The organism is Shewanella sp. ISS20 (genome assembly GCF_056522965.1).
The window spans coordinates 57,166-114,836 of record NZ_JAWRZK010000001.1 but is presented as its reverse complement, the minus strand read 5'-3'; the positions used below and the strand labels follow the sequence as shown (position 1 = coordinate 114,836).

At 46.1% G+C, this 57,671-nt stretch carries 49 protein-coding genes and 1 pseudogene (1 of these 50 running past the window's edge); 25 read left to right on the top strand and 25 right to left on the bottom strand.

All coding sequences use genetic code 11. The features are described 5' to 3' along the window. The first annotated feature begins 127 nt into the window (after positions 1-127). Positions 128-1,138 (top strand): isocitrate dehydrogenase, encoded by a 1,011-nt coding sequence (locus AC1HDP_RS00555; RefSeq protein ID WP_479637238.1) that lies wholly within the window; start codon positions 128-130, stop codon positions 1,136-1,138. 91 nt (positions 1,139-1,229) lie between these two features. On the opposite strand, the gene rlmM is transcribed toward AC1HDP_RS00555, so the two are convergent. The 7 genes from rlmM to pomA form a co-directional block, all read right to left on the bottom strand. Beyond that, entirely contained in the window at positions 1,230-2,315 is a 1,086-nt protein-coding gene (rlmM, locus tag AC1HDP_RS00550; RefSeq protein ID WP_479637237.1) for a 23S rRNA (cytidine(2498)-2'-O)-methyltransferase RlmM, read from the bottom strand. Between the two features lie 111 nt (positions 2,316-2,426). Next, entirely contained in the window at positions 2,427-2,816 is a 390-nt protein-coding gene (locus tag AC1HDP_RS00545) for a DUF423 domain-containing protein (RefSeq protein WP_479637236.1), read from the bottom strand. Then, the gene (locus AC1HDP_RS00540; protein WP_479639791.1) at positions 2,813-3,442 is read right to left on the bottom strand and encodes an alpha/beta fold hydrolase; all 630 of its coding nucleotides are present in this window, start codon (positions 3,440-3,442) and stop codon (positions 2,813-2,815) included. The genes AC1HDP_RS00545 and AC1HDP_RS00540 overlap by 4 nt, the downstream gene beginning before the upstream one ends. 13 nt (positions 3,443-3,455) lie before the next feature. Then, positions 3,456-4,367 (bottom strand): transcriptional regulator GcvA, encoded by a 912-nt coding sequence (locus tag AC1HDP_RS00535; protein ID WP_479637235.1) that lies wholly within the window; start codon positions 4,365-4,367, stop codon positions 3,456-3,458. 216 nt (positions 4,368-4,583) lie between these two features. After that, positions 4,584-6,038, bottom strand: a complete 1,455-nt coding sequence (gene thiI, locus AC1HDP_RS00530) for a tRNA uracil 4-sulfurtransferase ThiI (RefSeq protein ID WP_479637234.1) — start codon at positions 6,036-6,038, stop codon at positions 4,584-4,586. A gap of 149 nt (positions 6,039-6,187) precedes the next feature. Beyond that, on the bottom strand, positions 6,188-7,120 hold the full coding sequence (locus AC1HDP_RS00525; protein WP_479637233.1) for a flagellar motor protein MotB: 933 nt from the start codon (positions 7,118-7,120) through the stop codon (positions 6,188-6,190). 2 nt (positions 7,121-7,122) lie between these two features. Further along, the gene (gene pomA, locus AC1HDP_RS00520) at positions 7,123-7,890 is read right to left on the bottom strand and encodes a flagellar motor protein PomA (protein WP_140931801.1); all 768 of its coding nucleotides are present in this window, start codon (positions 7,888-7,890) and stop codon (positions 7,123-7,125) included. A gap of 354 nt (positions 7,891-8,244) precedes the next feature. Here pomA and xseB point away from each other — a divergent pair, with 354 nt between their 5' ends. From xseB to dxs, 3 genes are read left to right on the top strand one after another with little or no spacing between them, the layout of a single operon-like run. Continuing rightward, the gene (gene xseB / locus AC1HDP_RS00515) at positions 8,245-8,484 is read left to right on the top strand and encodes an exodeoxyribonuclease VII small subunit (protein ID WP_140931799.1); all 240 of its coding nucleotides are present in this window, start codon (positions 8,245-8,247) and stop codon (positions 8,482-8,484) included. A 1-nt stretch (position 8,485) separates the two neighbouring features. Further along, on the top strand, positions 8,486-9,367 hold the full coding sequence (gene ispA / locus AC1HDP_RS00510; RefSeq protein WP_479637232.1) for a (2E,6E)-farnesyl diphosphate synthase: 882 nt from the start codon (positions 8,486-8,488) through the stop codon (positions 9,365-9,367). A 22-nt stretch (positions 9,368-9,389) separates the two neighbouring features. Then, complete coding sequence (gene dxs, locus AC1HDP_RS00505) at positions 9,390-11,258, top strand: 1-deoxy-D-xylulose-5-phosphate synthase (protein ID WP_479637231.1); 1,869 nt, start codon at positions 9,390-9,392, stop codon at positions 11,256-11,258. A 190-nt stretch (positions 11,259-11,448) separates the two neighbouring features. Here the strand turns inward: dxs and grpE are convergent, their stop codons facing one another. Next, complete coding sequence (gene grpE / locus AC1HDP_RS00500) at positions 11,449-12,042, bottom strand: nucleotide exchange factor GrpE (protein WP_479637230.1); 594 nt, start codon at positions 12,040-12,042, stop codon at positions 11,449-11,451. A gap of 102 nt (positions 12,043-12,144) precedes the next feature. On the opposite strand from grpE, the gene nadK reads away from it, so the two are divergent. The 6 genes from nadK to AC1HDP_RS00470 all read left to right on the top strand — a co-directional run bounded on the left by nadK (position 12,145) and on the right by AC1HDP_RS00470 (position 21,222). After that, on the top strand, positions 12,145-13,023 hold the full coding sequence (gene nadK, locus AC1HDP_RS00495; RefSeq protein WP_479637229.1) for an NAD(+) kinase: 879 nt from the start codon (positions 12,145-12,147) through the stop codon (positions 13,021-13,023). A gap of 613 nt (positions 13,024-13,636) precedes the next feature. Next, positions 13,637-15,292, top strand: a complete 1,656-nt coding sequence (locus AC1HDP_RS00490) for an L-lactate permease (protein WP_479639790.1) — start codon at positions 13,637-13,639, stop codon at positions 15,290-15,292. Between the two features lie 98 nt (positions 15,293-15,390). After that, on the top strand, positions 15,391-18,186 hold the full coding sequence (locus tag AC1HDP_RS00485; RefSeq protein ID WP_479639789.1) for an FAD-binding and (Fe-S)-binding domain-containing protein: 2,796 nt from the start codon (positions 15,391-15,393) through the stop codon (positions 18,184-18,186). Positions 18,187-18,515: 329 nt separating this feature from the next. Then, positions 18,516-19,259 carry a (Fe-S)-binding protein gene (locus AC1HDP_RS00480; protein ID WP_479637228.1) on the top strand — a complete coding sequence of 248 codons (744 nt, stop codon included), beginning with the start codon at positions 18,516-18,518 and terminating at the stop codon, positions 19,257-19,259. A 10-nt stretch (positions 19,260-19,269) separates the two neighbouring features. Next, positions 19,270-20,652 (top strand): lactate utilization protein B, encoded by a 1,383-nt coding sequence (locus AC1HDP_RS00475; RefSeq protein ID WP_479637227.1) that lies wholly within the window; start codon positions 19,270-19,272, stop codon positions 20,650-20,652. 3 nt (positions 20,653-20,655) lie between these two features. Next, on the top strand, positions 20,656-21,222 hold the full coding sequence (locus AC1HDP_RS00470) for a LutC/YkgG family protein (RefSeq protein ID WP_479637226.1): 567 nt from the start codon (positions 20,656-20,658) through the stop codon (positions 21,220-21,222). 144 nt (positions 21,223-21,366) lie between these two features. On the opposite strand, the gene AC1HDP_RS00465 is transcribed toward AC1HDP_RS00470, so the two are convergent. Beyond that, a complete protein-coding gene (locus AC1HDP_RS00465) occupies positions 21,367-22,713 on the bottom strand; it encodes an MATE family efflux transporter (RefSeq protein ID WP_479637225.1) in 1,347 nt (448 codons plus the stop codon). Between the two features lie 14 nt (positions 22,714-22,727). Then, positions 22,728-24,086, bottom strand: coding sequence for a DEAD/DEAH box helicase (locus AC1HDP_RS00460; protein ID WP_479637224.1), 1,359 nt, complete (start codon positions 24,084-24,086; stop codon positions 22,728-22,730). A gap of 334 nt (positions 24,087-24,420) precedes the next feature. Here AC1HDP_RS00460 and yiaY point away from each other — a divergent pair, with 334 nt between their 5' ends. Beyond that, entirely contained in the window at positions 24,421-25,569 is a 1,149-nt protein-coding gene (gene yiaY, locus AC1HDP_RS00455) for an L-threonine dehydrogenase (RefSeq protein ID WP_479637223.1), read from the top strand. 180 nt (positions 25,570-25,749) lie between these two features. Further along, entirely contained in the window at positions 25,750-26,115 is a 366-nt protein-coding gene (locus tag AC1HDP_RS00450) for a cytoplasmic protein (protein WP_479637222.1), read from the top strand. Positions 26,116-26,351: 236 nt separating this feature from the next. On the opposite strand, the gene AC1HDP_RS00445 is transcribed toward AC1HDP_RS00450, so the two are convergent. The 9 genes from AC1HDP_RS00445 to glyA all read right to left on the bottom strand — a co-directional run bounded on the left by AC1HDP_RS00445 (position 26,352) and on the right by glyA (position 33,680). After that, a complete protein-coding gene (locus tag AC1HDP_RS00445; RefSeq protein ID WP_140931773.1) occupies positions 26,352-26,846 on the bottom strand; it encodes a phosphatidylglycerophosphatase A family protein in 495 nt (164 codons plus the stop codon). Continuing rightward, positions 26,843-27,802 carry a thiamine-phosphate kinase gene (gene thiL / locus AC1HDP_RS00440; protein ID WP_479637221.1) on the bottom strand — a complete coding sequence of 320 codons (960 nt, stop codon included), beginning with the start codon at positions 27,800-27,802 and terminating at the stop codon, positions 26,843-26,845. The genes AC1HDP_RS00445 and thiL overlap by 4 nt, the downstream gene beginning before the upstream one ends. 69 nt (positions 27,803-27,871) lie before the next feature. Beyond that, complete coding sequence (gene nusB / locus AC1HDP_RS00435) at positions 27,872-28,276, bottom strand: transcription antitermination factor NusB (protein WP_140931769.1); 405 nt, start codon at positions 28,274-28,276, stop codon at positions 27,872-27,874. A gap of 11 nt (positions 28,277-28,287) precedes the next feature. Further along, the gene (ribH, locus tag AC1HDP_RS00430) at positions 28,288-28,767 is read right to left on the bottom strand and encodes a 6,7-dimethyl-8-ribityllumazine synthase (protein ID WP_140931767.1); all 480 of its coding nucleotides are present in this window, start codon (positions 28,765-28,767) and stop codon (positions 28,288-28,290) included. A gap of 130 nt (positions 28,768-28,897) precedes the next feature. Continuing rightward, on the bottom strand, positions 28,898-30,001 hold the full coding sequence (gene ribBA / locus AC1HDP_RS00425; protein ID WP_140931765.1) for a bifunctional 3,4-dihydroxy-2-butanone-4-phosphate synthase/GTP cyclohydrolase II: 1,104 nt from the start codon (positions 29,999-30,001) through the stop codon (positions 28,898-28,900). 62 nt (positions 30,002-30,063) lie between these two features. Beyond that, complete coding sequence (locus tag AC1HDP_RS00420; protein WP_140931763.1) at positions 30,064-30,717, bottom strand: riboflavin synthase; 654 nt, start codon at positions 30,715-30,717, stop codon at positions 30,064-30,066. Between the two features lie 5 nt (positions 30,718-30,722). Continuing rightward, complete coding sequence (gene ribD / locus AC1HDP_RS00415) at positions 30,723-31,841, bottom strand: bifunctional diaminohydroxyphosphoribosylaminopyrimidine deaminase/5-amino-6-(5-phosphoribosylamino)uracil reductase RibD (protein ID WP_479639788.1); 1,119 nt, start codon at positions 31,839-31,841, stop codon at positions 30,723-30,725. Between the two features lie 53 nt (positions 31,842-31,894). Next, positions 31,895-32,344 (bottom strand): transcriptional regulator NrdR, encoded by a 450-nt coding sequence (gene nrdR, locus AC1HDP_RS00410; protein ID WP_140931761.1) that lies wholly within the window; start codon positions 32,342-32,344, stop codon positions 31,895-31,897. 82 nt (positions 32,345-32,426) lie between these two features. After that, a complete protein-coding gene (glyA, locus tag AC1HDP_RS00405; protein ID WP_479637220.1) occupies positions 32,427-33,680 on the bottom strand; it encodes a serine hydroxymethyltransferase in 1,254 nt (417 codons plus the stop codon). Positions 33,681-33,896: 216 nt separating this feature from the next. Between glyA and AC1HDP_RS00400 the strand changes: the two genes are divergently transcribed. After that, positions 33,897-34,520 carry a 3'-5' exonuclease gene (locus tag AC1HDP_RS00400; RefSeq protein ID WP_479637219.1) on the top strand — a complete coding sequence of 208 codons (624 nt, stop codon included), beginning with the start codon at positions 33,897-33,899 and terminating at the stop codon, positions 34,518-34,520. A 173-nt stretch (positions 34,521-34,693) separates the two neighbouring features. On the opposite strand, the pseudogene AC1HDP_RS00395 reads toward AC1HDP_RS00400, so the two are convergent. Next, positions 34,694-35,134: pseudogene (locus tag AC1HDP_RS00395) on the bottom strand (hypothetical protein); the annotation flags it as partial. A gap of 471 nt (positions 35,135-35,605) precedes the next feature. Between AC1HDP_RS00395 and AC1HDP_RS00390 the strand changes: the two are divergent. From AC1HDP_RS00390 to AC1HDP_RS00375, 4 genes are all read left to right on the top strand, one after another. After that, positions 35,606-36,787, top strand: a complete 1,182-nt coding sequence (locus AC1HDP_RS00390; protein WP_479637218.1) for a hypothetical protein — start codon at positions 35,606-35,608, stop codon at positions 36,785-36,787. 180 nt (positions 36,788-36,967) lie between these two features. Beyond that, complete coding sequence (gene ettA / locus AC1HDP_RS00385; protein ID WP_479637217.1) at positions 36,968-38,635, top strand: energy-dependent translational throttle protein EttA; 1,668 nt, start codon at positions 36,968-36,970, stop codon at positions 38,633-38,635. Between the two features lie 440 nt (positions 38,636-39,075). Beyond that, the gene (locus tag AC1HDP_RS00380; protein ID WP_479637216.1) at positions 39,076-40,242 is read left to right on the top strand and encodes an efflux RND transporter periplasmic adaptor subunit; all 1,167 of its coding nucleotides are present in this window, start codon (positions 39,076-39,078) and stop codon (positions 40,240-40,242) included. Further along, positions 40,242-43,397, top strand: a complete 3,156-nt coding sequence (locus AC1HDP_RS00375) for a multidrug efflux RND transporter permease subunit (RefSeq protein ID WP_479637215.1) — start codon at positions 40,242-40,244, stop codon at positions 43,395-43,397. The genes AC1HDP_RS00380 and AC1HDP_RS00375 overlap by 1 nt, the downstream gene beginning before the upstream one ends. Positions 43,398-43,831: 434 nt before the next feature. Here the strand turns inward: AC1HDP_RS00375 and AC1HDP_RS00370 are convergent, their stop codons facing one another. Continuing rightward, a complete protein-coding gene (locus tag AC1HDP_RS00370; protein WP_479637214.1) occupies positions 43,832-46,954 on the bottom strand; it encodes a transglycosylase domain-containing protein in 3,123 nt (1,040 codons plus the stop codon). Positions 46,955-47,542: 588 nt separating this feature from the next. Between AC1HDP_RS00370 and pbpG the strand changes: the two genes are divergently transcribed. The 3 genes from pbpG to AC1HDP_RS00355 all read left to right on the top strand — a co-directional run bounded on the left by pbpG (position 47,543) and on the right by AC1HDP_RS00355 (position 50,198). After that, positions 47,543-48,433 carry a D-alanyl-D-alanine endopeptidase gene (gene pbpG / locus AC1HDP_RS00365; protein ID WP_479637213.1) on the top strand — a complete coding sequence of 297 codons (891 nt, stop codon included), beginning with the start codon at positions 47,543-47,545 and terminating at the stop codon, positions 48,431-48,433. A 185-nt stretch (positions 48,434-48,618) separates the two neighbouring features. After that, positions 48,619-49,092, top strand: a complete 474-nt coding sequence (locus tag AC1HDP_RS00360) for a LabA-like NYN domain-containing protein (RefSeq protein WP_479637212.1) — start codon at positions 48,619-48,621, stop codon at positions 49,090-49,092. A 110-nt stretch (positions 49,093-49,202) separates the two neighbouring features. Next, positions 49,203-50,198, top strand: coding sequence for an FUSC family protein (locus tag AC1HDP_RS00355; protein WP_479637211.1), 996 nt, complete (start codon positions 49,203-49,205; stop codon positions 50,196-50,198). A 117-nt stretch (positions 50,199-50,315) separates the two neighbouring features. Here the strand turns inward: AC1HDP_RS00355 and AC1HDP_RS00350 are convergent, their stop codons facing one another. From AC1HDP_RS00350 to AC1HDP_RS00340, 3 genes are all read right to left on the bottom strand, one after another. Further along, positions 50,316-50,747, bottom strand: a complete 432-nt coding sequence (locus AC1HDP_RS00350; protein ID WP_479637210.1) for an OsmC family protein — start codon at positions 50,745-50,747, stop codon at positions 50,316-50,318. 110 nt (positions 50,748-50,857) lie between these two features. Continuing rightward, a complete protein-coding gene (locus AC1HDP_RS00345) occupies positions 50,858-52,249 on the bottom strand; it encodes a putative bifunctional diguanylate cyclase/phosphodiesterase (protein ID WP_479637209.1) in 1,392 nt (463 codons plus the stop codon). 105 nt (positions 52,250-52,354) lie between these two features. Further along, positions 52,355-53,197: an HDOD domain-containing protein gene (locus AC1HDP_RS00340; RefSeq protein ID WP_140931743.1), complete on the bottom strand. Its 843-nt coding sequence runs from the start codon at positions 53,195-53,197 to the stop codon at positions 52,355-52,357. Positions 53,198-53,509: 312 nt separating this feature from the next. Between AC1HDP_RS00340 and trhP the strand changes: the two genes are divergently transcribed. From trhP to AC1HDP_RS00325, 3 genes are all read left to right on the top strand, one after another. Then, entirely contained in the window at positions 53,510-54,862 is a 1,353-nt protein-coding gene (gene trhP / locus AC1HDP_RS00335; RefSeq protein ID WP_479637208.1) for a prephenate-dependent tRNA uridine(34) hydroxylase TrhP, read from the top strand. Continuing rightward, positions 54,862-55,113: a YfhL family 4Fe-4S dicluster ferredoxin gene (locus AC1HDP_RS00330; protein ID WP_479637207.1), complete on the top strand. Its 252-nt coding sequence runs from the start codon at positions 54,862-54,864 to the stop codon at positions 55,111-55,113. The genes trhP and AC1HDP_RS00330 overlap by 1 nt, the downstream gene beginning before the upstream one ends. Positions 55,114-55,550: 437 nt before the next feature. Beyond that, complete coding sequence (locus AC1HDP_RS00325; RefSeq protein WP_479637206.1) at positions 55,551-55,832, top strand: hypothetical protein; 282 nt, start codon at positions 55,551-55,553, stop codon at positions 55,830-55,832. 60 nt (positions 55,833-55,892) lie between these two features. Here AC1HDP_RS00325 and ubiT read toward each other — a convergent pair whose 3' ends face one another. Continuing rightward, positions 55,893-56,405 carry a ubiquinone anaerobic biosynthesis accessory factor UbiT gene (ubiT, locus tag AC1HDP_RS00320; RefSeq protein WP_479637205.1) on the bottom strand — a complete coding sequence of 171 codons (513 nt, stop codon included), beginning with the start codon at positions 56,403-56,405 and terminating at the stop codon, positions 55,893-55,895. 159 nt (positions 56,406-56,564) lie between these two features. Between ubiT and ubiU the strand changes: the two genes are divergently transcribed. Together ubiU and AC1HDP_RS00310 are read left to right on the top strand one after the other, a co-directional pair. Continuing rightward, positions 56,565-57,566, top strand: coding sequence for a ubiquinone anaerobic biosynthesis protein UbiU (gene ubiU / locus AC1HDP_RS00315; RefSeq protein ID WP_479637204.1), 1,002 nt, complete (start codon positions 56,565-56,567; stop codon positions 57,564-57,566). Positions 57,567-57,577: 11 nt separating this feature from the next. Then, a protein-coding gene (locus AC1HDP_RS00310; RefSeq protein WP_479637203.1) for a U32 family peptidase crosses the window boundary here: on the top strand, positions 57,578-57,671 show its beginning. It continues 770 nt past the right edge of the window; the window shows 94 of its 864 coding nt (coding positions 1-94); the start codon lies at positions 57,578-57,580; its stop codon lies off the right edge, out of view.

The following is a 57,671-nucleotide window of genomic DNA, read 5'->3' as shown; positions in this document are numbered from 1 at the left end:
AAATCCTGTGAAAAATGTATAAAAGTGTTTAAAATAGCAAGCAGATAGCAGCAACCGCACCAACTTTAAGTCATATAAAAACATGACTCAACATAAGCAGTAACAATTAACAGTAAAAGGACGTTTCATGTCAAAAAGAACCATTACTGTCATCCCCGGCGATGGCATAGGTCCAAGTATTATTGATGCCGCCATTAAAATTCTCGATAAAGCGGGTTGTAACTTCGAATATGAATTCGCCGATGCTGGATTAGCTGCCTTAGAAAAACACGGTGAATTACTGCCACAGCGCACCTTAGATTTGATTGAAAAAAACCGTATTACCCTCAAAGGCCCACTGACTACCCCTGTGGGTGAAGGCTTTACCTCAATCAACGTCACTTTACGCAAAAAATTCAGCTTGTACGCTAACGTCCGCCCAGTACTGTCATTTGCCGGTACCCAAGCTAGATACGACAACATAGATATCATCACAGTACGTGAAAACACCGAAGGCATGTACTCAGGCTTAGGCCAGAAAATCTCGGCCGACGGCAGCACAGCCGAAGCCACTAGCGTGATTACCCGTCAAGGCGCCGAGCAAATTGCCACCTTCGCCTATGAACTGGCGCGCAAAGAGCACCGCAAAAAAGTCACCATAGTGCACAAAGCCAATATCATGAAATCTACTTCTGGCTTGTTTTTGAAAGTCGCCCGCGAAGTATCTTTGCGCTACCCAGATATTATTACTGACGAAATGATTGTCGATGCCACTTGCATGAAGCTAGTGATGAGCCCTGAAATTTTTGACGTAATAGTCACCACCAACTTGTTTGGCGATATTTTATCCGACCTGTGCGCAGGCTTAGTGGGCGGCTTAGGCATGGCTCCTGGCGCTAACATAGGTAAAGATGCCGCCATTTTTGAAGCCGTACATGGCAGCGCCCCAGATATTGCTGGTAAGAACTTAGCCAACCCAACCTCAGTGATTTTGGCCTCGATTCAGATGCTGGAATATTTAGGCATGGCCGATAAGGCAGAGCAAATCCGCAAAGCCGTATCAGAAGTGATTGCCCGCGGCGATAGAACCACCCGCGACTTAGGTGGCACCCACGGCACTACCGATTTCACCCAAGCGGTTATGGATAGATTAGGTTAAGCCTCTTCTTATACCTAAATTCTGCTCTCAGTAACGCAAAAAGGATGCACTAGGCATCCTTTTTTATTCGTGATTATCTAACAGCTTAGCATTAGAAACCGCACTGCACTTCTGGGCGCAGCCATAAGTGCACTGTCACTTCATCTCTGTCGTGGTACAAGTGCTTACAAGCTAACTTATGCGGAATTTCGTTCTCAGTTAAAATAGTGCTCATGGTCGCCAGAATTGTGCTGACTTCTTTATAGCGGCTCTTCATCGGTAACTTAAGGTTAAAGATGGCTTCTTTAAACCAGCCATTAATTGCCCAAGCTTCCATGAGTTCAGCTACGCGTGCTGGCTTTTCAACCATGTCACACACTAACCAGTAAATATTTTTGCGTGGCGGCTCAAAGCGGAAACCATCTTCACGGTAATGCTTTACTTGGCCGGTTTGCATCAGCTTTTCATCCATAGGGCCGTTATCCACAGCGGCAACAAACATGCCACGGCGTACTAACTGATAAGTCCAGCCGCCAGGGCAAGCACCTAAGTCCACTGACTTCATGCCTGAATGTAAGCGAGTTTCGTGATCTTCTTCCTTAAGAAAATGGATAAAAGCTTCATCCAACTTCAAGGTTGAACGGCTTGGGCCATCACTTGGGAATTTTAAACGGGGAATGCCCATAAAATGCGGTGAGCTGTTATTGCTGAATGAATAACCAGCATAAGCCTGACCTGGCGCCACAAAACACACATGGATAATTGGACGGTTAGGGCTTTCTTTATTCAGCAAGATGTCACGTTTCTTCAGCGCTTGGCGTAAAGGCACTGTGAATTTGCGGCAAAATGCCGACAATTCTTTAGCTTCATTGGTGTCTGGAGTTTCGACCCTAAGCTCACCAGCCTTGCTGATATTTGCTAATGCTTCAACAAGAGGTGATACGCGATCATCACTTGGTAAATCAGTCAGTAATGGGCCCGCGGCAAACATTTGGCGCGCGAAGATGAGAGAATCTAACGATAACTTTTGCGCCAGAACTTCACCATCATCCTCGGCAAAACATTCAAAGACTACATAGGCTTGGTTGGTCGCGGTTTTAACAAAACCACCAATGTTTAACTCAGCCGCACGGACTTGAATTTCTGCTGCGCAGTCTTTTTCAAAGCCACCGCGGCAATATAACACCAAATTCTTCATTTTTTTCTCGAGCCGCAATCAGGGCATAGTCACAATCAAAACGGCGGGCATTATAGCACTATTGTAGAATTTGTCTGCGCTTACCCACCATCCATTTCCAATGCTTCTAACCTAGCTTGCATCCACCGTTACGCGGCTGCGCCACACAGCTAATGCCAGCAGCAGCCAACCTAACATAAAGCAAAAGCCGCCAAGCGGGGTAATTGGCCCCATCCACTTAGTGCCCATTAAGGCATAAACGTATAAGGAGCCTGAAAAGAAGGTAATGCCGGCCATAAACAAACCGCCACTCCAATAGAGCAATTTAGAGCGAATGCTGATCCCGCACAGGGCTACTAAGGCCATGGCAAACACATGATAGAAATGATATTGCACCCCAAGGGCAAAAATAGTCACCATCTCGCTGCTGATCATATGTTTTAACCCATGGGAGGCAAATGCCCCAAGCGCCACGGCCAATAAACCATTCAGCGCCGCCAATATCATCAAACCTTTTATCATGCTAATCGTCCTATAAACTCACTTGAAGCCACTATGGCAGCCTGTACATTAGCGTCTGTGGTGGTGCCTGATAACTTGCGCGGTACAAAACTATGATCGCCGTCAGTAATCCATTGCACTTGCACATTAGGCGCTAACGGCCACTGCGCCACTTCGCTAACACCGCCAAACTTATCGCGCTCACCTTGCAGCACTAACACTGGGCATAACGGTGCTTGCAATGGCGCCAGCCGTGGCTCTTTGCCTTTTAAGGCGACAAAGGGATAGCCCAAACAAATGACGCCATCAACGTTAACTTCGTTGGCCAGGGTCGCGGCCATACGCCCACCCATGGATTTCCCCATTAACACCACTTTAGTGGCTGAACTTTGTTTAGCGATATCCACATAATGACTAAAGCATTCCAACAGCTTAGGGGCGCGATCCGGTGGCCGGCGCGCCCCTAATTGCCGACGCAGGCGCATATACGGGAAATCAAAGCGAAATACGCCAAAACCTTGGGCAGCTAAACCTTGCGCTATAGCTTCCATAAAAGGGTGAAAACTATCAGCGCCTGCGCCATGGGCCAGCAAAATTAAAGTATCAGGAGATTCTGGCCCAAGGTAGCAAGCATCACCGCGACTAATATCATCCGCAATTTTATCCAGGAAGCATTTCACTGCGTAGCTCCTCTGCAAACATATCTAGCATCCACTCTCTAAAGGCGACAATTTTACCCAGCTCAGCATGGCTTTGATGACACACTAAGTAATAGGCATCCTTACTCAGTAATACATCGGGGAAAGGACACACTAAGCGCCCCGCTTGAATATCAGGCTTAGCCAAGACGCTATACCCCAGCGCCACGCCTTGACCATGGGCGGCCGCTTGCAGCACTAAGGATGAATGGCTAAAAATCGGCCCTTGATTAACATTAATGTCAGTCACGCCCGTTTGCCTAAACCACGCTTGCCAATATTGGCGACTGGTATCATGCAATAAGGTATGAAACTTTAAATCACTTGGCTTAGCTAATGGTTTAGGGCCTTTAAGCAGTAAAGGTGAGCACATAGGAATGAGCACTTCATTACGCAGTTTATCGCTGCGCATACCTGCCCAATTGCCTTGGCCATAATAAATGGCGACATCGATATCGTCGGTAATGCTGGCGGTATCTGAATCCACCGCCTTAATCCGTACGTCAATGTCAGGGTTTTTCTCACTGAATTTGGCAAGACGCGGCACTAACCACTGAATGGCAAAGCTTGGTGACATAGCAACCGTCAACGAGCCAATCGCAGAGCGCGCCAGTAATCTGTCGGTAGCTTCACCAAGATGAATAAAGATGTCTTTGATTTCGAGGAAATAGCTTTGACCTTCTTCGGTCAATAATAATGAGCGATTCTTACGACGGAATAATTTAAGCCCCAAAAAGTCTTCTAATGCCTTAATTTGATGGCTGACCGCGGCTTGAGTCACAAACAGCTCTTCGGCGGCGCGGGTGAAGCTCAAATGGCGGGCTGCGGCTTCAAATGCCTTAACCGCATTGAGAGGCGGCAAACGTCTTGACATACTATTCCATTCCCTGTCTTTGTATAAGTTTTTCTAATCCGTATTGTGGCATTGCCGCGGGGGGATTGACTAGTTTTTTAAATCATTCCCTCCCAACAATTCAGCGGGCTAGCGATTTAATGGTTATTTTTGGCGGTTATTTTTTATAAAAAAACCGCAGCGTGGCTGCGGTTTTAGTTATTCACTCGCGATTAGGCGAGCTGAAAACGGACTGTCTTATGGACGGTAAACTTTCACATTGTCATAGCCCTGCTCCAGCAGATACAAGGCTTGCAATTTACTCATTACGCCGCGCTCACAATACAAAAGATAGGTCTTAGACTTATCAAGGTCTGCAAATTGAGTCGCTAATTTAAAGAAAGGAATCACTTTAATATCAACGCCATCAATTTCCAGCGGCTTTTTGTCTTCTTCTTCAGGCGCGCGAATATCAATGACAATCTCATTGGCCGCTACTGTATCTACTGATTCAGTTTCAGTGATTTTAGTATCCATATTGGCAGCAATTTCCTTAATATCGATGATTTCAATATCAGCCAAAATTCTATCGATTAAGTCTTCAGAGAACTTAAGCTCTTCTGCTTCAATTTTGCTTAATACTGCTTTTACCGTTGGACGCTGAGAAATCACGCCGCAATATTCAGGCATGGTTTTAGCAAAATCTTCGGTGCCAATGCGGCGTGCTTCATTGATGATGTCTTGCTTATCCATGGCAATCAGCGGACGCAAAATTAAGTTATCAACGCAGCGGTCTATCACATTGAGGTTAGTTAAGGTTTGGCTTGATACTTGGCCAACACTTTCACCTGTCACTAACGCTTGAATACCCATGCGATCAGCAATTCTGCCGGCGGTGCGCATCATTACGCGCTTTAAAATCACGCCCATTTGGCCGTTATCAATGCGCTCTAAAATTTCAGCCACTACTGGCTCAAATGGCACAGAGATAAACTTAACCTTGTGCGATTCGCCGTAAGTTTTCCACAAATGATAAGCCACTTGCTTAACGCCGATTTCGTGCTGCGCGCCACCAAGATTAAAGAAGCAGTAATGAGTACGGCAACCTTTCTTAATGAATTGGAAACTCGACACGCCAGAGTCAAAACCACCGGAAATCAGCGACAACACATCTTCTTGAGTCGCGATAGGGAAACCGCCTAAACCTTCAATGCGCTTTTCAACCACGTACAGTTTTTCGTGATCGATTTCTAAGTGCACTGTCATGTCAGGATCTTTAAGCTTAACGCACAGGGCTTCAGTAAACTGGTTTAAGCCGCCGCCAACATAACGCTCCACTTCGCTTGAGGTGAACTCATGCTGACCATTACGCTTAGCGCGTACGCAGAATGTCTTACCTTTCAGTTCTTCGCGATAGATAGGCAGTACGATTTGATAAATATCATCAACCGTAGTGAAAGTGTGCTCAGCTACTTGCAAGCTATGAGCAATACCTGGAATACACGTTAAGCGTTCAGCGAACACATCCAGCAGCTCAGGCTTAGTCGGCGGCACCAGCACCACGATGCGATCCCATTGACGTTGCACCTTGGCGCCTTCATCTATGTGACGCAATACATTGCGGATATTGGTTTCAAGCATCTTAATAAAGCGCATGCGCACAGGCTTGCTCTTCATCATAATTTCTGGGTAGATCTTAACGACAAACTTCATGGGACTAGACAACTCTTTTATACGGCAATGTGGGGATTATAACAAAATCACTGCAAAAGGCGCAGTCTCTTCATAGTTATCACTAAAAATTAAGCCAGAGCACTGGCGCTCTGGCTGGTTTGTTTATCTATACCCACACATTACTCTGCTTATTTAGCCACACTAATTTCATCGGACTCTTTGGCTTTGCCTTGCTCTATGCCGATTTCCACCCGTCGATTTCTGGAACGATTTTCTTCACTGGTATTGGCCACCAATGGATTGGTCGATGCCATACCCACCACTTTCATCCGCCCTTGCTCAAAGCCTTTGACTTTAGAAAACTCATGAGCCACAGCCACAGCGCGCTTACTGGATAAGTCCCAGTTAGAGCTATAGAGCTCGTTACTGATTTGCATATCATCTGTATAGCCTGAGACAGTAATAATCCCCGGTATATCCACTAAGATCTCACCGACTTTTTGCACCACAGGTTTAAATTTAGGTTGAATAAAGCCAGAGCCTGAGGCAAACGCCCCTTTTTCGCGAATGCGGATAATAATTTGCTGGCCTAATGATTCCACCTCAATGGCACCATCAACTATCTCTTTTTCTAATTTCTCGGCAATTTTCTTGGCTTCATTATTCACTTGCTCTTGTTGCGCCTGATTCTCGCCTTGGCTACTTTGGGTCACATCCATAGCGGTTTCGCGGCCACTGGCAGCGGATTCCCCACCGCGCTGTTCGCCTTGCTGCTCCTGCATACCACCGGCACTGTCATCTTCACCAGCTTGAAAATCGAGCACAGGTTCAGTCATTTCATTAGTTTGTTGCGTCACTATTTCAATGGGCGTGGGATCAGGGCGTCCTGGGCGAAACTCCAAGGCAATGACAGAAGTTCCTTTAGGAATATCTTTAACGTCAACTTTATTTTGCACCCCAAAGGCGAATTTCATCGAACCTGCCAGCTGCTTAAATTTGACCACATCCATTTCAGAAAATGACAACAGCAATACGAAGAAGCACATAAGCAGCGACATCAGGTCAGCAAATGTCGCCAACCAGCCCGGCGCTCCGGGCGGTGGACATACGCACTTACCCATGGCTATTCTCCGCCCGTGGTATCAACTTTACGTTTTTTCTCAGATAAGTAATTCTTAAGGAAACTTTCAATCACCCTAGGGTTTTGTCCGTCTTGAATGGCAAGCACGGCATCCATAATCAAGTTACGGTTCATGACTTCTTCCGCCATGCGGATTTCGAGCTTATCAGCAATGGGAATGGCGAACATGTTAGATAACATGGCGCCATAAAGCGTGGTTAATAAAGCAACCGCCATCGCAGGTCCAATGGATTTAGGGTCTGACATGTTACCTAGCATGGCCACTAAACCGACTAAGGTACCTATCATGCCCATGGCAGGTCCTACGTCGGCGATAGCTCTAAAGATTTTGACGCCAAGTTTATGGCGCTCTTCCGTGAGGGTAATATCTTTCTCAAGAGCGGAGCGTACTACTTGGCCATCGTGACCATCCACCAGCATATCGACGCCGCGCTGCATAAACGGATTACTAATTTGCGCTTCTTCTAGCGCTAAAAAACCGCCTTTACGGGCAGCGTCAGCCATGGTGACTGATTGCTCGATTAAGTCTTCCGGTTTATCGATTTTAAAGAAGAAGGCTTTGGCGGCAATGCCCCCAGCCCCAAAGAAAGCCCGCATATTAAATTTCATCATCACGACGAAAAACGACCCACCAAACACAATCATTACCGAAGGAATATCAATAAACATTCCTATGCCGCCACTTTGTATCATGGACATAATGATGAAACCGAATGAGCCAATAAGGCCGATGAGCGTTGCTAAATCCACAGTTTCTCCCCCATTCCCTTGGCACTAACGCCCTAAAATTAAGTTATCCGCATGCTTTTTTCATGCCATATAACTCAAAAAGTCCCCGGTTTGTTAACCACTAGGGGTATAATTGTCATTAATAGTGCGATTACGACAGGGCTAGTATTCATGTGATAATGATGAGTCACGGCAAAATCCCTATTCGCTGTCATCGTTATATCGGAAGTCCTTGGAGCAAGTTTAGCTACTTTTTACTTTTTCTTAAAAAAAATCAGAGCTAAAGCGTGCTTTCGTGCAAATATCCAATGACTCGATTTGACCCTATAACCGCCCTGATATACCTTGTCACCCGCTAAAACAGAGGAAACTGACGTGGCTAAAAAACCTGAAAATTTAAGTTTTGAACAATCGCTGGCTGAACTTGAACAAATTGTTGCCAATCTTGAGCAAGGCGAGATCTCGCTCGATGACGCTTTAAAGCAATTTGAACGCGGCATTGCCTTAGTTCGTCAAAGTCAAAACAAGTTGGATCAAGCCCAACAAAAAGTCAGTATCCTGATGGCCAATGACGGGAATGCTCCCCTCAGTTCTTTTGATGGTGATGAGGCCTAACGTGCTAGCTGTTGCGATAGAAAAATACCAAGCTCGTATCGATGAGCAATTAACTGAACATTTGGCAGGTTTGCCGAGTATCGATGCGCCATTACAAGCAGCCATGACCCATGGAGCCCTGTTAGGGGGCAAACGCATTCGGCCATTTTTGGTCTACAGCGTTGGCGAAATGCTTAATGTCGACTTAGCTAAACTCGACCCGTGCGCCGCTGCCATTGAATGTATCCATGCTTACTCGCTCATTCATGACGATTTACCAGCCATGGATGATGATGACTTACGCCGCGGCCAACCGACGGTGCATATTGCCTTTGATGAAGCCAATGCCATTTTAGCGGGCGATGCGCTGCAAACCTTAGCGTTTGAAATCATTAGTCGCCAAGATTTACCCCTGCGTCCTGCGCAGCAATTGGCATTAGTGCGCTGTTTAGCCAAAGCGTCTGGCTTTCAAGGCATGTGCGGCGGTCAAGCCATAGATCTTAATTCTACCAATCGCACCATTGATCTTGAGACCTTAACGCAGCTGCATACCATGAAGACAGGCGCGTTAATTCGCTGCGCCGTTGAAATGGCACTAATTTGCGCCGATGCCGATGACGCCACCAGTGCGGCCTTAATTGATTATGCCAATGCCGTAGGCTTAGCGTTTCAGGTGCACGATGACATTTTAGACATTACAGCGACGACCGAAGAGCTGGGTAAACCCCAAGGCTCAGATACTGAAGCCAATAAAAGTACTTATCCTAAGCTCTTAGGGTTAGCTGGCGCGCAGCAATGCGCCGATGCGCTAATCCAGGATGCACTATCAGCGCTGACTAAGTTACCGTACAATAGCCAGCTACTTGCCAACTTCGCCCGATATATCATCGCGCGAAGAACATAACATAGAGACAATGAATCTCACTATGACTCTGGATATATCTCAATTTCCATTATTGGCCCAAGCCGATACCCCAGAAGACCTGAGAAAACTGCCTCAGGAGTTGTTACCGCAACTGGCAGATGAGCTCAGAGAGTTTCTGTTAAAATCCGTGGGCATTTCTAGCGGTCACTTTGCCTCTGGGCTTGGGACAGTTGAATTAACTGTCGCGCTGCATTATGTGTATAACACTCCTTTTGATCGTTTAGTGTGGGATGTGGGTCATCAGGCCTATCCGCACAAGATTTTGACTGGCCGCCGTGACCGTATGCCCACCATACGTCAAAAAAATGGATTGCATCCGTTTCCATGGCGCCCAGAAAGTGAATACGACACCTTCAGTGTGGGTCACTCAGGCACCTCTATCAGTGCGGCAACGGCTATGGCGGTTATCGCGGATAAAGAAGCTGCTGGCCGAAAAGTCGTGGCTGTGATTGGCGATGGCGCCATGACTGGTGGCATGGTGTTTGAAGCCATGAACCACGCCGGTGACTTACATAAAGATATGTTAGTGGTGCTCAATGATAACGAAATGTCGATATCAGAGAACGTTGGCGCCCTCAACAATCATCTCGCTAAATTAATGTCTGGCCGCTTTTATACCACCATACGCGAAGGTGGTAAGAAGGTGCTTAAAGGTATGCCTGTCATCAAAGAGATGGCTAAGCGCACTGAAGAACACCTTAAAGGCATGGTAGTTCCTGGCACCTTGTTTGAAGAGTTAGGGTTTAACTATATCGGCCCGATTGATGGCCATGATGTCGATGCCATGGTCGAAACCATGCGTAATATGCGTAACCTCAAGGGGCCGCAAATTCTGCATATTATGACCAAAAAAGGTAAAGGCTACGCCCCAGCGGAGCAAGACCCTATCGGCTGGCATGCTGTGCCTAAGTTTGACCCAAGTCAGTTTAAAAAACCGGCCACTAAACAAGGTTTACCAACCTTTTCACAAGTGTTTGGCAAGTGGTTATGTGATATTGCCGCCACCGATGAAAAAGTGTTAGCCATTACCCCTGCCATGCGTGAAGGCTCAGGTATGGTGGAATTTTCACAGCGCTTCCCTGAGCAGTATTTTGATGCGGCCATTGCCGAGCAACACGCGGTGACATTAGCCGCAGGTTTTGCCTGTGAAGGGTATAAGCCAGTCGTTGCCATTTACTCGACTTTCTTGCAGCGCGGTTACGATCAGCTCATTCACGATGTTGCCTTGCAGCAATTGCCGGTACTGTTTGCTATCGATCGCGGTGGCATTGTTGGCGCCGATGGCCCAACGCACCAAGGGGCGTTTGATATCTCGTTTATGCGCTGCATCCCTAACATGGTGATCATGACGCCAAGCGATGAAAACGAATGTCGCCAAATGCTGTACACAGGTTACTGCTATCAAGATGGCCCAAGTGCGGTGCGCTATCCTCGTGGCAGTGCTACAGGTGCTGAGCAAGTTGAAGCTATGACTGCCATGGAAATTGGTAAAGGTCGCTTAGTGCGTCAAGGGCAGAAGATTGCTTTGATTAACTTTGGTACGACCTTGGCCGATGCCTTAATCGTGGCAGATGAGTTAGATGCCAGTGTGGCCGATATGCGCTTTGTGAAGCCGTTAGATGAAGCCTTAGTGCTTGAACTTGCGCGCAGCCATGATGTATTAGTCACTATTGAAGAAAATGCTATCGCGGGCGGCGCAGGCTGCGGCGTACTGGAATTACTGGCTAAACACAAAGTGGGTAAACCTGTACTGCAAATCGGCCTGCCCGATGAATTTATCAAGCATGGTGGCCCTGATGAAATCAAGCATGACTTACAGCTTGATAGCGTAGGCATGTTAGCGCAAATCAAGGCGTATATGGCCATTTAGGTCTAAGGCTATTGAAACATTAAATAGCCCCACTCAAATAAGCGCTCAAGTGTAAACAAACGCTTAAATAAGCAAATAAAAAAGGACAGCTTAAGCTGTCCTTTTTGTTGCGCTAATTTTGTGGCGCTAACCGTTGAGGAATTTAATTAACTCACTCAACTCTGTGATGTCTTAGGTTGATGCCTTGGGCTTAGCCTTGTGACACCATGACCATAGCTGGGCGCAATAAACGCTCATTCAACATAAAGCCTTTTTGCATCACCATCATTACGGTGTTAGCCGCAAATTCAGTGCTTGGCTGCATGCCAATGGCTTGATGTTGCTCAGGGTTGAACGCTTCACCCATAGGGTCGATTTGCACCACACCAAACTTGGCCACGGCCGAAGTTAAGGTTTTTAAGGTCAGCTCAACACCTTCATGAATCGCCTTAGTGGCTTCATCATCTGGATTGCCCGCGGCTAATGCGCGTTCCATGTTGTCAATCACAGGTAATAATTCAGAAACGAACTTTTCCAGTGCAAACTTACGCGCTTTCTCTACCTCAACGGCTGAGCGGCGACGAATATTGTCAACTTCAGCAGCAGCGCGTACGACTGAATCTTTCTGTTCAACGACAGTAGCTTCAGCAGCAAGCAATTGTTGCTCTAACTCTTCAACTCGAAAATTAGCCTGAGTTAATTCGTCAATTAAATTCGACTCATCAGCGCCTTCCTGATTGATTACCATTTCTTCAGTAATCACTTCTTCATTGTCGGCTTGCGCCTGTTTTGATTCGTTGGTCATTCCTAACTCCAGCAAAAATGCTTTGTTTCTGCAAACTCACAGCCTATTATGGGGATCAATTCTGTCGTTTCAAGGGCTAAGGCCACAAAGCGCGTAAACTCTATGAAAAACAAGTTCAAAACAATTGGTCTAATCGGTAAACCCCATCATGCGGGCACCAACAAGACATTAAAGCGACTGCATCATTGGCTCACTGTCCAAGGCTATAGTGTGCTGGTTGAAGAGCGAGTGGCAGCGGAAGTTGGCCAACATGTGACATCGGCTGAAATTGTTGAGATTGGCAAACAATGCGATCTTGCCATAGTCGTTGGTGGTGATGGCAATATGCTCGGGGCGGCTCGAGTATTAGCACGCTTTGATATTGGCGTAATTGGCGTTAACCGTGGCAATTTGGGTTTTTTAACCGACTTACCCCCCAATGATTTTGAAGCTTCATTAGCCGAAGTATTAGACGGCCAGTTCATTACCGAGCAAAGATTCTTGCTAGAAGCAAAAGTGTATCGCCATCATGAATTAAAAGCGTGTAATTCAGCGGTCAATGAAGCGGTACTGCATCCGGGCAAAATTGCTCATATGATTGAATTTGAAGTGTATATAGACGATCAGTTCATGTACAGCCAACGCGCGGATGGCATGATAGTGTCAACGCCGACAGGTTCAACGGCTTATTCATTATCGGCAGGCGGCGCCATTTTAACCCCGAATTTACAGGCGATGATCTTAGTGCCTATGTTCCCGCATACCCTGTCTTGCCGGCCGATTGTGGTGGATGCTAACAGTACCATTAAGTTATTAGTCTCACCTGACAATGCCGATAACCTCGAAGTGAGTTGTGATGGCCACGTACATTTAGCTGTGCTGCCAGGGGATGAAATCATCATTAAGCGCAGCCCAGAAAAGTTAACCTTAGTGCACCCAACCAATCATAATTACTTTCATGTACTGCGCACTAAATTAGGCTGGGGGAGTAAGCTGTTCTAACCCCGAATGTTATTGCACTTACTGTTATTACAATGAGTGTAATTGCAATAAACGCTATAGCCATTAAAGCGCTAGCTTAAGCTGACTGTTCACTACCATCTATTGAATCAGTTGCTTAGCTTGCGCTAGTGGTTATGTTTATTACCCGCCCTGCTTTAACTATCCACTTAATATACCCATCACTTGATATAGCCATCACTCACTTTTTACTGATACTCAGTATAGGTGGGACTTTCCTGCGATCTGCCTTTCATTTACCAATAATATTAATTCGTATTATCAATTAGTTATATTCCCTAGCTTACCGTTCTCACTAATTTAGTGATAACGATCACGAGTGATAAATTATTAATGATGCAGCGCTCATGATTGAAGGTAAATTAACGGTCGATTTATGGCATCAAACGCTAAATCTTGCGCTACCTCTCGGGGTGATTTAGAGGATGATCACACTTTAAATATTTTTTAATTATCAACCCATGAGAAATTAATCTAGATCAATTTTGCCTTAATAAAACAATAGAGTATGTCACGCCAAGCCAGAGCAAGTAACACTATTAATACTGGCAGCGCTCACTATGCAATAACCAATAAACAAGAAACTGAGACCCAAATGACGATTTTACAAATACTTGCCAGTTTATCCCCTGTGATAAGCGTGATGTTATTTTTAGTGTTAATGCGAATGCCCGCCTCTAAAGCTATGCCAATCTCATTAATACTGACTGTGTTAGCCGCCGTCTTTATTTGGAAAATGGACGTAGGCTTCTTATCTGCCTCCATAGTTGAAGGCTTATTATCGGCATTAACACCGCTCTCAATTATTTTTGGAGCGGTGTTTTTACTTAATACCCTTAAACATTCTGGCGCTATGGATACCATACGCGCAGGTTTCACTAACATCAGCGCCGATGCGCGGGTGCAGGTGATAATTATTTGTTGGTTGTTCGGCTCCTTTATTGAAGGCTCAGCCGGTTTTGGTACCCCAGCCGCTATCGGCGCACCATTACTGGTATTGCTCGGCATTCCTCCAATCGCGGCCGCGGTAGTGGCTTTAATTGCTGACTCAACTTCAGTCTCTTTTGGCGCCATTGGTTTACCTGTGCTATTTGGTATGGAGCAAGGCCTAACCCAAGGCGGCGTCAACATGGCTGCCGAGCAAATTGCAGCGCACGGCGGCAATTTTAATGATTATGCGCAGTTCATTGCTATGCACATGATCACCTTAGACTTGTTTGTCGGCACTTTAATTCCTGTGGTCATGGCCGCTATGCTGACCGGCTTTTTTGGGCGCAATAAGTCGTTTAAAGAAGGCTTACAAGTGTGGAAGTTTGCCCTGTTCGCCGGTCTGTCATTCACAATACCTGCCTGGTTAATTAACTATTTTGCCGGCCCTGAATTCCCATCTGTGATTGGCGCCTTAATCGGTATGGCGCTCGTTATCCCAGTGGCAAAAAAAGGCTGGTTATTACCAGCAACCCCTTGGTTTGATTTTGCTGAAAATGATGGTGAGCGCAACGCGAGCGCAGGTAAACCCGAGCTTAAAGCCGCCAAGTTTTCACAGCTTGCCGCATGGACGCCGTATTTAGTGATGGCAGCCTTATTGGTGTTATCGCGCACAGTTGCGCCAATTAAGAGCTTCTTATCCGGCTTTAACATTAATTGGACCGGCCTGTTAGGCACAGAACTTAAGGCAAGCTTTGCCACCCTGTATGCCCCAGGCGCTTTCTTTGTGGCCGTGTGTATCTTAGGTTTCTGGCTGTTTAACATGAATAAAGTCGCTATCAAGCAATCAGTGTCTGATTCAGCTAAAGCTATGCTGCCTACCATTATTTCCCTTGGCGCCTCTGTGCCTATGGTGAAAATCTTCTTGAACTCAGGCGAAAACAGCTCAGGCCTTGCTTCTATGCCTGTGGCTCTGGCGGATTTACTGGCTAACTCCATGGGCGCGGTATGGAGCTGGATGGCACCTATTGTCGGTATTTTTGGTGCCTTCCTCTCAGGCAGCGCTACTTTCTCCAACATGATGTTCTCTGGCCTGCAATACAGTGTTGCCGATAATATTGGCGCCAATCACGCCATGATTTTAGCCTTGCAAGGTATAGGCGCGAACGCCGGTAACATGATGTGTGTGATGAACGTAGTTGCCGCTGCCACTGTGGTGGGTATGGCAGGCCGTGAATCAGAAATTATTCGTAAAACCATGCCAGTAGCCTTGGCCTACGCCCTAGTAGCTGGCACCTTGGCGTATATTTGGGGCGGTTTTTAGCCTGAAGCAATAACTGATCTGCGGGCTTAAGCAACTTAAATTAAGTCGCTTAAGCCGCTGGATTTAACGTGCATTTTTTACAGGAAATATTTCACGTGATGAATTCTGAAGTGATTTTCAATGCATTACGCAGCGAACTCGGCGATAAGGTCACTAATGACCCGGTGCGCCGTTTTGCCTGGTCAACCGATGCGAGTTATTTTCGCATAGTGCCGCAGTGGGTAGTGCATGCCGATACCTTAGCCGATGTCCAAGCAACCTTAGCCACCGCCCGCGAGCATAAGGTTCCAGTAACCTTTAGAGCCGCAGGTACCAGTCTTTCTGGTCAAGCTGTGGGTGAAGGCATTTTATTAATGCTGGGATTTGATGGCTTTCGTACCATGGAAGTCAATGTAGATAAGACCCAAATACGCCTCGGTGCCGCCGTGATTGGCGCCGATGCCAATGCCAAGCTTAAACCTTTCAATAAAAAGATAGGTCCAGATCCAGCCACCTTAGCCTCAGCCAAAGTGGGCGGCATAGTGTGTAACAATGCATCTGGCATGTGTTGTGGCACAGCGCAAAACAGCTATCAAACCATAGCGTCCGCCAAGCTAATGTTTGCTGATGGCGCCCTGCTGGATACGGGCTGCTCGCACTCAAAAGCCGCCTTTGCCGCAAGCCATGGTTTACTGCTGAAGCAGTTAACTGAGCTCGCGCACATGACGCAAACTAACACTCAGCTCGCAAGCCGTATCCGCAAGAAATACGCCATTAAAAACACGACAGGCTATAGCCTCAATGCGCTCATCGATTTTAATGACCCGTTCGATATTATCAATCATCTGATAGTGGGCTCTGAGGGCACCTTAGCCTTTGTTGAAGAAGTCACTTATCACACGGTTGATGAGGCTTTATGTAAAGCTTCAGCCTTAGCCGTATTTTTCAATATGGAAGATGCCGCCCGCGCTGTGCCGCCATTAGTCGGTGACAGTGTTGCTGCGGTGGAGTTACTTGATTGGGCGTCAATTAAGTCCATCACAGGTAAGCCTGGCATGCCAGAGTGGCTCAGCGACTTACCCGAAGGTGCCGCTATTTTGTTGATTGAATCGCGCGCCAATGACGCAGATACACTTAACCAATACACGGCTGACGTGATTGCTAAGCTTGCGCATATCGACACTGAGCGCCCAATCAGCTTTAGTAGCGATCCTGCGGTTTACGGTAAATATTGGGCCATGCGCTCAGGCTTATTCCCTATTATTGGTGGCGCTCGCCCCAAAGGCACCTCTGTCATTATCGAAGATGTGGCGTTTGAACTTGAGCATTTAGCCGCTGCTGCTCGCGATTTAACTGAATTATTCCATAAGCACGGCTACCCAGAAGGCGTGATTTATGGCCATGCTTTAGCGGGTAACTTCCACTTTATTATCACCCCGACCTTTGCCTCAGCGGCCGATATCGAACGTTTTGATCACTTTATGCAAGATGTGGCCAAAATGGTGATTAATACATACGATGGCTCAATGAAGGCCGAGCACGGCACCGGCCGCGCGGTCGCGCCATTTGTGGAAATGGAATGGGGCCATGATGCTTATGTGTTGATGAAAAACATTAAGCAATTGTTCGACCCGGAAGGATTGTTAAACCCTGGGGTAATTCTTAATGATGACAGCCAAGTGCATGTCAAAAACATTAAGCCTTGCCCTGTGGTGGATGATTATATTGACCGCTGTATCGAGTGCGGTTTTTGTGAGAAAACCTGCCCAACCTCAGCACTCAATATGTCGCCGCGCCAACGCATTGCCACCTTACGCGAAATCGAGCGTTTAGAGCAAAGCGGTGATAAAACTGCCGCCGCCGAAATGCGCGCTGCCGCTAAATATGATGTGGTGGATACTTGCGCGGCTTGTCAGCTGTGTACTATCGCCTGCCCTGTTGATAATGAAATGGGGCAGTTGGTCCGTAAACTGCGCACGCCTTACATCACTAGCACTGAGCAAAAAGTGTTAGATTTTCAAGCCAAGCACTATGGTGTCGTCAATCAAGTGATAAGCACTGGCTTTAATGTCCTTGGCACTATCCATAAGCTCACAGGCGATAAATTTACCCAAGGGTTGATGAATGTGGGGCGCATGGTCACTAAAGAAGTGCCTTACTGGAACCCAAGTTTTCCCAAAGGCGCCAGCGTAGCTACACCTAGCATGCCAAAAGCCGACCAAAAAACCGTAGTGTATTTCCCCGCTTGTGGCGGTCGCACCTTTGGCGTGACGCCAGAAGATACAGATAAGCGCAGCTTATCTGAGGTAATCATCACCTTGCTGGAGCGCGGTGGCTATAACGTCATTATTCCAGACAATACCCGAGACTTATGTTGCGGCCAAATGTGGGAATCTAAGGGTGATTTTAAAAATGCCGATGCTAAGCGTTTGCAACTCATCCAAGCCATGAGTGAAATCTCAGGCTCAGGCAAATTACCTGTGATAATAGATGCCCTGTCTTGCACTAAGCGCACCTTGCAAGAGAATCCTAATATCGAATTAATCGATATGGTGGAGTTTATGCACGATAACTTGCTGCCAAAGCTGAGTGTTACGCCCAAAGCGCAAGTCGCACTGCATTTAGGTTGCTCGGCTAAGCATATGCATATGGAAGATAAGATGTTGGCCATAGCCAATGCCTGCGCCAAAGAAATTGTGCGCCCAGAGGGAATTGAGTGCTGCGGTTATGCTGGCGAAAAAGGCCTGTATAAACCTGAAATCAATGCAAGTGCCCTGCGCAATATCAAAAAGTTACTGCCGCAAGACATCAGCGAAGGTTACTACGCTAACCGCACCTGTGAAGTCGGACTTAGCCAGCACAGTGGTATTTCTTATCGCCACTTAGCCTATTTACTCGAAGAGTGTACCCGCTAAACAGCAACTAAAGTGTAAAGAAACGCAGGCTCTAGCGCTTGTGTTTCACTTTTATATATTCTAGTTGTGAAATTTTATAAAAGCCATCTAATCATAGATTAAATCACTTTAATTTCATTAGCTTACAACTCTTCCATTTTTGCAAAAATAGCCAATATTCTTTACCAAAACAACACTATTATTTGTAAGGTTTTACGCTATATTTACCACCGATAAATTAGCGAGTCAGTGAGTGCTAATATTCAGACGCTTAGTTCTTAATAATCACGCGCGACTCGAGTTCACAAGACACCTAGGCGAGTCATCGCCACAACATGCTGGATGTGACCATGAAAATTGCTCTGTTTATACCTTGTTTAGTCAATCAAATGATGCCAGAGGTGGCGATAGCTACCTTAGAACTACTTGAAAAATTAGGCCATCAAGTGATCCTACCCGAAGGCCAAACCTGCTGCGGTCAACCTATGACTAACTCAGGCTGTTACGATGAAGCTAAGAAAACCACTTTAAAATTACTCAATGCTTTTAAAGGGGTTGAGTGTGATGCCATTGTTTGCCCTGCTGCCTCTTGCCTTGTGGCCGCCAAAGAAAACTTCCATGAATTTGACTCATCACCTGAAGCGCAAGCTGTGATTGATAAACTGTATGAGTTAACTGAATTTCTGCACGATGTCGCACCTATCAAGCAATTTGCCCGCCCTTACCCGCATAAGATCAGTTTGCAATTAAGCTGCCATGGTATTCGCATGCTCAACTTAGCTAGCCCATCTGAATCTATGGGCCCTAAGTTTAATAAAATTGAAGCTGTGTTAGCGCCAATTGCTGGCATTGAAATCGTCTATCCGGAACGCCATGACGAGTGCTGCGGTTTTGGTGGCACCTTTGCCGTCGATGAAGGCGCAGTCTCTGCCAAAATGGGCAAAGATAAAGCCCAAGCTCACGCCGATACTGGCGCTGTCTATGCCGTAGGTTTTGATCCTTCTTGCTTGTTACACCTTGATGGCATGATGCGTCGCCAACATTTACTCATTCAAACCCGCCACATAGCCCAAGTACTGAACGCGGCCCTGTAAGGAGAATTCCATGTCGATGACACATGCAGATCAAGGGCTCACTCATGCCGAGCGTGCCGCTAAATTTTGCCAAGATGAAGCCAGAGTCGATTGGCATTCTAAAGCCTTATGGATGCTGCGCGAAAAACGCGACCGCGCCGCGGGCAGCTTGCCTGAGTGGGAGCAACTGCGCACCTTAGGTAGCGAGATTAAACTTCATACCTTAAGTAACCTTGGCCAGTATTTAGAAGAGTTTGAAAAAAACTGTTTAGCCAATGGTATTCAAGTGCACTGGGCGAAAGATGGCCATGAGCACAACCAAATAGTGCACGGCATTTTAGCTAAGCATCAGGTTAAAAAACTGGTGAAATCTAAGTCAATGCTGACAGAAGAATGTCACCTCAATCCCTATTTAGAAGAGCGCGGCATTGAAGTTATCGACACTGACTTAGGTGAGCGCATTATTCAGCTGAAAAAGCAGCCGCCATCGCACATTGTCGTGCCAGCCATTCATCTTAAAAAAGAAGAAGTGGGCGAGCTGTTCCATGAAAAGCTTGGCACAGAGAAAGGCGCGTCAGATCCAACTTACCTGACCCGCGCTGCAAGAGCCCATTTACGTGAGCAATTTTTAAGTGCCGATGCCGCCATGACAGGCGTGAATATGGCCATTGCTGACCAAGGCGCTGTGGTTGTCTGTACCAATGAAGGCAATGCCGATATGGGTGCTAACTTGCCCAAGTTACAATTGCACTCCATGGGTATTGATAAAGTATTACCTGACCTTGCAAGCTCAGGCGTACTGCTGCGCACCTTAGCCCGTAATGCGACTGGCCAGCCGATCACTACCTATTCAAGTTTTTACCGCGGCCCGCAAGAGAATGGCGAAATGCACGTCATCATCGTGGATAACGGTCGCAGCGACATGCTAAAAGATAAGATTTTAGCTGAATCGCTTAAGTGTATTCGTTGTGGTGGCTGTCTTAACACTTGTCCTGTGTATCGCCGCAGTGGTGGCTTTAGCTATAACTACACCATTCCTGGCCCTATTGGCATAGCCGTTGGCGCTCAGCATGATGACACTCACTCCATCCCTTGGGCTTGTACCTTATGCGGCAGTTGCTCGTTTGTGTGCCCAACCAAGGTGCCGTTAGATAAGATCATTCATCATCATCGCCGCCTTAAAGCTGAGGCTGGCACCCTACCTTATGGCAAATCAAGTTATATGCCATTAGTAGGTAAGTTGATGGCGAGTGAAATCTTACTGAACGCCTCTATGGGTATTGCTAGAACGTCACTACGTATTTTACCTCACTCTTTGCTCAAGCCGTTCTCAGGCGCTTGGGGCAAGTATCGTGAGTTACCAGTTGCACCAGAATCCAGCTTTGAGCGCTGGTACAAAAACAATAGGAGCTAAGTCATGTCGAGCAAACTGGAAATTTTACAGGCATTAACCCACTCGGCGACCACCCCAGTGGCCATGCCGGCCATTAATGTGCCTGCTCGGATTGATGACTTAGTCGGTCAATTTGCCAGCTCGCTAGCCACAGTGGCTGGCACCTTGCATAGCCAAGATGGCATGACGGCAATTCAAGGGCAGGTAGCAATGCTTACCGCAGAAGGTAAGCAAGTGATTTCATTATGCCCAGAAATCCCTGGCAACCGTGACATCCCAACCACAGCCCATGAGCTGCAAGATATTGATTATGCGATTTTAAGTGGTGAGCTAGCCGTAGCCGAAAACGGCGCCATTTGGGTTAAGCAGCCACAAGGTCACAGAGTCACACCGTTTATTTGTGAAAACCTGTTATTAGTGGTTAAGGCCAATACCTTAGTACCTAATATGCATAGCGCCATGGAACGCATTAGCTTAAATAGCGGTGAGTTTGGGGTGTTTATTGCAGGCCCATCTAAGACCGCGGATATCGAGCAAGCTCTAGTAGTTGGCGCCCATGGCGCTTGCAGCTTGAATGTCTATTTAGTGTAAGCTTTAGCTGTGTAAGCTAATAGCTTCTTTCGCACTCATAAAAACGCCCCAAAGCTTGGGGCGTTTTTTATGCACAGCATGGAGATAAATTAGGTTTCTATAAACTTATACACTGGCAAGTTGCCATTAACACTCACATACGTCTTACGCATGCAGTCCATCTTGACGCTTAATCGCAAACCACATCCACACAGCTAAAATGCATGAGCAAATAGGAATGGCTAACCACACGCCAGTAGCCCCTAACGACCAAGCTAAACCATAAATAAGCACAGCAATCAGCACTAATTTACTGGCAGTCAAAATCGAGGCTTCGCGGCTGCAATTAATGGCTTGGAAGAAGCTTGCGCCCACTAACAATAACCCTTCCATAGGCAAGCCCCAAAAATACAAGCGCATACCTTCAACAGCAATTGGCGTTAAGACTTCATTATCGCCAGCAAACAAATACACTAAGGCCTGCGGGAAACCATAAATCAGCAACAAACCAATAAAGGCGGTGGCTAAGGTCACGCTAAAGGCCAGTTTGCGCGCTTGTTTAACCCTGTCGTAGCGACCAGCACCAGCGTTATAACTTAAGATAGGTTGAGTACCAAACGCTATGCCTTCAAAGATTAAATAGAAGATAGCTTCGGTGTAACTCACCACCCCATAGGCTGCCACTAAAATTGGCCCGCCTACCCATAAAAACGCCATGTTGTGTAAGGTCAGTACCACAGATAAATACAAGGTCATCAACATGCTCGGAAATCCTACCCGCGCGATATTAAGGCAATTATCTATGGTTAAACGCAGCTTGTGCCAGCGAATGCGCAGCTCAGTCTTGCTTGAGAAAAAGTGCTGCAAACACACAAGCCCTGTCATGGCTTGAGTCAGCATAGTGGCAATGGCAGCGCCTGCTAACCCCATGGGATAGACCACGATAAGCAGCCAATCTAGCAAGATATTAAGCAAACCGCCCGCTATCAGCACACAAGTAACAAAGCCCGGGCGACCGTCATTGCGCAGTAACGAGGTAAAGGTCAGCGACAGTATGGGAAACACCCCAAGCAGGAAATACCACACTAGGTAGTCATAAGCACCCGCTAAAATATCGCTTTCTGCGCCCAGCCAAATCAAAATGTCGCGACTAGCTAGACTGCCAAACACCGCCATCACTAAGCCAGCAATTAAGCTAAGGCTTAAGGCGTTACCCACAAAATGGCACGCCTTATCCTTATTGCCTTGGCCTAGGTTGATGGAGACCAAAGCGGCGCTCCCCATGCCTACCATAGCGCCGATAGCATAGAGCACAGCGCCCACAGGGTAAGCAAGCATTAACGCCGCTAACCCTTGCTCACCTAAATAGTGACCAATAAAGATGCCATCTATGGTCACATACACACCTGTGACTAGCATAGACATAATGGTGGGTATGCTATAACGCCAAAACAAGCGACCAATCGGCTCGTTTAATAGCGGTTCACCGGCGGCAATATCCATTGGTTTCATTGATAACAGCTCTCTTACTTAGATGACGGCTTATTATTGCGACTAAATTTACCGCTTCTATTGCCTTGTTGACCGCTATCGCCACCTGAGGTTTTGCCGCCTTGAGGCTTATCATTTTTAAACTTGCTGCCAAACTTATTACCATGAGGCTTAATGCCTTGTGAATTAGTCGCGGCGCGTTTTTTGCGGTGATGAAATACTTTTTTCGCAGGGCTCAGCGCGGCTTGATGCTGAATATGCACACTGTCCTTATTGAGCGCATAGCCTTCTGGGGTAACCATTTCTGGCGCGTCATCCAGCAGTGCTGCCACTTCTTGCCAAGCTAAACGCTCAGATGGGCTAATTAAGGTAATCGCCATACCAGCTTGACCTGCGCGGGCGCTGCGGCCAATGCGGTGAATAAAATCTTCAGCACTATCTGGCAAACTAAAGTTAACCACTAATGGCAAGGCAGTAATATCTAAGCCGCGCGCGGCTAAGTCGGTGGCTACCAATACGCGGCAATTTAAGGTTTTAAAGGCTTCAAGTGCGCGCATTCTCGCGCCTTGGGTCTTATCGCCATGAAACGCTTGGGTGCGAATGCCATCAAGGGTGAGCTCTTTAGCTAAATCATCAGCGGCTTGCTTAGTGCTAGTAAACACTAATACTTGCTGCAGATTGTTTTTACCTACGTATTCAGCTAACCATTCAGCTTTACGCGATGACGCCAGTAACAATAATTGCTGACTTAACAGACTCGGTACACGCTGACTGGTCAGTGCAATTTGTTCGGCATTGTGCGTGATTTTAGCAGCTAAACCTTGCACTGAATCATCAAAGGTCGCTGAGAATAACAAGGTTTGTCTCTTGCCTGGCAAGATGCGTGACAGCTTTTCAACATCAGGCACAAAGCCCATATCGAGCATGCGATCGGCTTCATCTATGACCCAATATTCAATGGCATCAAGTCTAATGGCTTGTTGGCCAAGTAAATCAAATAAGCGCCCAGGGGTTGCAATCACAATGTCGCAGCCAGAGGCTAATTGTTTGCGCTGCACCTGAATATTGGCGCCGCCATAAAGCGCGGTGATATTAAGGCCGCTACCGGCCGAGTAAATCGCTAGCTTTTCCGCTAACTGCGCGACTAATTCTCGCGTTGGCGCCAAGATTAATACTCTCGGCTCAGGCTCACTGGCAGCCGTCACTAAGCATTGCACTAGTGGCAAACTAAATGCGGCGGTTTTACCTGTGCCAGTACTCGCCTGAGCTATGACATCTTTACCCGCTAAAATAGCAGGCACAGCTTCACGCTGCACATCGGTCGGCGTGTGATAATTCAAGGATTCTAGACGTTCTAACGTGCCGGCATTTAAGCCAAGTTCAGCAAAGTTCATGGAGGTTTTCGTTAAAAAAAGACAGCGCTAATTGTACCAGAGACCAAGCCATCCGCCTACGCAGTAAAAACTGCAGCAGTTTTGCCCCATGGCGACCACACTCTAGCGCTAATTAGTGACCTCACTACCAAATAGTGGATTTTTGTTACCTAGTTATAAAAACATTCAGCTTAATATTCCTCCCCCCAAAAACTGTGATCACCATCAATTAAAGGGGGCGACCAAGCTGTTAGTTTAATCACATAAGGGATTAGCTAGATAGGAAATATTGCTACTTGATGGTTTTGCTAAAAGCGATGACGTAGCAAATTTACTTACTTTAATGAGGTCTATAATGGCTGCTAAATTTTTTATTCCTGCTGTAAACGTATTGGGTCAAGGCGCACTCGATGAGGCGATTGGTGATATCTGCACCTTAGGATTCAAACACGCGCTAATAGTTACCGATAAACCGTTAGTGAGTATTGGCTTAGTCGCAACATTAACCGACAAGCTCAATCAAAAAGACATTCAAGCCACCATTTTTGATGGCGTGCAGCCTAACCCAACCATGGGTAATGTGGAGGCGGGTCTTGCGCTCCTCAATAAATATCAATGTGACTTTGTTATTTCTCTGGGTGGCGGCTCACCTCACGATTGCGCTAAAGGCATTGCTTTAGTGGCCACCAATGGCGGCTCTATCAAGGACTATGAAGGCGTAGACGTATCAACTAAGCCGCAGTTGCCACTGGTTGCGATTAATACTACCGCGGGTACAGCCAGTGAAATGACGCGTTTTTGCATCATCACAGATGAAACTCGCCACATAAAAATGGCGATTGTGGATAAAAACACTACGCCTGTACTGTCGGTCAATGATCCAGAGTTGATGCTTAAAAAGCCTGCGGCACTGACTGCCGCTACAGGTATGGACGCGCTCACACACGCCGTTGAAGCTTATGTGTCGATTGCCGCTAACCCTATTACTGATGCGTGCGCGATTAAGGCCATTGAGCTGATTGCTGCTAACTTAGAAACCGCCGTTCACGATGGTCAGAATATTGCAGCGCGTGAGCAAATGGCTTATGCCCAATTCTTAGCTGGCATGGCTTTTAACAATGCGAGCTTAGGTTATGTGCATGCCATGGCGCATCAATTAGGCGGCATGTATGACTTACCTCATGGGGTGTGTAACGCCTTGTTACTGCCTTATGTGCAAGCCTATAATGCCGAAGTGGCAGCAGAGCGCTTAGCCGATGTGGCTAAAGCCATGGGTGTCGACATTCAAACGATGACAGCGAGCGCGGGCGCGCAGGCCGCCATTAGTGCAATAAAAACCTTGGCAAAAGCCGTTAATATTCCAGCGAGCTTAACTGAGCTTGGCGTTAAGGCTGATGATATTCCAACCCTTGCTAAAAACGCACTGAAAGATGCTTGTGGTTTTACTAACCCTAAACAGGCTACCCACGCTGAAATTTGTCAAATCTTCACTAACGCCTTATAAGCGATGTAAGCCTCACTGAAGCCATTCAGTGAGGCTAATGGTGCTATCCACCGCAACTATTTACGGCGGGAAGAAGCAGCAAGCGAGTCTACTATAGTAAAAAACACCCAACCTTAGATTGACCCCGTTCAGCTAAAGATCCATGCTGAGTGTGAACCTATCATTGCAGGAGCAAGACTTATGACAGCTATTACCCACGTTGTTAATTACACAGTCCGTAGCGAAACTCAGATAGACAGCCCCAATGAGTGTGATTGGAGACAACACATAGAAATCAATCATGCCTGTGAAATTGCGTTAGACAGAATTGCTAAATGGCACGCCCAAGGCGGTGAGGTGGTATATCAAGTAGGGGCATTAACCATACGCAAAGATGCCGAAAAACAAATTTACTTTGGTCTGCTGACTGAAAAGATTAATGGCAGCGAGCATGCACTGGTCACCATTAAGTTATTGCTTGAACAATGCCAATGCAAAGATATGTACCGTGAGATCAGTGATTATTTACTGGATGACTGTCAGTCACGACTTAATCGCTTGAAATAATCCTGCCGATAAATGCCTGGTTCTCTTTTATTATCGGTTTATTCACCAGGCATTTATCTTAAAACTCATGCTTCGAGTGCTCATAGCTAATAGCTACCAGTATTCATCCCACAATAAGCAATACCCCTTCCCCAGCAGCGTTAAGCCAGTGTAATCAGCAATAAGTCAGTAAAAAAGTGGCAAAAAAAATGCCGCCAACAGGGCGACATCTTTCATTAACTAACGGGTGTTAGCGCTTAAGCAAACCAATAAATACACAGCTGTAATGAGATAAAGGCAAAAATACCCGCAACGACATCATCAATCATAATGCCAAAACCGCCTTCGACTTTGGCATCAAGCCAGCGAATTGGCCAAGGCTTTATAATGTCAAATACCCGAAACAACACAAAGCCTAACGCTATCCACTGCCATTGCATTGGCACGGCGATTAAGGTGATGAGTAGACCAGCCACTTCATCCCAAACAATGGCGCCATGATCGTGCACATCCATATCGTGAGCGGCGCGATCGCAAATAAAAATACCTGCGATTATCACAGCCAATGTCACGGCTAAATAGCCATATAAACCTAAAGGCGCTAATAATAGAAATACCGGAATGGCCGCTAAGGTACCAAAGGTACCAGGCGCCTTAGCGGCTAATCCTGAGCCAAAACCCAACGCCAAAAAGTGCACTGGGTTTTTTAAGGATAATTTCTTTAACGCGGGATCTTGCGCTAACCATTTCATTTAAAATGCTCAAATCCAGTGAAGCTTGCCTCAAAAGGCGCGCCATTGAGTGTTAATTTCAATTTTTTGCCGGAACGTATTTGACCGATACAGGTAAATCGAACCCCAGCCTGAGTTAAGGCCATGTGCAGAGCGCCCTTTTGACTCTCTGGCACAGTAAATAGCAGCTCGTAATCTTCGCCACCGCACAGTGCGTACTGACGAGCCTGCTCTTCACTGACGCAATCTTTAAGCCCTTGCGACATAGGTAAATCATTAATTTCAATTTCTGCGCCGCAGTGAGAGGCTTTAAGCACATGGGCGATATCACTGAGTAACCCATCAGAAATATCGATGGCACTAGTAGCAATATTGCGCAGTGACTGGCCGGCAAGCACTCTTGGGGTTGGATGATAATGACGAGTAATGAGTGCTTGGCGATATTCAGGGCGCACATCAACGGCGCCGCGAATAATATCAAGACCGAGGGCAGAATCACCTAACGTGCCGGTCACATAGATCCAATCACCGTTTTTAGCGCCTTGTCTGGTTAATGCCGCGCCTTCTGGCACCAGTCCTTGCACTGTGATTGTAATAGATTTGGGACCACAAGTGGTGTCCCCACCGACTAACGCAATGGAGTAGTAATCGGCGGCTTCAAAAAAACCTTCACTAAAGTCTTTTATCCACGCTTCATCCACTTCTGGCAAAGTTAAGGCGAGCGTCATCCACGCAGGCTCGGCGCCCATGGCAGCTAAGTCTGACAAATTAACCGCTAAGGCTTTATAGCCAAGGGCTTGGGCCGGCATATCAGGGAAAAAGTGGGTGTTTTCGACTAAGGTGTCGCAAGAGATAGCAATGGATTTTCGTATGGCAGGTTTCAGCAAGGCGCAATCGTCACCTATGCCCAGCACCACGTCTTTGCGTAGCGGTCCCCGTCCTTGGAAATACTTTTCTATGAGCTGGAATTCTTTCACTGACTATCAGACAGGCAGACTGTCTGCTCCTGATAAAGGAAACGGTATCCGAAGATACCGTTTTTATTCTTATTTACGAGCAACCAATTTATCTAGGATGCCGTTAACAAACTTATGACCATCTTCCGCACCGAAGGCCTTGGCCAGTTCGATTGCTTCGTTAATCACAACCTTGTATGGCACGTCTTTACGGAAAGTCAGCTCATATGTTGCTAAACGCAAAATGGCTTTCTCAACCGGAGACACTTCATCCAAAGGACGCTCTAGGTGTGGGATGATAATCTCATCCAACTGACCTGATTTAGTTGCCGCGCCAGCAAATAGCTCACGGAAATAAGCAACATCAACACCGCCCAATTCTTGCTCAGTTAAAAACTCATGCTCGACATCGGCGATATTGTTACCACTTAATTGCCATGAATAAATGGCCTGCACCGCTAAACGGCGGGCCTTACGGCGCTCAGAAGGCTTCATGTTTTTTCCTACTATGACAGCTGTTGTTCAAGTTCTTGAAGTACATTGACCATTTCCAGCAGACCCAGAGCAGCTTCGCCACCCTTGTTGCCCGCTTTAGTACCAGAGCGTTCAATAGCTTGCTCTATGGTATCTGTAGTCAATACACCGAATGATACCGGTACATCAAATTCTAATGACACTTGCGCTAGACCTTTGTTGCATTCACCGGCAACAAAATCAAAGTGTGGTGTGCCACCACGAATAACCGCACCTAAGGCGATGATGCCATCGAATTTACCGCTGGCCGCAACGCGACGAGCCGCTAATGGCAACTCAAACGCACCAGGTACACGCACCACTGTAATATTATCTTCCTGAACCTGACCGAAACGCTTCAGTGTATCTACAGCACCCTCGAGTAAACTCTCAACCAGAAAGCTATTAAAACGAGAAACAACGATAGCCACCTTGGCATTTTTCGCTTCGATATTACCTTGTACTATGTTCATTATCTTACCTAAAATTTAGCAAAGCACGATTCTCGGTGCGTACCCGAGACGAAAAGTGACGCCATCATACCACAGAGGATAGCGCCCTGATCATGCAATTTTAATGGAATATGGATTTTCCGACGCGGGATTATTCACCTACGTATTCGGTAACTTCTAAGCCAAAGCCTGAAAGCGAATGATATTTCTTAGGTGAACTCAATAAACGCATCTGAGTTACGCCAAGGTTGGCAAGGATTTGCGAACCAATACCCACGCGGCGCGACGTGCCCTGCCACTTAGCGGCGGCTTGTGCTTGACCTTTATCTTCAGCTTCAAAGGCTTTCACTTTAGCTAGCAGATCTGAGGTGTGTTGTTGGCCATCGAGCAATACCAACACGCCACCTTCAGCCGCAATTCGCGCCATGGCTTTATCTAATGGCCAGCTGCGTGATTGATCGCGCTCAGAATACAGCACGTCATTAAAGGTGTTTTGTAAGTGCACCCGTACCAATGGGTTAGTTGATACATCGCCCTTGATTAAGGCAAAGTGCAGCTGGTTATCAATAGTGTCGCGGAAAGTCACCATCTCAAACTCACCAAAACGCGTTGGCAAATGACACTTAGCTTCACGCACTACTGTGGTTTCTGTGTTATTGCGATACTCAATTAAATCGGCAATGGTGCCGATTTTAATGCCGTGTTTTTCGCTGAAAATTTCTAAATCTGGGCGGCGCGCCATAGTGCCGTCATCATTTAAAATCTCAACAATCACGCCTGAGGCTTCAAGGCCCGCTAAGCGCGCTAAATCGCAACCGGCTTCAGTGTGACCGGCGCGGGTTAATACGCCGCCATCTTGAGCCATCAATGGGAAGATATGACCAGGTTGGACTAAATCAGAGGCTTTAGCGTCTTTAGCAACAGCAGCTAATACAGTCACAGCGCGATCGTGGGCACTAATGCCTGTGGTCACGCCTTCGGCGGCTTCAATCGACACAGTAAAGTTGGTCGAGAATTGAGCATTATTGTTAGTCACCATTAACGGTAAATCTAACTGCTGACAACGCGCCTTAGTCATGGTTTGGCAAATCAGACCTCGGCCATAAGTGGCCATAAAGTTGATAGCTTGTGGCGTGACCTTTTCGGCCGCCATAATCAAATCGCCTTCATTTTCTCTGTCTTCATCATCCATAAGGATAACCATTTTACCAAGACGGATATCTTCAATGATTTCTTCTATGCTGTGTAGCGCCATCGTTAAGACCTATTTGTATTTATAAAATAAAGAATTGACTGCACTTAACAAAATGGGGCGACTTAGCGCATGAATCCCGATCTTGCCAGTAACTCCATGGTCACTCCAGAGGAGGATGCCTCGGCTGGAGCCTGTAACAAGCGCTCTAAATAGCGCGCCACTAAATCCACCTCTATATTAACGCTCGCCCCTACTGCCAAATTCACTAAGGTGGTTTCACCTGCAGTATGCGGCACAATCGTCAAACGAAAACGGGCATCCATCACTTCATTGACAGTTAAGCTCACGCCATCAATGGTAATTGAACCTTTATGCGCAATATAACGCGCTAACGATGCGGGGGCTTCTAACCAGAATTCAATCGCTTTGCCGCGAATGCTGCGCTCAACCACACGGGCAACGCCATCTACATGGCCGCTGACCATGTGACCGCCTAAACGGGTTGTTGGCATAACGGCTTTTTCAAGGTTGACCTTAGTGCCTACTTGATAATGGGCAAAGCCGGTCAAGCTTACGGTTTCGGCTGAAATATCGGCAACATAACCATCGCTTAAGCATTCCACCACAGTCAAACACACGCCATTGGTGGCAATACTGTCACCTAATTTCACATCGCTTAAATCAAGCTTACCACTGGCGACATTGAGGCGAATATCATCACCCCGGCGGTTTAACTGACGTAACGTCCCTACCGCTTCAATAATTCCTGTAAACATCTTAGTTACTCGCCTGTATGGGCTGATTTTAAAAGGAAACCTAATGTTAAGCGTCTATCTGCACCTATGGCGCGCTCATCGAGCAATTGGCAGCGCGGCGTGTCATCTAGACAACTGTAATCAGAGAGATTGACTAGATTGCGTCCCTGACTACCTAAAATTTTAATGGCTTGATATAACACCAGTTCATCGACCAAACCTTGGTCAATAAAGGCGCCCGCTAAGGTTGCGCCCGCTTCTATCATAATGGAATGGTGCTGCACGCTCAGTTTTTCAATCAAGAGGCGCAAATTAATGCGACCATCATCATCGCCATGACAGCGCCAATGGCTGATGTGTTCAGGCCAATTTTGCTTAGTGCTATCAGCATAATCTGCCACAGACACCAAAATTATCGGACTTGGCGCACTAAATAAACGGGCGCTGGCGGGCAAGCGCGCTTGACTGTCGAGTACCACGCGCACAGGTTGAATCACATCTTCTGCCGCTAAATGCTTGCTTAACTCACCTAACTCTTGATGGCGCACAGTAAGCGTTGGATCATCGGCTAAAACAGTTTCTATACCAGTAATAAGCGCCCCGTGACGAGCGCGCATGCGCTGCACGTCACGCCTTGATTCAGGTCCTGTGATCCATTTAGATACGCCATTTCTTAAGGCAGTTTTACCATCTAAACTGGCGGCAAGCTTAATACTAACTCGGGCAAGGCCTGTTTCCATGCGGTGCAAAAAGCCTGGATTTAACTGCTTTGATGCCTCGCTCCTAAGGCCGATGTCAACCTTTATGCCAGCTTGCTCCAGTAAGGCCACGCCTTTACCAGCAACTTGTGGATTAGGGTCTACCATAGCAATCACGACTCGCGTAACGCCGGCCTCAATTAAGCCTAAAGCGCAAGGCGGCGTGCGGCCATAATGGCTGCAAGGCTCTAAGGTCACATAAGCCGTAGCGCCTTGAGTTTTACCTTTGGCTTCACGCAGTGCAAATACTTCAGCATGAGGGCCACCGGCGCGTTGATGATAACCTTCACCGACAATCTGGCCTTGCAAACTGATGACGCAGCCCACATTGGGGTTAGGCGCTGTGGTATAGCGTCCCTTAGCGGCTAAGAGTAAGGCGCGATTCATACAAGCGACATCTTGCAAAGACCAGGGATTATTCACTGAGCTAACCTTATTTACTATTTTTGTAATTTAGCGATGGCTTCGCCAAATTCTGAAACATCTTCAAACGCGCGGTACACTGAGGCAAAACGAATATAAGCAACTTTATCCAGCACCATTAATTGGTCCATCATCAAGTTACCTATCATTTCAGATTTTACTTCACGCTCACCGGTCGCTCTAAGCTGCGATTTAATCTTGGTCAGGGCTTGTTCGAGTTGATCCATAGACACTGGCCGTTTTTCTACGGCACGGAGCATTCCACCACGCAGTTTTTCTTCATCAAATGGCTGGCGACTGCCATCGCGTTTAATCACGCGCGGCATGACTAATTCGGCGCCTTCAAAGGTGGTAAAGCGTTCATGGCACAGCGTACATTCGCGGCGACGGCGAACTTGATGACCATCGGCCACCAAACGCGAGTCGATAACTTTAGTCTCTGTAGCGCTGCAAAAAGGACAATGCATTTTGCCTCCGGGCAAGATAGCGACAAACAAAAAATGGCCGCAAAAGGCGGCCATTAGAGTCTATCGCATTTCAACCCCAAGGTTAACCGTAAACTGGGAACCTAGCGCACAATTCAAGCACCTGCTGCTTTACTTGCTCAATTTTGGCTAAATCGTTGACGTCATCGAGCACATCACAGATCCAACCTGTCAGCAACTTAGCTTCATCTACTTTAAAACCGCGGCGAGTAATAGCTGGCGTACCGATACGAATTCCAGAGGTCACAAACGGTGAACGTGGATCATTAGGTACTGAGTTCTTGTTAACCGTAATGTTAGCGTGACCCAAAGCCGCATCGGCTTCTTTACCGGTAATGCCTTTATCAATCAAGTCCACCAGCATTAAGTGGTTATCAGTGCCGCCAGAGACGATTTTGTAACCGCGCTCAAGGAATACGGCCACCATGGCTTTAGCATTCTGCACGACTTGCTGTTGATAGATTTTAAACTCTGGCTCTAATGCTTCTTTAAAGGCGACCGCTTTACCCGCGATAACATGCATTAACGGGCCACCTTGACCACCTGGGAATACGGCTGAGTTCAGCTTCTTATACAGGTCTTCATCGTTAGCGGCTGATAAAATAATACCGCCGCGTGGACCCGCTAAGGTTTTATGAGTGGTTGATGTCACAACATGAGCGTGCGGTAATGGGTCTGGATAAACAGCCGCGGCCACTAAACCTGCTACGTGCGCCATGTCCACAAACAGGTAAGCACCAATTTTATCAGCAATGGCACGCATTCTTGCCCAATCGACAATGCCTGAATAAGCAGAGAAACCGCCAATCATCATCTTTGGCTTTTTCTCAATCGCTATGCGTTCCATCTCGTCATAATCAATATGACCAGTTTCATCGATGCCGTAAGGAATGATGTTGTACAGCTTGCCAGAGAAGTTAACTGGTGAGCCATGAGTTAAATGACCGCCATGGGCCAAGTTCATGCCAAGAACAGTGTCACCCGGTTGCAACAGCGCCATGTAAACTGCGCTGTTAGCTTGTGAGCCAGAATGCGGCTGCACGTTTGCATAGGTGGCACCAAATAACTCTTTCGCGCGCTCAATGGCTAAGGTTTCAACGATATCAACGTACTCACAACCACCGTAATAACGCTTTTCTGGGTAACCTTCAGCGTACTTATTAGTCAGCTGCGAACCTTGCGCTTCCATGACTCGTGGGCTGGTGTAATTTTCTGATGCAATCAGCTCAATATGTTCTTCTTGGCGACGAGTCTCGTTCTCGATTGCGGCGAACAATTGTGGATCATAATCAGCAATATTCATGTCTTTCTTCAGCATTAGCGACTCCGGCAGCAAAGTGAACTTTGGTATTAGGTAGGATACGTCTCGAATGGCGGCTAGTTTACTCTGCTATGGGTCACAATCCCAGACCGAAGCGCATGAAAATACTTGCATTAGCCCTGAACGCTGTGTTCTGAAAACTGACCTTAAGCCACAATTGCAGTATATACTGCGCGCGTTATTCACTTATGCACACCATCAAGGTTCCTTGTTATGCCAGCTACACCTGCTCATTCGGTTATCGTTCTCGACTTTGAAACCACAGGCTTATCGCCCAATTTAGGTGATCGCGCCATCGAAATTGGCGCCGTTAAATTAGTTAACGGCGAGGTTGTTGATACCTTTCAGCAACTGATTAATCCAGGTTGCCGCGTTAGCAGTTTTATTGAAGGTTATACCGGCATTACTAACGCTATGCTAAGCACTGCGCCCCAAAGCGATGTAGTGATGAGTGAATTTGCGCGCTTTATGGGAGACAGCCATCTCGTGGCCCACAACGCTTCGTTCGATAAACGTTTTTTAGATGCTGAATTTGAGCGGATAAATCATAGCTATTCTGGCCAATTTGCTTGCTCCATGCTCATTGCTCGCCGCCTCATTCCTGAGGCGCCCACCCATAAACTTGGGGATTTAGTACGTTTTAAAAGGATAGATAATGATGGCGTATTTCACCGCGCTTTAGCCGATGCGCAAATGACAGCCAAATTGTGGATGGTGATGATTAACGAGCTAGCACAAACGCGAACCATGGCGCCAAGCTTTAAGCAGATGCAAACCATTGGTAAAACCAGCAAAAGTGCCGTTGGCAGCTTACTTAAGCAGTGGGCGAAAGATTAAAACTATTAACTGTCGTTTTAATAACAACCGCCTTAATAGCAAGCCTTTTAATAACCGTAGCTTTATTAGCAATAGTGCTAATAAATTTAGGCCTTAGCGTGGTTGCCCCCTAAGGCCTAAATAATGGCAATTAATGCCAATCAGCTCGATTGACCTTAATTAGGCGCAGCGAGTTCCGCAAAGCCCATTAATTCACTTGGCCATATGGGCGCCAATCCCGCCACTTGTTTGCCGCCCAAGATAGCCATCTTTTTATCGACCAGTTGCTCTGCAATAATTTGCGGCGAGCCGCCTGTCACCAACATAGTCGCTAATTGATTGGTATCTGCGTTCCACACTAATCCAGCCTCCTCGGCAAATTCAGGAATAGGACTGTGATTGGCGATTACATAAAACAGTGGCCCTTGCTGCTGAATTTCTGTGGCAGTGCTTAGTACCTGCATAGTATTTTCATACTGAGATCCCAGTAAAGCTTGCATCCTATCTTTAATCAAAGGCTGCTCAAATAAGTCCACATCATTAGGGTCTAACCCCACTAACGGTTTAAACAATGCCCACATCAATTGCCCTTGCGGTGACATTAATAGCAAAGGTGCGGCGCATGCGTTGAGCATTAAAATCAAACTTAAGAGGAAAATCGGCCGATAGCGGCTACGTCTAAGGTTACCCACTTTAGTGCATTCCTATTGCATACCGACAAGGTTCGGCAGCAAACATTAACGACTTTCAACAAGATAAGCGACACTAGCACGCAACAAAGCATTAATATTTTTAACCATTGCAGCACATAATCTGCTTCTATTGCTGATCATAGGTAAATGCGGGCTAGCAATCACATGCGACTCTTTGGCCTGCGATATCAGTAAATAAGACCAAAAAGGTAGGAAAACTCAGGTAATCAATCATTGAAAATAGGCATAAATCAATGATAAGTTTACAAAATGTAAAGGATTTGCATGAAAAGATTATCAAGTAAAATACTGACTGCGGCGTCATCAATATTCGACAAAAGACTTAACCCTTACAAGTGTTCGAAGTAACATTCTGATATACATGATAAAAATAATACAATAGGAGCAAACTAGATGCTAAGGTTATTGTCTCTGATGCTACTTAGCATCCATGCCTTCGCGGCAGAACCGCTAGCGAATATCCCCCATGCCTACAACGTAAAAATATCCCCTGACGGCCAATACTTAGCGGCGATGATTGATGATACGCATCAAAAAAACCTCACGATATTAGCCACAGATACTCTCACGCCCATCTATCACTTCACCCCCAAAGATAACTACATAGGTAATTTTCACTGGGTTAATCCACAGCGAGTAGTAATAGAGCTTAATGAACGCACGGGAAAAATAGCGCCACACATGATTAGTGAGCTTTACGCCGTTAACTATGATGGCGGGCAAGGACAAATGATATTTGGTGAGCGCTCGCAAAACGGCATTATCATTTCTGGCTACTCAGCCCATTGGCTATCCCGCCTAAGCGCCGATGATGAGCACATTTTAATTGCCAAAACTGCGTCCACCCGCTTAGGCAACAGCACTGAAGTCACTAAAATCAATGTGTACACCGGCGGCGAGCGCACCATTAAACGCTCATCCCTTGATGATAATACCTTTGTACTCGACCATCAGGGCAATCCGCGCTTAGTCTCTGGCATTGACGATGATGGCAAAACCAAGGTGTTCTACAGCCAAGGCTATGGTGAAAAATGGCATCCCTTTGCTATCAATCCAGGCAATAGTTTTACGCCATTAGGTTTTAGTGAAGATAATCAGCATATTTACGCTGTAAAAAGTGAGGCAGAGCAAGCGCCAGCTTTATACCAATATACAGTGCCAACGGGGGCAGAAATGCTTTTGCAACCCGCGTTAGTGGCATCAACTTACGCACTTATCCATGACAACCAAGTGTATGGCGTCAGAATCGATGCGCCGCCAGCGACTCAACAATCAAAATCCAAAACACCAATAGAAACGACAGCGTCTCCTCAACACATTTTCTTTAATCCTGCCAATCCAGACAGTCAACTGCATCAAGCCTTAATGGCTAAATTTAAGGACGCACCTGTCATCATCACCAGTCGCACTCATGATAATAAGCATCTAGTGGTGTATGTAGAAAGCGACACTTATGCTGGTGACTTTTATTTAGTTAACAGCCAAAGCATGCAAACGCGCTTGCTGTTTAGCGCAGCAAATAAGCAAGACCCTAAACGTATGAGCCTCATCAAGACCGCGTTAATTGCCCCTTAGGTAAGCAAAGACTCATTGCTGCTCAAGCACCAATGACTATGCGATTAACTATGACGACTAATAGACTTGTTAATAATGACTGCACCAAGCGCTTAAATTAAGCGCAAACTCACCTTGCTACTGGCAGCAAAAGAGGCAATTTAGTAAACTCGCTCCATTATCAAAAAACCGAGAAATTACATGGCTCAATTTGTGTATAGCATGCTTAGAGTCGGCAAGATTGTGCCGCCGAAAAAGCAAATTCTAAAAGATATTTCCTTAAGCTTTTTCCCGGGCGCCAAGATTGGTGTTTTGGGTCTTAACGGCTCGGGTAAATCAACCTTACTGCGCATCATGGCCGGTATTGATACTGAGATTGAAGGTGAAGCGCGGCCAATGCCGGGGCTTAAGATTGGTTATCTGCCGCAGGAGCCAAAGCTTGATCCAACGCAAACTGTGCGTGAAGCCGTTGAAGAAGCCGTAGCCGTTGCCAAAAATGCCTTGACTCGCCTTGATGAAGTCTATGCCTTATATGCTGAACCAGATGCTGACTTTGATGCCTTAGCCAAAGAGCAAGGTGAACTTGAAGCTATCATTCAGGCGCAAGATGCCCATAACTTAGATAACATCTTAGAGCGCGCAGCCAATGCCCTGCGTCTGCCTGATTGGGATGAAAAAATCGAAGTATTATCGGGCGGTGAACGTCGCCGTGTAGCTATTTGTCGCTTGCTGCTTGAAAAGCCAGAAATGCTACTACTCGACGAACCCACCAACCACTTGGATGCCGAATCTGTCGCTTGGCTTGAACACTTTTTACAAGAATACACGGGCACTGTGGTCGCTATTACCCACGACCGTTACTTCCTTGATAATGCCGCTGGCTGGATTTTAGAACTGGACCGCGGTGAAGGTATTCCGTGGGAAGGCAACTATTCTTCATGGTTAGAGCAAAAAGATGCCCGTTTGAAGCAAGAATCGGCCACAGAAAGCGCTCGTCAAAAAACCATAGCTAAAGAACTTGAATGGGTACGCCAAGGTTCTAAAGGTCGTCAATCTAAAGGCAAGGCGCGTATGGCCCGCTTTGAAGAACTGAACACCAACGATTACCAAAAGCGTAACGAGACCAATGAGTTGTTCATTCCACCAGGACCGCGCTTAGGCGACAAGGTGATTGAAGTGAATAACCTCACTAAGTCTTATGGCGATCGCGTCTTGATTGATAACTTATCATTCTCAGTCCCTAAAGGCGCCATTGTCGGCATTATCGGTGCTAACGGCGCCGGTAAATCCACCTTATTCAAGATGTTATCTGGCGCAGAAACCCCAGATAGTGGCACCATTGAACTCGGTGAAACCGTACAATTAGCCTCGGTTGAGCAGTTCCGTGATTCGATGAATGACAAGAACACTATTTGGGAAGAAATCTCAGGTGGTCAAGACATCATGCGTATTAACAACATGGAAATTCCAAGCCGCGCTTATGTCGGCCGCTTTAACTTCCGTGGTGGCGATCAGCAAAAAATCATTGGCTCCTTGTCGGGCGGTGAACGTAACCGCGTGCATTTAGCTAAACTGCTGCAAGCAGGCGGTAACGTACTGTTACTCGACGAACCAACCAACGACTTAGACGTTGAAACCTTGCGAGCACTGGAAGAAGCCTTATTGGAATTCCCAGGTTGCGCTATGGTTATTTCGCACGACCGTTGGTTCCTGGATAGAATCGCGACCCATATTCTTGATTATCGCGATGAAGGCCAAGTGAACTTCTACGAAGGTAACTACACCGAATACTCAGCTTGGTTAAAAGCCACTTATGGCGCCGATGTGGTTGAACCGCATCGCCTTAAGTACAAGCGTATGTCTAAGTAATTCATTGCGTTAGTTAACTGAACTAGCAAGAGTATAAAATAAGGCCAGCGTTTTGCTGGCCTTATTATTAACTATGACTAACTTGCGTCTAGCTAAGTTAAATCAATGAATTTAGGTAGCATCAGTCGGGCACTTATTCATTAACCATCAAGCATTAACCATTGTTAATAGAACAGGCAAATTCTGCCTCGACTAAAAGCCTAGGCCAAGAGATTAGCCGCGCAAGTCACCCAGACAAAAAACTGCGACCGAAAAACACATTGCCAACGAACGTAAGCAAATACCCTTACCCACTCATTTAGCTGATCAAGATCACACTTTACCCACAAAACCCAATTTGCTTTACATTGCTTTACCCTATGGCGCGCCAATTTTCTTTACAATAGTGTCACTTAATCCCGATGGTTGGGGACGCTTTGTTCAGGAGAAGTCTGGCTCACATGAAGAAAAATACACTTGCGCTGATGCTAATAATCTTAGGTATCACAGCCTTAGGCGTAACTTATTATGCTAAGGGTACGTTATTAGCTAACAGTCAGCCGGCTAAAGGTCTAGGAGCTGAAAAACGTGGCATGTCCGCGGCAGCAGCCAATAAAAAACCGGTAGCCGTTATCACAGCAACTGTGTCGAGCCAGAGTTTAGAGCAACAACTCTCACTCATAGGTAAACTTGAAGCCTATGAATCTGTGTGGGTAGCCCCGCAAATTAGCGGCAAGATAGATAAAGTGCATATCGCTGAAAATCAGCCAGTAAAATCGGGGGATTTACTCATCACCCTTGAAGATAGCCACGTCCGCGCCACGGTTGCAGAAGCAGAAGCCATATTGCACGATGAAGAGCGCAAACTAAGAGACTTTATTAAGCTCAGCAGCAGCTACGCTATTACCCAAAGTGAAATTGATGCCCAGCGCGCTCAAGTGGATATTGCCAGTGCCCGCCTAAATGCCGCCAAGAGCAATGCCAATTATCATTATCTGCGCGCGCCATTTGCAGGCCACACAGGTCTCATTGATTTCAGCCCAGGCAAAATGGTGGCTGCTGGCGCAGAATTAGTCAGTATTGATAACTTATCGCGTTTAAAACTTGATATTGCCGTCCCCGAAAAGTATTTATCACAATTATCACTAGGCATGGATATTCAGGCCAGCAGCGCCGCTTGGCCGCAGCAAGCATTTACTGGCACAGTTAAGGCCATCAACCCAAGAATCAATGCCAACACTTTAAATCTGACCTTACGGGTTGAGTTTAACAATCCCGCCAAACAATTAATGCCGGGCATGATGATGCAAGCGCTGCTGACCTTTGCACCGGTAACCGCCCCGGTCATTCCAGTGCAAGCACTTGAATACTCAGGTACTAAGCGCTTTGTGTATGTCGTCAATGACACCCAAGTAGTGAGCCGCGAAGAAGTGATATTAGGTCATAGAGTCGGTGATTCGGTTCTGATTGAATCAGGCCTTAACGTTGGCGATGAAATTGTGGTGCAAGGCTTAGTTAATATGCGCGATGGCTTATCGATTAAGACATTAGTCCCAGAGCATGAGTCAGTAACCGCCGCCAGCCAAGATACCATTGCGGGCGCCGCCCAAGTGAATGGAGCGAGCTAATGTTACTTTCTGATGTGTCAGTAAAACGCCCTGTGGTTGCCATAGTGCTATCACTGTTATTGTGCGTATTTGGCTTAGTATCGCTCACAAAACTTGCTGTGCGAGAAATGCCGGACGTTGAAAGCCCTGTCGTGTCGGTCATGACCACCTATAAAGGTGCGTCTGCCAGCATTATTGAAAACCAAATTACCCAAACCCTTGAAGATGAAATCACTGGCATTAGCGGCATAGATGAAATCACCTCTGTCACTCGTAATGGCATGTCGCGCATTACTGTGATTTTTGAGCTTGGATCTGATCTCACCGAAGGCGTGAGTGATGTCAGAGATGCCGTCGCAAGAGCCCAAAGGCGCCTACCAGAATCAGCGGATGACCCTATAGTCTCTAAAGATAATGGCTCCGGAGAGCCTGCTATTTATGTCAATTTGCGCTCTGAAGTCATGGATAGAACTCAGCTCACGGATTACGCCCAGCGCGTCTTAGAAGACAGATTTAACCTCATTAGCGGCGTGAGTTCAGTGAACTTATCCGGCGCCTTATATCAAGTCATGTATGTGCAGTTAAACCCAGTATTAATGGCTGGGCGCGGCATTACCCCAAGTGATATTAGCGCGGCGCTGCAGCGCGAAAATATTGAAGCGCCCGCAGGCCAAGTTCGCAATGATACCAGCGTAATGTCGGTGCGCACCCAAAGGCTGTATCAAAGCGCAAGCGATTTTGAATATCTGCGGGTGAACCCTAGCAGTAAAGAGCCTGTGTATCTCAAAGATGTCGCCAATGTCTATTTAGGCGCAGAGAATGAAAACTCTACCTATAAAAGTGATGGTGTAGTCAATTTAAGCTTAGGCATAGTGGCGCAGTCTGATGCGAACCCACTCAGCGTGGCACAAAAGGTTAAGGCGGAAGTTGAGCGCATGCAAAACTACTTGCCTGCTGGTACTGAGCTCAACGTCAATTACGACAGCACTGTCTTTATTAAGCGCTCCATTGAAGAAGTCTATTCCACCTTAGTGGTTACAGGTTTATTAGTGGTTTTGGTCTTGTATCTATTTATTGGCCAAGCGCGCGCCACCTTAATTCCGGCGGTGACTGTGCCAGTCTCACTGGTATCTGCCTTTATCGTCACTTATGCCTTAGGCTATTCCATTAACTTATTAACCTTAATGGCACTGATCTTAGCCATAGGTTTAGTGGTGGATGATGCCATTGTGGTGGTGGAAAACATCTTCCATCACATTGAAAAAGGCAGCCCACCGTTAGTGGCCGCCTTTGAAGGTACCAGAGAAGTGGGCTTTGCGGTTATCGCCACCACAGTAGTGCTAGTGATGGTGTTCTTACCTATCTCCTTTATGGATGGCATGGTTGGTTTATTATTTACTGAGTTTTCGGTGGTGCTAGCGGTAGCTGTGATGTTCTCATCTTTAATCGCCCTCACCTTAACCCCAGTGTTATCTAGCCATTTACTTAAAGCCAATGTCGCGCCCAATCGCCTGACCCAGCGCATTAATCACTCATTTGATCGCTTAGAGCTAAGTTATCAGCGCCTGCTGGCCTATAGCTTACGTTGGCGCTACGGCGCGCCACTGGTGATTATCTTGTGCGTAGTGGGCAGCGTGATGTTAGCTCAACAAGTGCCTTCGCAATTAGCGCCCAAGGAAGATAGAGGCGTAGTGTTTGCCTTTGTTAAAGGCGCCGAAGGCACGAGTTATAACCGCATGAGCGCCAATATGGACATAGTCGAAGGCCGCTTAATGCCGCTACTTGAACAAGGGATTTTGCGCTCATTCAGCGTGCAGGCCCCAGCCTTTGGTGGCCGCGCTGGCGATCAAACCGGTTTTGTTATCATGTTACTGGAAGACTGGGAAGACAGAGACTTACATGCCGAGCAAGCCTTAGGCGTGATTGCGGGTGCACTTAAAGATATTCCCGATGTGCGCGTTTGGCCCATGATGCCAGGTTTTCGTGGCCAATCGAGTGAAGCCGTACAATTGGTCATTGGCGGCAGTGATTACACTGAGCTGTATCACTGGGCGCAATTGCTGCAACAGCAAGCCATGGATAGCGGCATGATGACAGGCATAGATTTAGATTACGCCGAAACCACGCCTGAATTGATGGTCACGGTAGATAAGCAGCGCGCCGCTGAGCTTGGTATCAGTGTGAAAGATATCGCCGACACCTTAGAAATTATGCTAGGTGGCCGCAAAGAAACCACCTTTGTAGAGCGCGGCGAAGAATACGATGTCTATTTGCGCGGCAGTGAAAACAGTTTTAATAATGCTGATTCGCTTAATAGCATTTATTTGCGCAGTCAATTTGGTGATTTAGTCTCTCTCAATAACTTAGTAGCGGTCGATGAAGTGGCTTCGGCGCAAAAACTCAGTCACAGCAATAAGCAAAAATCCATCACCCTAAAAGCAAACTTAGCCGAAGGCTACACCTTAGGTCAGGCGCTCGATTTTCTTGATAAACAAGCCATAGAACAATTGCCAGCCGACATTAACATTGGCTATAGCGGTGAATCGAAAGACTATAAAGAAAATCAAAGCAGTATCTTAATAGTGTTTGGTTTAGCGTTATTAGTCGCTTACTTAGTGCTGGCGGCGCAGTTTGAAAGCTTTATTAACCCGTTAGTGGTTATGCTCACTGTACCTATGGGGGTGTTTGGTGGCTTCCTTGGCCTGTGGTTTACCTCCCAAGGCATTAATATTTACAGCCAAATTGGCATGATTATGCTGATTGGCATGGTCACCAAAAACGGTATTTTGATTGTTGAATTTGCCAACCAATTAAGAGACAAGGGACTTGCCATTGATGATGCTGTAATTCAAGCCTCAAGCCGCCGTTTACGCCCAATTTTAATGACAGCCTTCACTACGTTAGTGGGCGCAATTCCGCTGATTATCAGCACAGGCGCTGGCGCGGAGAGCCGCATATCTGTTGGCACTGTAGTATTTTTTGGTATGGCCTTTGCGACCTTAGTGAGTTTATTAATTATCCCTGCTATGTACCGCTTAATCTCAGTGCATAGCCACTCACCTGGATTTATTGCCGCTAAACTTGCGCAGGCAATGGCAACGCAAGCCGCTAACAGAGCCGCTGAGTCACAAACAGCAGCGAATCCACCAGCAGATGCCGTTACTCATAAGAGTTAATCAGCATGGCTGAGGTTTACGTGGCTTAACTAGCTAAAACCATAACGTTACACAGGGTCATTGCCACAGCAATGGCCCTTTTTTCGCCAAGACGATAGGCCTTAGCTTATTCAAGCAGGTCTTACATCAAGCTTAAATAGCAAATCAAAGTAAGTCGGCGGCAACAATCGATAGCTCGATAGTCTAATCTGCGTCAAAACCAAACAATCAGACTATTAAGCCGCCCATATTAACTAGTTATAAAACCCAACATATAAACCAGACGCATAAGTTAAGCCTTAACGTTGGCAAGTTAACTGAGTAGTGCATTAAGCGACTGCTCATTGATATCAATAAAAAAGACGGCCATTGAGGCCGTCTTTAAAGGTTAATAGCGCGACATCTGCGTAGTAGCAAGAGTCTGTTAGCTATGAGCTAATAACATCTTAAGGCCATTAAAACACTTCACACATAGATGCCTTAGTCTGCACATAAGGCGCTAAAATCGGCATCATACCTTTCATCACCTGTAGCGGTAGCGCCGAGGTAAAGCTAAAGTCATCGGCTTTAGCGCCCGGTACAAAGGCGGTTAGAGTACCAAAGTAATTATCACCAAGATAAAACACAAAGGTCGCAGTACGGTTCATAGCGGTAGCAGCCTTCTTATTACTCATGGTCATTTGCGTCACAATGCGGTTATCACCAGTACCGGTTTTGCCGCCAATAGGCATAATTTCACCATTTTCGGTCTTAAAGATACCTTTTAAGCGCCGGCCAGTTCCATTGTCAACCACGTTAGTCAGGGCATTTTTAAGGCTCGCGGCGACTTCAGGGCGCATCACTTGCTGACCTGGCACTAATTCAAGCTGACTTTGATGCACTAAGCTCACTTCGTAGGGAGTGTTATCAGCAAAATGCAATTGCTTAATGCGCACTGTGGGTAAACGCTTACCTTCGTTTTGAATAATTCCCATTAATTCCGCTAAGGCCGCCGGTCTATCACCCGATGATCCTAAGGCTGAGCCTAACGATGGCACCATAGAGTCAAACGGATAGCCCATTTTTACCCAGCGCTGATGAATATCTAAGAAAGCCTCAACTTCTAGCATTACTTGCACGCGCACATCGCGGGCATTCTTATGGCGAGTCTTAAATAGCCAACGATACACTTCCTGCAATTTTGGCTGACTGGCTTGTCTTACATCGGCAAGCTTTGCCTCTGGGTTTTCATTAAGGTAAGTCAGCACCCATAACTCTAACGGATGTGTGCGGGTGATATAGCCTTGATCAGCCAAGTTAAACTTATCGGGGCCGTACTTGTTGTACATGGCATTTAATTTAGATTCAGTATATTTCTTCTCAGGCAAACGCTCCGCCAAAAAGGCGGTAAATTGCTCTAGGCTGTTATTGGGTAATAAGTAGCGATAAGCGGCCACCAGTTGCTGCTCAGCCTTAGGCAAGCCATCAAACAAGGTTTCAAAGCGCAGCGCTGGTTCTATTTTTTTATACTTACGATAAAAACGGTTAACAAACACTGTGCCTTCACGGGCGGAGAATGCCTTTAAATATTCTTCACGGCGTGGATCTTTATCGTTTTTAAGCAGTTGCGCTATGCTGCCTTCATTATGAAAACTACTAGTGTAATTGACTATTTCACGCATTAAACGCACAAAAGGTAAGTTGATTGATTGCTGCAGCGCCTCATAAATGGTCGGGTTTTTAGAGTTTTCTTCACGCTTAAAGTTATTAAACACATGTAAGCCGCCGCCAGTAAAAAAGCGTTCATTGGGCGAGGCCGAATAATGGCGCTGCATGGCCGCATTTAAGGTGGCGGTTAAGCTTTTATCTTGCGCCGATAATAAGTAATCCACCACCCAACGGGTAATGCGGTCTTTAGCTTCAATTTCTATGTTCATGAGCGCACTGCGTCCCATAGGGGTTAAGCGCTCATGCAGTTCTGCCACTATATCTAAGTAAGTGGCCAGCACCCGTAATTTAGCGGTTGAGCCCAATTCAAGCTTACTGCTTTCATTAATATCAAAGGGTTGATTTGAGCTATCGGTTTGCACCCGCACTTGATTAGCCTCAGGCGTGCTCTCATACAAGGTAAAGCTGTAAACCACATTACTAAGCTGCCCTGGAGTCAGCAATTTTTCTCCGAGCAGCCCCACAGCTTCAGCATTAGGCGCCTTGGCTAAGCCAGTTAAGTACTGGCTAACTTGTAACTGTAAGTCGCCTTGCAAGGTGCTGTAGACATCAAGGTCAGTTCTATCAAGATCGTACAAGCTAGTATTTAACATACTGCCAGTGCGGATACGTATACTGTTAACGCCTTTGTCGGTAGTGATTTGCGGACGTTTCTTATTTTTAAAATCATTAAATTGTAAGCGTTGCTCAAGTGCCACTGTGGTTAACTCAGACTCAACTAATGAGGCGCGGCCTAACAAGCGAATATGGCTATCCACAAGGCGCTCTAAATCTTCATGACCATGGAGCAAGTAATACGATGGGCGGCGCTGAGCAATCATTAATGCCACAATTTGCCGGAACACTTGCCCGCGCGCTGCGGCATTACTAGGTGTTTGCTCTTGTAACAGTAAGGCATTGGCCTGATTAAAATCCGTGCCAAACCAAGCCCATAAACCATCGCCGACGCCATGCACTTCACCATGAATAGGCGCAGATGATAACGGTACTGTATTTAAATAATCTTGCACAATGCGCGCCCGCGCTGGCGCAGTTTCTTCGCCTTGCTGATAGACCCGCACGCTGGCCGAACCAATCTGCAGCAACTTATCTTGAATGCTTGAAGTAAGGCCATGCTCAGAATGACGGAACTTCTCAATTTGAGTAGCTAAGGTACTGCCCCCTGCGGTTGAGACATTTAAGCCCATCATTTCAGCAAGTTGACTAAAGCCGGCGACCACAAATCGCGGCCAGTCAATTACAGGATTGAGGTGCGGTTCACTTGTCCATAACTCTCTATTTTCAATAAAGAGGAGAGTATTAATGACCTGCAGCGGTATGGTTTCGCCATCTTGATAAACCCGTTTTGGATAGGCAAAACTGTAGACTTGATCGAGTTTACAATCCATTAAGGTTAACCCTGATTGGGCTTTTTCATGGTAAGGCGGGAAGAATCCTAACTGAGTGTATTGGATTAGCTCTGGCGAAAACGTAGTTTGATAAGTCACGCGGAAATTGCGCTCGTGCAAGCGTTTTAAATATTCAGGTAATTTAGTGTAACCATGGCGATGATCAAAGGGACCATAACTTGGATAGATCACATTATCACTAGGCTTATCTTGCACTTCATAAGTCAATCGCGTCGCGAATTTATGGATAAATTGGCTTTGATAATGTGAGGTTGTTACCTCAAAAAAAACCAACGCACTGAGTGCCAACAAGAGTAGGAACAGCAAAAAGCCCAAATAACTGCGCTTACGGGACGTTCGCGCCGCTTTTTTTGGGGGTTTAGCTGGCTTAGGCCCACTGGCCTTTGGCTGTTCACTTTGATGGTAACCAAATCGCGCATCGCGAGTATTGTCGAAGTCCATCTCATTCTTTAGGTTACGCAAACATCACTCCACAAACTTAACATGCCATCAAAAGACTTAGTGTTTTACAGCAAGAAAAGCGCCACTCTTAATCACATTTGAGCTGACGCGCTGTTAACACTGAACAATAAAAAGACATTTAACTTAAAAATCAACTTTATAAATGCAATATCCAAAAACAAAGACTAACAAAATTCACAAAGACACACAACGAATCCACCACAAAATTCCGCACCAACAACATTAACCTTCAAATCCCACACAAATCATATTCAAGCCAGCAAACCCACGCCAGTGCACAATTTAAGCACTTTAGTTATTGCTAACCCAAAAAGGTATAGCAGTACTACCGTTTGCCATAAGCAGCCACTAACACTTAGGTGTTATAGCTGTAGTTATAACCATTATCTTTCAGTGCATTAGCAGCCGTTGATTAACACATTTATTTTACACCAACCTCATGTTTAACCAGATTTTTACATTAAGTTACCTTATACTTTAGTTTTAGAATCTCAATCATTTGCTAATGGCTGACTCATAATGACCTCATATCGCACTGCTTGTTTATCATCTCAATCGCTTTCACTGTGGTTGGCTAGGTCACTTAGCATGCTAGTCATAATGGTATTTTTTAACATGCTAATCACAAGCCCAAGTGTGGCGGCAAGCAAGCAAAGCACGCCAAAATCGCAGCAAGAAGTCGCCTCGGTGAGCGCTATGCTGGTTGATCTTGATACTAATGAAGTGCTCTATTCCAGCAATCCCAATTTAGTCATGCCCATTGCCTCGGTCACTAAGTTAATGACCGCCATAGTGGTGTTAGATGCCAAATTAGATTTAGATGAAAAGCTCAATATCCACATCAAAGATACCAAGGAGATGAAAGGGGTTTATTCGCGAGTGAAGATTGGCAGCGTACTCTCGCGCCGTGACATGTTATTGCTGACCATGATGTCATCTGAAAATCGCGCCGCGGCTAGCTTAGCGCATCATTATCCTGGTGGGTATAAGGCCTTTATTAAGGCCATGAATGCAAAGGCTAAAGCCTTAGGAATGAAGAGCACTCGCTACGTCGAACCCACAGGTTTATCGCCTAAAAACGTCTCTAGTGCCAATGATTTAGTGCGACTATTGAAAGCCAGTAAGCACTATCCCTTGATAGGAAAATTAAGCTCAACCCCAAACAAAACCATCTCTTTTACTAGCCCAAGATATAAGTTGGTATTTAATAACACTAATCGCTTAGTGAAAAACGCGGGCTGGAATGTGCACTTAACCAAAACTGGTTTTACTAATGCCGCAGGTCATTGTTTAGTAATGCGCACCGAAATGGATAAACGCCAAGTTGCATTTGTGGTACTTGATGCCCATGGCAAGTTAACCCATATTGCCGATGCCAACCGCCTCAAAAAATGGTTAGAAACAGGCAAAGCGACCCCTATTCCTAAAACCGCTAAGCAATATAAACAGCAGCGTATGCGCCGCGTCTCATCAAGCTAAATCGGCTTGCCCATTAAGAGGTTACATTAAGAAGCTATTACAGTAAAAATTAAGAGCCGCTTAATTCTTACTGGGCAAACGCTGTCATAAGCTTGTTGATTCTTATCCATAAATAGTAAGGATAATCAGAACCTACTATGAATATGATATAGTCAAACTAGGTTTTACCTTTTAGAGTTTCCTTCTTGAAAAAAATCGCCATTTTTGTGGATGTACAAAACATTTATTACACCTGCCGCGAGGCCTATGGTCGGCAATTTAATTACCGCCATTTCTGGCAGCTTATTAGCGCGCAAGGACAAATTGATATTGCTTATGCCTATGCGATTGATAGCGGCAATGACGGCCAAATAAAATTTCAAGAAGCGCTCAAACATATTGGCTTTGAGGTTAAGCTCAAACCCTTTATTCAGCGCAGTGATGGTTCGGCTAAGGGGGACTGGGATGTCGGCATTACTATCGATATCATGGAAGTGGCATCACAGGTTGACCAAGTGATTTTACTGTCTGGCGATGGTGATTTTGATCGCTTGCTGACTCACATACACAATAAATACGCGACCGATACTCAAGTGTATGGAGTGCCAAGTTTAACGGCCCACTCACTCATTAATGCCAGTCAGCAGTTTCATCCTATTACCGCTGCACTGCTACTTTAATTCCACATTAACCATATTCATCAAGATTAAATTTTTGCTATGCCGCTAGATTTTACTCAGCACAGCCCTGTCCACCTCCTATACTGGCGCATTAACCACAGGGGGTTTTAGTGTTAACTCGACCAAATTACGATGAGTGGATCCGCGGCGGCGTCTTTGCTTTAGCTATGGGCTTACCTTTGCTGCTTGGCCATCAACTTAAGATGGAGCAATTTGCCTTTGTCGCGCTTGGTGCCATGTTTGCCTTACGCTTAGATCCGCGCCGCCGCCCGCAACGACAAGCCCTTGCTATTGTTGGTGGTATGTCGCTAATGATCTTGGCTGGCATGCTTGGAGTGTTATTAGTGGGCCATAAAGAACTCGCCATGGCAGCACTTGTCATCATAGGGTTTTTAGCTGGCCAACCCACAGCCGAGCAAGCCTATTTAAGTTTGTTAGGGAAATTTACCGCAGCGGCGCTATTACTGGCTGAAATGGGATTACCTGCGACCTTGACAACTGCCATGGCCTATTTGGCTGGAGCATTTTTAGCACTCGGATTAACCTTGTTGCAGCAATGGCTGCTGCCATCGGATGCCACTGAGTGGTCACCCAGTGATGAATGGCATCATATCTTAGCGGGCGACACTAACGGGCCACTGTTTGGCTTTACGTTACCAATTACCATTTTGCTTGCCATGCTATCAGCCCAGTGGCTACATGCCGAGCATACGGCTTGGGTAGGATTAACCGTATTATTTGTCATGCACGTGAATGATGCCAGCACTTGGATTAAAGTGCGTCAACGTATCCTTGGCACCCTGCTTGGGGTTGGCATCACTTATTTGATTATTATTGGCCTACCCAGTAATGCCTTAGTCGTCTTAGTCATGCTGCTTGCCATCATAATGCCAACTTGCTTACGTCAGAGTTATGCCGCCTTTAGCTGCGTCATCACTATCATAGTGTTGGTGATTGTCGACTTAGCCATGCTGAATCAAGGCGGAGATGAATACCTTATCCGCTGGCGCTTGTTTGATACCTTAATTGGCTGCGCTTGGGTGGCGCTCAGTTTAATCTTGCTGCGATTGGGTAAGGCGTGGTGGCCAAAGAAGATTAAACCTTAAGATTCAGGCTTGAGTGACTACCAATCTAAAACACACATGGCGACCTAAGGTCGCCATGAAATAATAACGCGCGGGTTAAGCTATAAAGCTGTCGCCTTAAGCCTCAAGCTTCAAGCTTCAAGCTTCAACCGCACTATGAGTCACTAAGGTTGGATGCAATAAGTTGTCATGCACTGGGCAACGATGACACACTCTATCTAAAAATGCTGATTTTTCAGCATCAGTTAAATTCGCATCGATAACCGCTTCAATATTAATATGTTTAAAGCCCACCGGATCATCCGTGGCTTGGCCTAACAAACCTGCTGGATTCATTACGCCCTTCACTTGAATGTCGATGGCACGTAAATCAATTTTTTCATCGCGCGCTGTCATTTTGGCAATGGCAGAAATACAGCCAGCGAGTGAGAATAAAAAGGTTTCTAAGGGATTAGCGCCTTCGTTAGTTGCCGTCGGTTGGTCAATCACTAAGGTATGCTCGCGCACTTGCGCTGTTACTTTCCAGCCAGCGCCCATGTGAGTGCTTACTTCTACAATTTTTTCAGCCATAATAATACCTTGAATACTTGAGGTTTAATGTACTTAATCTTGGCTAGACATCAGATTTATGAGAAAAATCTAATGAATTGACTAGATAGTCTCAAAGCCAGATTTTAGAGTCAAGAAATCTTCATTTTGGTTTGCAAAGATTGCCAGTAGCTTTCAAGTTCTACTGCAGTAAGCGGAGAGCTAAACCATTGACCTTGAATTTTATCCGCCCCCATATCGACTAATACGTCCCAAACTGCTTGAGTTTCAACCCCTTCCACTGTCACCGCAAATCCCAATTGTTTGGCCAATTGAATACTGGTTTCTAAAATGGCGGCGCCATGAGGGTCACACAGAACATCTTGCAAGAAAGCTCTATCGATTTTGACTTCATCCACTGGCAAATGCTTTAAATAGGCTAATGAAGAATAACCAGTACCAAAATCATCGATAGCCAATTGCACACCAATGCCCCGTAGGCGATTCAAGACTTCTAAGGTTTTATCAATATCGGCCATCAAATGACTTTCGGTGATTTCAATCATAATGTGGCGCGGCGATACTCCGCGTTTAACTAAGCTCACCAATAAGTCTTGGGACAAGCTCAAGTTATCCAGATCGCGAGTGGACAAGTTAACCGCCACTTGCACATCAAGCCCAGTTTGCTGCCAGCGCTGTTGCTGCAATATCACTTGCTCAAGTGCCCATTCACTGATCAATTCAATCATGCCAGTATATTCAGCTAAAGGAATAAACTCAGCGGGCGATACTTGGCCTAACACTGGATGGTTCCAGCGCAATAAAGCTTCTACCTGATTACAACATTGCTGCCGTAAATCCCACTTGGGCTGGTACACCAAGTAGCAAGCATTGCTGATTAATCCCTTAGGTAAATCGTGGATAAGTTGCAACTCGCGTTGTTGTAATTGATCCATCCCAGTTTGATAGACGAACAGTTTATCGCGGCTGACGCGCGCCTGTTTTAAGGTTAAATCAAGACGACGCAGCATCACACTCACATCATGATGATGCTCAAATAATTGAAGGTAGCCAAGCTGGAGTTTTAATACTATGGGAGTGCCATTAATGGCAAACGGCAGCTGTAAGTCATGGCGTAATTCTTTAATGGTTTCAAGCGCCATGGGCTGATTAAAGTAAATTAAAAACTCATCACCATCAAGCCGTGCTGTGATTTCGCTGTTGCTAGTTAACTTGGCTAAGCGCTCACTGAACGCCTTAATCAAACGATCGCCAAAATCAAAACCAAATAAATCATTAACATAACGAAACCGGTAAATATCGAGTAAAACCAACACGCCAGTCATTATCGGCATACGCGTCATTAAATAACGTTTAAGGCCTAAACGATTAGTAAGCCCAGTTAACTTATCAATGCCTGGCAGTTCATGACGATTATTTAGTAGCTCATCGACACGCAACAGTAACTCGTTATCTTCCTGGGTAAACTCACGCGTATGACTCAGAGTTTGGCTGGGAATACGCTGCAATTTACGACGAAACAAAGCAACTAAATCACCATAGTATGTATTTTTGTTAGATTGCGACCAGCACAATCCAATGAGTGCCACTATGACCACTACTAAGGGCAGGATTATCCACACAAGGATTTACTCATAGCTTTGTTTAATAGATTCATATAATTGCACAAAGCTTTCATCTTGTAATTCCTCTTCGCTCACAGGTAAACCTCGTTCAACATAAGCATCCATGCGTTGCTTAAATTGCTCACCGGCTCGCAATTCTCCAGTATAAAATGCGCCAGCACGGATAAAGTCGATATAAGAGATAGTGCTAGAGTTGTAACTTAAATCTGACCAACGCGAGACCACTTCCATCACTTCTTCAGAAAATTCCCAGGATGACAGTACTGAACGGCCTATCGGCCCTTGTAACTTCTTAACCACTTGGCGCAATTTATCAATATCATCAAACAACTCAGGATCGGCTTCTGCTTCAGTCAAAATAGGTAAAGCGCCAATATTGTGGACTAACCCAGCTAACGTCATAGTATCAACATTAAAGCCTTGTTTTCCATGTTTACTTTGATACCGATGGAGAATGGCGCAAGATGCAGCTGTCACATTAATCGAGGTTTGCCAGACTTCATCCATCACTTCCCACACCATTTCATTGGTAGAAATAAACAGCTGTTCCATGGCGATTGAGGTGGCAATAGCGCGAATTTGTTGTAAACCAATACGATTAACCGCACCGTTAATATTATCCACCGCCAGCCCGCGGCTATATAAAGCACTATTGGCAATCTTAATAAGCCTGGCACTAATAGCCGCATCTTGGCCTATCACTTCCGCTACTTGTTTAAGGCTGCTATCACTGCGCGCTGTCACTTCTTGGACACGCATGGCGACTTCAGGCAAAGTAGGTAACACCAAAGTATCATCTTTAAGTTTGCGCAATAACCGCACTAATAGTTGCTGTTCAATCGACATGTAACGTCCTCTGTTACGGCTTCCTCCCTGAATTATATCAGCAATAAAGCAGTAGATTTCAGCAATTGACTGCATTTCATTAATATTAACTCAACACTTACAACAAATGCAGCGCAGGCGCGGCTATCTTGCGCCTTAGTCGTTCAGCTTTCGGTGTTATATTTGCATCAAGGGAGTATCATTGAGTAAAATGCCCGCCCTATCACAGTAGCCTCAGTTTCAGTCGTCACTAGCTTGCTTATGCCTGTAACCCTCTACTATTGATATTCTCGGGTCCAAGATCCGCCAGCACTAACCCTATTGAGAGTGATTATGTTTAAACCAGAACTTTTGTCCCCAGCCGGGACACTGAAAAACATGCGTTACGCCTTCGCCTATGGAGCCGACGCCGTTTATGCAGGGCAACCAAGATATAGCCTTAGAGTTCGCAATAATGACTTCAAGATGGAGAACCTGGCTCAAGGCATTCAAGAAGCTCATTCGTTAGGGAAAAAATTATATGTGGTGAGCAACATTGCTCCTCACAATGCCAAGCTGAAAACCTATATCAAGGACATGGAACCTGTGGTGGCTATGAAGCCAGACGCCATTATCATGTCAGATCCAGGCTTGATTATGATGGCCAGAGAAGCCTTCCCTGATCAAGTGGTGCATTTATCAGTGCAGGCCAATGCCATTAACTGGGCATCGGTTAAGTTTTGGCAAACCCAAGGCATTAAGCGCGTGATCTTATCGCGTGAATTGTCTTTAGATGAAATTGAAGAAATTCGCCAACGCTGCCCAGATATTGAGCTCGAAGTATTCGTACACGGCGCCTTATGTATGGCGTATTCAGGCCGCTGCTTATTATCTGGCTATATCAATAAGCGTGACCCTAACCAAGGTACTTGCACTAATGCTTGCCGCTGGAAATACGACATCCATGATGCCAAGCAAGATGATAGCGGCGATATCGTTGCCATTCACCCAGCATCAACCTTAGGTGAAGGTCAGCCAAGCGATAACATGTATCTGCTGCAAGAATCAGGTCGCCCTGGCGAATATATGCCAGCGTTTGAAGATGAGCACGGCACTTACATCATGAACTCAAAAGACTTACGGGCGATTCAACACGTAGAGCGTTTGACTAAGATGGGCATCGACTCACTTAAAATTGAAGGCCGCACTAAGTCTTTCTATTATGTTGCCCGTACAGCACAACTTTATCGTCAAGCCATTGATGATGCCTGCGCCGGTCGCAACTTTGATGGCAGCTTAATGGCTCGCTTAGAAGGCTTGGCGCATCGCGGTTATACCGAAGGCTTCTTGCGTCGTCACGTTCATGATGAATATCAAAATTATGACTATGGCCACTCAATCAGTGACAGTCAGCAATTTGTCGGCGAGTTAACCGGCAAGCGCAACGATCAAGGCATGGCCGAAATCGATGTAAAAAACAAATTTGTGCTTGGCGATAGCGTTGAATTAATGACGCCCCAAGGCAATATCAATTTAACCTTAGACAGCCTGTTAAACCGTAAAGGTGAAGCTGTTGAGGCTGGGTTAGGTTCAGGGCACATGGTGTATATGCCAGTGCCAAATGATATTAATATCGAAAAAGGCATATTGCTGCGCAACTTGCCAGAAGGCATGGATACTCGTAATCCGCATAAGGTTCAAGAGTAATGGCATTAATCATCGACGACTCTTGTATCAACTGTGATATGTGTGAGCCAGAGTGTCCGAATCAGGCCATTGCTATGGGTGAGGAGATCTATGAGATAGATCCCAACCTCTGTACTGAATGCGTTGGCCATTATGATAAACCGACTTGTGTGTCTGTGTGTCCGATTGATTGCATCGACCCAGACTCAACGCGCGTTGAGTCTCAAGATGAGTTATTACTCAAATACATCCGCATCACCGGTAAACATTAAGTCAAATTTTTTGCATAACTAAGCCCTCTCAAGGGCTTTTTTTGTAGCTATAATTAGCAAATTCGCTCGCACCAACGGTTAAGGTTGTTGATCTTGCTCACAAATGTGCGAATATTAATCATAGGGGTTAAGGGCTAATTTAAGCGGGAATGCTATGAAATATCGATTGGCGCTGGCGTGGGTTTTATTACTATCAAGTGCAACATGTCTGCTAACTATTGTGACTGACCAAATGTTTTTCAATCAATTACCGACTATTGACCCCGTTGGAATAGTTACTTTAGTGTTAATTGTTTTAGTCAATGGCGTGCGGATAACAACCAGTAAGTGGCTAATTTTACCGCAACAGTGAGTTTTTGCAGGGAATAAAATGTGAGCATATTAAGTATTTATTCACTAAAATAACCTCACTTGGTTAGAGAAAACTGGAGACACCCATGGTTAAATTCACTAAGCCGTTATTGTTATTAACAACTTTAATTAGCGGCACTTTACTGGCTAATGAGCAAGCGCCGCAAACTTCGCAAACCGAAAACGTTAAACGTAAAGGTCAGCAGCAGCACGACAGACATGTAGAACAAGTCAAAAGTTTGGTTGTTATTGAAGAAATCATAGTCATAGATGACGCTAAGGTTAAACGTAAAGGCGAGCAGCAGCATTTGCGTCAACGGCACTCAGCGAAAGGGACGGCAAGCCATACCCCTAAAGTCGTTGAATAATTTATAGTTTGGCGTTAATCATTCAGTTTAACGCCAAATGATGTAGCGCCCTTAATGTCTTTATAAATACGCGTGTTCAATCCCAGCTTGCGCTTCTAGAGATAATAACACTGCCGTCAGCGCTAAAATCCCTTGTTTCAATGCCATAGGCTGCGAGTCCAGCTCTACACTCATCAATAAATTTTTCACGGCTAAACCATATTCAGTGTTGCCTTGCATTGATAACTTTTGCTGGAAAAACAAAGTGTCAGGATCTTCTTTGGCGGCCAATATTAGTAATAATTCACGGCTGTTAGCACTAAAAAATACATCCGCGTCACCACTTTGCTGGATAGTAAAATCGCCATGGTAAGTCACCACAAAGTTAAGATCTAAGTCGCGTACAGTCACGCCCACAGGTCGATTGCGCAAAAAAGATAATTCCTGCGGGCTAAACTGGCGACTTATGCTTAACGATAATAAGCGCGCGATCATTTTGGCTTTAAGGGCAAATGGCACGACTTTCATCGGTAACGACAAGGCATTAGGAGCCAAAGATAACAGTCTCTTTGCAACTTGCTCACTAGCAAACATAGGGGATCTCCAAACTAAATAGCTAGGCAGTTTACCTGAGCTTAATACTAGTATTCCTGTTTTAAATCAAACATCTGAATGTTAAAGCCTCTTACACTTAGTTCCATTTCTTCCAAGCCTATTAATTAGGTGGATTATTCACCTCTCGTTGGAGTTTTCATGGAATTACTTTGCCCTGCAGGCAACCTTGCCTCGCTTAAAGCGGCTCTCCATGCCGGAGCCGATGCCGTGTACATCGGCCTTAAGAATGAAACCAATGCGCGCTCATTTGCTGGACTTAATTTTAGTCAGGACCAATTTAAGCAAGCGGTGCAACTGGTTAAGCAGCAAGATAAGAAACTGCATCTGGCCATCAATACTTTTTCTATGCCAGGAACTGAGCATAAATGGCTTGAGACCATAGACTTTGCTGCCGATCATGGCGTTGATGCCCTCATCATTGCGGATATGTCGCTGCTCGATTATGCCCACCAGCAACATCCGCATATTCCCTTGCATTTATCTGTGCAGGCCAGCGTCAATAACTTAGCTGGGATTGAGCTTTATCATGAATTGTTCAACATTGAACGCGTGGTATTGCCAAGAGTGCTTACCATGAAGCAAATCAAAACCTTGGCAGCAGCAAGCCCGGTGGCTTTAGAAGTGTTTGCCTTTGGTAGTTTATGCATTATGGCGGAAGGCCGCTGCCATTTATCATCCTATGTTACAGGCCAATCACCCAATACCGGCGGCAGTTGCTCACCTGCAAATTGCGTCAAGTGGCAAGAGCAGCAAGGTCAACGCAGTACCCATCTTAATGGCGTGTTAATTGATAATACCCCGGTGACTGAGCCTTTAGGCTATCCCGTCGTATGCAAGGGTCGCTACCTTAGCAGCGAACATGCCTATGCCGAGCACTGGTTAGAAGCGCCCATTAGCTTAAATACCTTGCGATTATTGCCGCAATTGGCACAAGCTGGGATTGCTTCACTCAAGATTGAAGGCCGCCAGAGAAGCCCGGCCTATGTTTCACAAGTCACTAAAACTTGGCGCCAAGCCATAGATAGCTATTTGACTGACCCAAGCCACTATCAAGTGCTGCCCAAGTGGGATCAAGTGCTCGCGCATCTCTCAGAAGGTCAAGTGACTACCCTTGGCGCTTATCAAAAGCAATGGCAATAATGGAGCCCACCATGAAAGTTTCACTCGGTCCCTTACTCTATTGCTGGGACAAAACTCGCACTGAACGTTTTTATCAAGCCGTCGCCGCCGCTAACATACCGTTAG

Bases quoted from the DNA above. Each gene is read 5' to 3' on its own strand.
- AC1HDP_RS00480 (WP_479637228.1), top strand. From the start codon at position 18,516: ATGAAAATTGCTCTGTTTATACCTTGTTTAGTCAATCAAATGATGCCA.
- thiI (WP_479637234.1), bottom strand. From the start codon at position 6,038: ATGAAGTTTGTCGTTAAGATCTACCCAGAAATTATGATGAAGAGCAAG.
- ribH (WP_140931767.1), bottom strand. From the start codon at position 28,767: ATGAACATAGTACAAGGTAATATCGAAGCGAAAAATGCCAAGGTGGCT.
- AC1HDP_RS00525 (WP_479637233.1), bottom strand. From the start codon at position 7,120: ATGGGTAAGTGCGTATGTCCACCGCCCGGAGCGCCGGGCTGGTTGGCG.
- AC1HDP_RS00450 (WP_479637222.1), top strand. From the start codon at position 25,750: ATGACAGCTATTACCCACGTTGTTAATTACACAGTCCGTAGCGAAACT.
- ubiT (WP_479637205.1), bottom strand. From the start codon at position 56,405: ATGTTTGCTAGTGAGCAAGTTGCAAAGAGACTGTTATCTTTGGCTCCT.
- AC1HDP_RS00555 (WP_479637238.1), top strand. From the start codon at position 128: ATGTCAAAAAGAACCATTACTGTCATCCCCGGCGATGGCATAGGTCCA.
- grpE (WP_479637230.1), bottom strand. From the start codon at position 12,042: ATGACCAACGAATCAAAACAGGCGCAAGCCGACAATGAAGAAGTGATT.
- ribD (WP_479639788.1), bottom strand. From the start codon at position 31,841: ATGAATCGCGCCTTACTCTTAGCCGCTAAGGGACGCTATACCACAGCG.
- AC1HDP_RS00330 (WP_479637207.1), top strand. From the start codon at position 54,862: ATGGCATTAATCATCGACGACTCTTGTATCAACTGTGATATGTGTGAG.
- AC1HDP_RS00470 (WP_479637226.1), top strand. From the start codon at position 20,656: ATGTCGAGCAAACTGGAAATTTTACAGGCATTAACCCACTCGGCGACC.
- AC1HDP_RS00465 (WP_479637225.1), bottom strand. From the start codon at position 22,713: ATGAAACCAATGGATATTGCCGCCGGTGAACCGCTATTAAACGAGCCG.
- AC1HDP_RS00420 (WP_140931763.1), bottom strand. From the start codon at position 30,717: ATGTTTACAGGAATTATTGAAGCGGTAGGGACGTTACGTCAGTTAAAC.
- trhP (WP_479637208.1), top strand. From the start codon at position 53,510: ATGTTTAAACCAGAACTTTTGTCCCCAGCCGGGACACTGAAAAACATG.
- AC1HDP_RS00390 (WP_479637218.1), top strand. From the start codon at position 35,606: ATGCTAAGGTTATTGTCTCTGATGCTACTTAGCATCCATGCCTTCGCG.
- AC1HDP_RS00445 (WP_140931773.1), bottom strand. From the start codon at position 26,846: ATGAAATGGTTAGCGCAAGATCCCGCGTTAAAGAAATTATCCTTAAAA.
- AC1HDP_RS00545 (WP_479637236.1), bottom strand. From the start codon at position 2,816: ATGATAAAAGGTTTGATGATATTGGCGGCGCTGAATGGTTTATTGGCC.
- AC1HDP_RS00485 (WP_479639789.1), top strand. From the start codon at position 15,391: ATGAATTCTGAAGTGATTTTCAATGCATTACGCAGCGAACTCGGCGAT.
- glyA (WP_479637220.1), bottom strand. From the start codon at position 33,680: ATGCTGAAGAAAGACATGAATATTGCTGATTATGATCCACAATTGTTC.
- nusB (WP_140931769.1), bottom strand. From the start codon at position 28,276: ATGAAGCCTTCTGAGCGCCGTAAGGCCCGCCGTTTAGCGGTGCAGGCC.
- dxs (WP_479637231.1), top strand. From the start codon at position 9,390: ATGACTCTGGATATATCTCAATTTCCATTATTGGCCCAAGCCGATACC.
- AC1HDP_RS00340 (WP_140931743.1), bottom strand. From the start codon at position 53,197: ATGTCGATTGAACAGCAACTATTAGTGCGGTTATTGCGCAAACTTAAA.
- ribBA (WP_140931765.1), bottom strand. From the start codon at position 30,001: ATGGCGCTACACAGCATAGAAGAAATCATTGAAGATATCCGTCTTGGT.
- AC1HDP_RS00380 (WP_479637216.1), top strand. From the start codon at position 39,076: ATGAAGAAAAATACACTTGCGCTGATGCTAATAATCTTAGGTATCACA.
- AC1HDP_RS00350 (WP_479637210.1), bottom strand. From the start codon at position 50,747: ATGGCTGAAAAAATTGTAGAAGTAAGCACTCACATGGGCGCTGGCTGG.
- AC1HDP_RS00535 (WP_479637235.1), bottom strand. From the start codon at position 4,367: ATGTCAAGACGTTTGCCGCCTCTCAATGCGGTTAAGGCATTTGAAGCC.
- AC1HDP_RS00460 (WP_479637224.1), bottom strand. From the start codon at position 24,086: ATGAACTTTGCTGAACTTGGCTTAAATGCCGGCACGTTAGAACGTCTA.
- AC1HDP_RS00475 (WP_479637227.1), top strand. From the start codon at position 19,270: ATGTCGATGACACATGCAGATCAAGGGCTCACTCATGCCGAGCGTGCC.
- nadK (WP_479637229.1), top strand. From the start codon at position 12,145: ATGAAAAACAAGTTCAAAACAATTGGTCTAATCGGTAAACCCCATCAT.
- rlmM (WP_479637237.1), bottom strand. From the start codon at position 2,315: ATGAAGAATTTGGTGTTATATTGCCGCGGTGGCTTTGAAAAAGACTGC.
- AC1HDP_RS00325 (WP_479637206.1), top strand. From the start codon at position 55,551: ATGGTTAAATTCACTAAGCCGTTATTGTTATTAACAACTTTAATTAGC.
- AC1HDP_RS00490 (WP_479639790.1), top strand. From the start codon at position 13,637: ATGACGATTTTACAAATACTTGCCAGTTTATCCCCTGTGATAAGCGTG.
- ettA (WP_479637217.1), top strand. From the start codon at position 36,968: ATGGCTCAATTTGTGTATAGCATGCTTAGAGTCGGCAAGATTGTGCCG.
- AC1HDP_RS00375 (WP_479637215.1), top strand. From the start codon at position 40,242: ATGTTACTTTCTGATGTGTCAGTAAAACGCCCTGTGGTTGCCATAGTG.
- nrdR (WP_140931761.1), bottom strand. From the start codon at position 32,344: ATGCATTGTCCTTTTTGCAGCGCTACAGAGACTAAAGTTATCGACTCG.
- pbpG (WP_479637213.1), top strand. From the start codon at position 47,543: ATGCTAGTCATAATGGTATTTTTTAACATGCTAATCACAAGCCCAAGT.
- AC1HDP_RS00400 (WP_479637219.1), top strand. From the start codon at position 33,897: ATGCCAGCTACACCTGCTCATTCGGTTATCGTTCTCGACTTTGAAACC.
- yiaY (WP_479637223.1), top strand. From the start codon at position 24,421: ATGGCTGCTAAATTTTTTATTCCTGCTGTAAACGTATTGGGTCAAGGC.
- ubiU (WP_479637204.1), top strand. From the start codon at position 56,565: ATGGAATTACTTTGCCCTGCAGGCAACCTTGCCTCGCTTAAAGCGGCT.